The following is a 54,836-nucleotide window of genomic DNA, read 5'->3' as shown; positions in this document are numbered from 1 at the left end:
AGCCGGGTACGTACGCCGATACCTGCTCGACCATCGCGGCGATGGAGGCGCGGATCGCGTCGTGTGCGGTCTCGTCCGGGGCGTTCACCAGGGCGAGCACCGTGTCACGCATGATCAGCGGCGGCTCGGCCGGGTTCAGGACGATGACGGCCTTGCCGCGCCCCGCGCCGCCCACGGCCTCGATGGCGTGGCTGGTGGTCTCCGTGAACTCGTCGATGTTGGCGCGGGTACCGGGGCCGGCGCTCTTCGACGCGATGGACGCGACGATCTCGGCGTACGGCACCGGGGCGACCCGGGAGATCGCGGCGACGACGGGGATCGTGGCCTGGCCGCCGCAGGTGACCATGTTGACGTTCTCGGCGGCGACGTGCTCGGCGAGGTTGACCGCCGGGATGACCATCGGGCCGATGGCCGCCGGGGTCAGGTCGATGAGCTGCTTGCCGTGCGGGGCGAGCACCGCGGCGTTGGCGACATGCGCCTTGGCGGAGGTGGCGTCGAAGACGATCCCGATGTCTTCGAAGCCGTCCATCCGGACCAGGCCCTCGACACCCTCGGCCGTGACCGGGACGCCGAGCCGCCGGGCGCGGGCCAGGCCGTCGGAGGCGGTGTCGATGCCGACCATCGCGCCCATCTCCAGGGTGTCGGACAGCCGCAGCACCTTGATCATCAGGTCGGTGCCGATGTTGCCCGAGCCGATGATGGCCACCTTGGTCTTCATGCGGAGGCTCCTTCGTCGGAGGCGGTTTCGGGGGCTGCGCCGGACGCGTCCGGCGCAGGGAAGCGGACGGAGACCGAGCCGAGGCCCGTGATGTCGGCGGTGAACGCGTCGCCGGCCTGGGCGACCACCATCGGGCCGAGTGCGCCGGAGAGGACGACTTCACCGGCGCGCAGCGGGGAGCCGACCTCGCGGGCGGTACGGGCCAGCCAGGCCAGTGCGCCCAGCGGGTCGCCGAGGCAGGCCGCGCCGGTGCCGCTGGAGACGGTCTCGCCTGCTCGGGCGAGCGTCATGCGGGCGTCGACCGGCTCGAACTGGGCGAGGGGCCGCTGCGCCCGGCCCAGCACGTACAGGGCGCTCGAACCGTTGTCGGCGACCGTGTCACCGAAGGTGATGTCCCAGTCGGCGATGCGGCTGTCCACGATCTCGAGGGCGGGGCTGGCGTAGGCCACTGCGGCCCGCACCTGCTCGTCGTCGAGCGGGCCCTCGGCGAGGTCCGTCCCGAGGACGAAGGCGATCTCCGCCTCGACCTTCGGCTGGATGAGGCGCCCGGTGGGCACGGGTGCGCCGTCGGTGACCTGCATGTCGTCGAAGAGGACGCCGAAGTCCGGCTGGTCCACGCCGAGTTGGGCCTGTACGGCGGGAGAGGTCAGGCCGATCTTGCGCCCGGTGACGCGGGCGCCGCTCTCCAGGCGGTGCGCGGTGAGCAACTCCTGTACGGCGTAGGCGGACTTCACGTCGTCGGCGCCGATCAGATCGCGTACCGGAGTGCAGGGGGCACGGTCGGCGGAGGCCTGCAGCAAACGCTGTGCGGCCTTGGTCACGGCACCGCTGCCGCGGGGGGTCTCGTTCATGTCTCCAGCTTGGACAATGGGTCCGACCGACGCCCAGGAAAAAGTTCCGTGAGACGGAACTGTCGTCGGAAGTCGGAAGTCGGAAGGGGGCGTTCGGCGGCGTCAGTGCCGGCGCAGCTCTGCTCGCCGCCCGAGCGTGACGCTGATCCCGGCCGCCGCCGCGCGGACGGCCGCGGCGTGCCGGGACGGCTGGAAGCGGTGCACCGGACCGGTGACACTGACGGCGCCGAGGAGTTCGTCCGCCGGGCCGAAGATCCCCGACGCCACGCACACGATGCCGACGGCCGACTCCTCGTACTCGAAGGCGACCCCCGTTGTGGCGACGTCGGCGAGCTGGCGTGCCAGGACGTCGACGTTGGTGATGGTCCTGGGGGCCCGGCGTTCCTTCGGTCCGCGCAGGACGGCCTCGCGGACATCGTCGGGCGCGTGCGCCAGGAGCACCTTCCCGAGGGCCGTCGAGTGCAACGGCATGCGTCCGCCGAGGCGGGAGGGGGAGGCGGCCTGCTGGTGGCCGCCCATCTTCGCCACGTACACCACCTCGGATCCTTCGCGGACCCCCAGGTGGACCAGCTCGTGCGTGCGCACGTACAGGTCCTCCATGAACGGGGTCGCCACCTCAAGCAGGCCCCGTTCGACCGAAGCGCGCATGCCGAGTTCGAAGACGAGCCCGGACAGGCGGTAGCGGCCGTCCACGCGGTCGAGCAGTTTCGCGGCCACGAGATCGCCGAGGACGCGGTGCAGGGTGGCCTTGGGAAACTCCGTGCGGCGTTGGAGTTCGGCGAATCCCAGCGTCGTGTCGTCGACGGTGAACGCCTGGAGGACGGCAAGCGCCTTGGCAAGGACACCGCTGGGGCCGCTCTCGTTCATGCCGGCTCCGCCCTTCTCTGCGGTGGGGAGAATTCGACTGTACGGGGAGCGCCTTGCGGTCCCGGACGGGGATCTGGCCCTCCGGGTCCGGGCGGAGCATTCATGCGGCCGTGCGTGCCGCCATGACGCCGAACCCGGCGATGTACTCCCGGATCGGACGGTAGAACGAGTGCTCCACCTCGTACGGGCCGGCCGCGCCGAGCGCCGCGAACGCGGCCACCCAGGTGCGGACCTCGTGCGCGGAGTTGCCCGCGTCCTCGGCCATCTGACGCGGGGTCATGGCGTCGACAGGAGACAGGTCGCCGGAGGCCAGCGTCGCCATCAGGTTCCGGTCCCATTCGGGGTTGAGGTCGCGGATGGCGGCCGTGCCCGCCGTGAACGCCTTCGCCGTGTCGATGACCCGCTGCTGGCGGGCGTCCCGCGCGGCCGCCGTCGGACGGCGGCCGTTGAGCAGCATCGCGCGTGCGGCTTCGCCGGCGGTGGCCCACTGCGGCACCGGCGGGTCGTGCGACAGTCCGCCCGAACCCACGACGAGGACCCGTTCGTCCTTGAGTGTGGCCAGGAAGCCGCCGATGGTCTCGCCGAGCCTGCGCACGCGCCGCATGGTCACGAACGGCTCGGCGACGCCGTTGACGAAGACCGGGATGGTCGGCACGGTGTCGATGCCGCCGAAGAGGATCTCGAGCGGCTGGATCGCCCCGTGGTCGACCTCCATACGGCGTGAGATGGCCACGTCGACATCGCGTTCGGCGACCCACTGGGCCAGCTTCTCGGCGCGCTCGGCGGGCACGTTCAGCGGCCCTGCGGTGGTGCCGTAGTCTCCGACGCCCAGGGCCTGGTAGCCGATGCAGAACGGTGGCATCAGGTCGTAGAAGAAGCCGTTGTAGTGGTCCGGTGCGAAGGACACGACCAGCGTCGGGTCGTATTCCTCGACGAATGCGCGCGCGGCGGCAAAGGCGCCCTGGACCGCGCCCGCGACCTCGGCGGGCGGCTCGGCGTAATCGAGCAGCGGGCTGTGCGACATCGTGACGAGCGCGAGGGTCATGCCCGTACTCCTTCCTCGGGAGCGGTCGTGGTCTGCGGGGTGAACAGCGAACCGGCTGTGCGGACCGCGGTGAGTGCCTGGGGCGCCTGCCGGGTCAGCGAGGCGGCCGCGACGAAGCGGTCGGGGCGCAGCAGGACGAGGCCGCAGGCGCGCACGTCGAACCAGTCCTTGAGGGCCCCGGAGGTGTCGCCGACGACGGTGACCGGCGCCGGCGAGTCCGCGTACCGCTTCTGCGCCCAGGTGCGCTGGGTCTCCGGCATGAACGAGACCAGCTTGATGCGGTGGCGGCGGACGAGGTCGAGATCGGCGGCGGACAGGAACGCCGTCGGGTCGGTGCCCCACGTCGCGAGGGTCCACCAGTTACCGGTCACGTCGTCGAGGAGGACGTCGGTGGCGTCGGCGGTGCTGACGCGCGGCTGGATGAACTGCAGGCCTACGGGGGAGAGTTCGCCTGCGGAGTCGATGAACGGCGCGAGTCCCCCGGCCCTGCCTTTGAACCCGGCGCGTGCCCGGCCGGGAGTGAGGTCGGCCTGGTCGACGACGACGCCTGCGGCGTAGCGCGGCATCGGCTTGAACCGCAGCTCGGTGAAGTAGGACTTCCACTTCGGGACGGCGTTGAGGGCCGTGGCGGCCACGTCACGGACCTTGCCGCCGAAGCGGCCCATCTTCATGACGGTGCCTGCCGCCATGTTCACGTCGATCATGTCGGCGGCGTGCTTGCGGCGCTCCATGGTGTACGTGTCGAGCAGGGCGTCGTCGGCGTCACCCGCGAGGACGGCGGTGAGCTTCCACGCCAGGTTCGTCGCGTCCCGGATGCCGGAGTTCCAGCCCTGGCCGAGCCAGACCGGCATCAGGTGGGCGGCGTCACCGGCGATGAAGACCCGGCCCTTGCGGAAGTCGGAGGCGACGCGGCCGTGGTGGGTGAACGTGCGCTGGTTGATGACCTTCAGGGCGGAGGGGTCCGGGACGTGCCGGGCGAGCAGTGAGTGCATGAACGCCGGGTCGTCGCACAGGTCGGTCGGCTCGTCGTCGTGGAGCATGAACTCCCAGCGGCGGATGCCCTGCGGCAGGCCGATGGAGACGTACGGGCGACGGGGGTCGGCGCCCAGGTAGACCGAGGGGGTGCCGATCGGGTCGTTCTCGACGTCGACCACGACCCAGCGGGTGGAGGGGGACTTGCCCTCGAAGCTCACTCCCATCCATTTGCGGGTGAAGGAGCTGCCGCCCTCGCAGCCGACGGCGTAGCGGGCGGTCAGTGTGACCGTCTCGACGGTGTCGTCGTCGGCGCCGGGACGTTCCGCGGTCACCACGACGTGGTCGCCGCGGTCCTCGATCCCCACGACCCGGTGCCTGAAGCGCAGCCCGGTGCCGTCGAATCGGTCGAGGCCGGCGGCGAGTTCCCGGTCGACCAGGGGCTGGATGAAGCCGTGCTTGCGGGGGTAGCCGAACTCCTGCGTGCGCGGGTTGTTCGTGGCCAGCACCTGGCCGGTGCCGTTGACCAGGCGCACCACGTGGTGCGGGACCGTGAAGGGCTGGATCTGCTCCCACAGGCCGGCGGTGTGCAGGGTGCGGATCGACTCGTCGTCGAGTCCGACGCCGCGCGGGTAGTCGATCAGCTCGTGCCGGGCCTCGAGGACGGTGGCCCGGTGGCCGCGCACTCCGATGAGGTTGGCCAGGGTGAGGCCCACCGGTCCGGCTCCGATGACGACGACGTCGGTGTCGTAGGTGGTCATGGGTGTTTCCGATCGGGTGAGCAGCGTCAGTTGTGGGACAGGAAGTCGATGACGAGGCGGTTGAACTCCGCGGCGTGCTCGATCATCGCCCAGTGACCGCAGCGGTTGAGCAGCACGAGGCGGGAGTTGGGGATGTCGGCGAGCAGGCGCAGGCTGGTCTCGTAGTGCAGGACGCGGTCGTCCCTGCCGTGGATCAGCAGGGTCGGCGTCTGGATTCCGGGGATCTTGCTGCGGTCCACCTTGATCGGGATCGGGGCGCCGTGCGCGAGACCCTCGACGTAGTTCTTCAGGTGGTCGGGGCGGGCGAGCGCCGCCTCGGAGCGGGCCCGGGTCAGCTCCGGGGTGGCGAAGCGCGCCTTGTCGTACGTCATGATCTCGACGAGTGCCCTCATGTTCTCCGGGCTGGCGTCCTTGTACGCCTTGACCAGCACCTTCAGTCCCTCGCTCGGGCCGTCGGCCGGAGCGAAGAGGGAGGCGGGGCCGCGGCCGAGGGAGGCGCCCATGGTCACGAGGTGCGTGATGCGCTCGGGGTGCAGCGTCGCGAAGCGGACCGCGGTGTGGGCGCCCATCGAGTTGCCGACCAGGGCCGCCTTGTCGAGGCCGAGGGCGTCGAGGTACTCGACGAGGGTCGCGTCGTGGTCCATGTCGGCGGTGGCCTGGGCGTCGGAATCGCCCCAGCCCGGCATGTCGGGTGCGACGACGTGGAAGCCGGCGTCGGCAATCGCGCCGATGTTGCCGGAGAAGTTGGACCAGCCGGTCGCGCCCGGACCGGAGCCGTGCAGCAGTACCACCGGCGTGGCATCGGCTTCGCCCGCCTCGTAGTACCGCAGACGCATGCCTGACGGCAGCGTGATGTCGCGCGATGCGGCTTCCTTGGTGATGGCCATGACCGGGACCCCTCGATGTGGTGCGTTATATGAACGCTAGTGAACGATAGTTGCACAGCGCATGGCTCATGGAACGGGTGCGTCACGGGAATGTCAAGTGATCGAAGCAACACCGAGCGGGCACCGAGCGCGCCGACCGGCATGACGGTGCATCACGGCCCACCCGTAAGCTGCCGGGATGAGCGACGAGCAGGCAGCCCCCACCCCGGCCGGGAGCGACACCGCCAAGGGCCAGGCGCGGCAGGGTGGCACATCGGGCAAAGGTGCGTCCGGATCCCAGACCCTCGCCCGGGGGCTGCTGACGCTCGAGGCCGTCGCCGGTCAGCCGCAGGGGCTGACCGTGCAGGACGTGGCCCAGCGCCTCGGAGTGCACCGCACGATCGCCTACCGGATCCTGGTCACGCTCGCCGATTTCCGCCTGGTCGTGCGGACCTCGGACGGCCGTTACCGCGCAGGATCCGGCATGGTGACGCTGGCCCGGGGGTACGCGGCCGGCATCCGTGAGGCGGCCCTTCCGGTGCTGCGGCGCACCGCCGACGAACTCGGCGCCACGGTCGCACTGATCGCCGCGGAAGGCGACGAGCAGGTCGCGGTCGCGGTCGTCGAGCCCCGGACCGTCAGCCACCACCTCGGATACCGCGTGGGCAGCCGTCACCCCTTGGGGATCGGCGCCGCGGGTCTCGCACTGTCCTCGCTGCGTCTGCCCGCCCCGGGTGAACCGGCCGGCGTCGCCGAGGTGCGCGAGCGCGGATACGCCCGCACGTTCGGCGAGATCGAACCCGGCGCGTACGGCGTCGCCGTGCCGCTGCACACCGCCGACCCCGGCCTGCACCTGTGCGTCAACCTCATCACCACTCGCGAGGACGTGGCCGACGGCGCCGTACCGGCGATGCTGACGGTGGCCGAGGAGCTCTCAGCGCTGGGCTGAGCGACCGGGCCCGCTCGTCCGCCGCATCCGGAGTGCGGCTCCTGATGCGGCGGTATCCGGGGGTGCGACTCCTGATGCGGCGGTATCCGGGGTGCGACTCCTGATGCCCCCTCGGGCGAGCCCCCTATTTGATCGATCATTGCTGAGCCTCTTGACGACGCGCATTCCCCTGCCGGACTGTGTTCGTTATCTACACGCAGTAGTGCGGATTACGCACCATCCGAGGGTGGCGGCCAGGCGATCAGCTACCGGCCGCGTCCACCCGGCGCGTTTCCCCGTCCGCCGTGCGCCGACCCATCTCCGGAGCCACAGATGCCCACCCATGACGCTGCGCGTCGCACTGAATCCCGGCGAATCGCGCTGTCCAGTTTCGTCGGCAGCGCCATCGAGTTCTACGACTTCCTCCTGTACGGAGCCGCCGCCGCGCTCGTCTTCAACGAGCTCTTCTTCACCGATCTCAGTGCCCTCGCCGGAACCATCGCCGCCTTCGGCACCCTTGCCGTGGGCTACGTCGCCCGCCCGCTCGGCGGCATCGTCTTCGGTCACTTCGGCGACCGCGTCGGCCGCAAGTCGATGCTCGTGATGACCATGACGATCATGGCGATCGCCAGCTTCGCCATCGGCCTGCTGCCCACCTACGACGTGATCGGCATCTGGGCACCGGTCCTGCTCGTCGTCTGCCGTCTTGTGCAGGGCATCGCGGTCGGCGGCGAATGGGGCGGCGCGGCCCTGATGGCGATGGAGCACGCGAGCGAGGGCCGGCGCGGGCTGATGGCCTCCTTCGCCAACATGGGCGGCCCGGCCGGCGCCGTGCTCGCCACCGCCGTCTTCGCCGGGTTCTCGGCGCTGCCCGAGGATCAGTTCCTGAGCTGGGGCTGGCGGGTGCCGTTCCTGCTCAGCCTCGGCCTGATGGCCATCGGCCTGTTCATCCGGCTCAAGGTCACCGAGAGCCCGATCTTCGTGGCGGCGCAGCAGCGCGCCGCTCAGGAGCAGAAGGCGGCCAAGCAAGAGGCACCGCTCGTCACCGTTCTGCGCCGCTACCCGAAGAACATCGTGCTGTCCTGCCTGAGCGGCTGTGCCGCACTGGTCATCCAGTCGCTGCTCGCCACCTTCATGCTCACGTACGCGACCGGGGTCGGCTTCGAGCGATCCACGGTGCTCTGGGCCCAGGTCGTCTCCTCGGCACTGCACATCTTCACGATCCCCGCCTTCGCGATGCTCTCGGACCGGATCGGGCGCCGACCGGTCATGATCGCCGGTGCGCTGGCCACCGCGGCGTGCGCGTATCCGCTGTTCGCTCTGGTCAACAGCGGTTCCACGACGCTGCTCTTCGCCGCCTACATCCTGGGCAACCCGATCCTGCAGGCTTCGATGTACGGCCCGATGGCGGCGTTCGTCAGCGAGATGTTCGGTACCAGGGCCCGCTACACCGGGGCCTCGCTCGGCTACCAGCTGGCGACCACACTGGGCGCGGGCACCGCCCCGCTGATCGCCTCCAGCCTTCTGGCGGCGTCGGGAGGCGGAACCAACTCCGGGACGGTCAGCCTCTACATCATCGGTGTGTGCCTGGTCAGTTCGGCCGCGATCGCCCTGACCAGGGAGTCGCATCGCGCCGACATCGGAGAGTCCGCCGAGCCCCGGGCCGAACGGGCCGACGAAGCGGCAACGGCCTGAGCGGTGTGCTACTGCCCCCGGGGCGCCTGGCCGGAGTTCGCCGGACCCAGGCGGAAGCGCCCCCGGGCAGTGGCTCCGCGCCGGAATCACGGCGTACGCAGGCCAGCGCCACTCACCGCGCTCACGATCTCGCCGACCCGCTCCACCAAGGTCGGATGTGACGGCCCGATCCGAAGTGGTCCCGGCCGACTCGGCACCCACACGTAAGGAACTCGTCCAGCGGAGTCCAGGGCATAGGCGCCCACGGTGGTCTCCCGCCCGTCCAGGGCGACGTACAGGTGCATCCGGCCCCTCGCCATCATTGCGCAGGTTCGATCTGGAGCACACCTTCCGGATGATCAAGCAGACGCTGGGCTGGACCCGCCCGAAGCTCCGCACGCCCGCGGCGGCAGACCGGTGGACCTGGCTGATCATCGCCGCCCACACTCAACTCCGCCTCGCCCGGCCCCTGGTCGCCGACCTTCGCCGTCCGTGGGAGAAGCCGGCGGCCCCGGGCCGGCCCACCCCGGCCCGGGTCCGCCGGGGGTTCAGGAACCTCCGCCGAACCTGCCTTGTCCGGCCCGTGCGCCAAAACCCAACCGGCCCGGCCCCGGCAGGCCGCTCGGCTCAAAGAACCGGCGCCCCGCCACCCGCTACGACGTCGGCAAGACCACCAGACGCCCCGAAAGCATCACCGACCGCGACCAGTTCAGACGCTGAACACGGCTTCAGAAGGGCACGACCAACCCGGCTTCTCGCAACCCAAGCAATGCCCTGCCCATGCACTCGGCTGCCGAGGCCCCATCGGCCCTCATCCCACCCTCCAGGGGCCCACCACAGGCTGCGAATGTCCACGCCGGCTGACCGTCACGCATCCGCTCCGCGTCGACCCGGATCATGGCACCTACACCCTGCTCGCCGAGCCATTCCAGGATGAGCATCGTCGCGTCCTCGACGCCGCTGTCCAGATCCACCTCGGGCCGTCGCCCCATTCCCTTGGCCATGGCCACAACCCTACTCAGGGGCTGGATTTGGCCTGTCGCACGCTTTCAGGCGGCTCAGACCACCAGGAGAAACGCGAGCAGCGGCACCATGTGGGCAGCCAGGACGACTCCGAGGTCCCAGGGGTTGCCCGAGGCGTCCAGGACTCCGAATGCCAGGGCCACCGGGGCCATGGAGCTGCCTAGGAGGGAGACCAGCCGACCGGCGAAGAACCAGCGGAACTCTCTCTGTCTCAAGAGGTGAGAGCGCACGCGCGGGAGTCTCCGTCACATTCGAGGTGGTTGGGTCTGGGCTGAGTCCGTCGTCGGTGCCGTCGGCGTTCGGTCAGCTCCTGACGGCTGGCGTCCGGTCGGAGACGACCAGCCAGATGCCCGCGCAGCACACCGCCAGCAGGGCCAGCTCCTGCGCGCCGGGGGCCGGCTCGATGCCGAGAGCCCAGCCGCTGATGCGGACCAGGAACGGTACGACCAGCTGCACCGCAGCCGTGAACAGCGGACCACGCAGCAGGATCAGCCGGTGTTGCACCACATAGGCCGGTGCGTACACGAGCACACCGAGTACGGCGATCCCCAGCCACTGCTCCGCGGCCACCTCGTCCAGGGCGGGCAGCGCCAGGGGCAGCAGCATGACGGTGGCCGGCCCCAGGATCACCGGCAGTGCCGCCAGCGGCGCGACATCGGCCAACCCGCGGCGATAGACGAACCCGTACAGCGCGAAGCCGAGGGTCGCGGCGAACGCCAGTCCAACTCCCGTTGCAAATTGGGCCACTTCAGTCGTCCCGGCCGAAGTGCCGCCGTTCACCATCGCGTAGCCGCATGCCGCCGCGGCCGCCGCCATGGTGCCCACGGCCTTCCGCGCCCCGGCTCGCTCGCGGAAGAACATCACGCCGAGCACGAACGACAGGCACGGCAGGAGGGTCACCACGACGTTGGTGCGCGAGGTGCCGATCAGCGGCATCGCTCCGAGAGTTCCCGCCGCGTAAGCGAAGAACCCGAGGAATCCGAGCAGCACCGCAGTTCCGGGCCGGCGAGCAGCTGCCCGGACGCCGGCCCGTCCGGTGCCGGTCGCCACGGCGACGGCCATCAGAGCCACGAAGCAGAATCCCGTACGACCGGCGGCCACCGCCATGGGCGGCGTGGAGGCGGCCAGTGCGCCGGAGAGTAGCCAGGTACCGGTCAGCAGCACCGCCAGGGCGGCTGAGAGCACCGCCACTGACGACGAGCGTCGCCGCCTGACCGAACGTGGTGGCGCGTCATGCGCGTTGATCGTCAACTCCCCTCCACCGACCGGGCCATGAGGGCGTTGCCGGCCATCAGTGCACCATCGACCCCGAGTACGGAGCCGCTGACCCAGCGGGCGCTGTCGGATGCAAGAAAGCAGACGGATGCCGCGACGTCCTCGGGTTCTCCGATGCGCCCGAGCGGATACCACTGGGTGAGCGCATCGAAGGTGGCAGGGTCCTTGGCGATCTGTTCGTTCCAGGCAGGCGTGCGTATCGTTCCGGGGCTGACGGCGTTGACGCGGATGCCGTGCGCTCCGTACTCGACGGCGAGCGAGCGGGTCAACGACACGAGACCGGCCTTGGCGGCGCTGTAGGAAGGGTGCCCGAAGAACGCGAACGCGTTCACCGACACCACGTTGACGATGACTCCGTCACCGTTCTCCACCATGGTCGGGAGGGCGGATTGTGCGCATCGAACCGCGCCCTTGAGGATCACATCGAGGTCGGTTTCCCATAGTTCCATCCGTGCTTCGTGGAACCTCGGCGGAACTGGGCAGGCCACGATCGCGTTGTTGACGAGCACGTCCACGGCGCCGAACTCTTCGCGTACGGCACCGAAGACGTGGTCCACGCAGTCCCGGTCCGTGACATCCAGATGCCGGGCGAGCGCCACGCCTCCCTCGGCCTGGATCTGCTGGGCAGCCTCCGTCGCGCCCTTCTCGTCGATGTCGGTGACCGCCACAGCGGCGCCTGCGGCAGCGAGCTGGGCAGCCACCACTCGGCCGATTCCGCCCGCGGCACCGGTCACCAACGCCACCCGGCCCGTCAGGTCGAATCGGTCCCGGCGCTCCGCCATCACTTCTTCACCTGTCCGGTGTCGAAGTACTCCAGCAGCTCAGGCTCCAAGGGTGGGACGGCCAGCGTCGCGCCGTGTCCGCGCAGCGAGCGGGTGGCCAGGTCGCCGGCGGCGACCGCCATCCGTGCCGCCACCGGCGAGGTTTCCGTGACCTCGCCGTCTCGCACGAACCGTACGAACTCATCGACACTCATCTCGTCGGCGCCACCATGCCCGCCGACGGCCTCTGGGATGACGTGGGTGGCGTCGCCGTCCGCGTCGTAGTTGCGTCGTCCTGAGTTCCACAGACGGATCACGCCGCCGGGCTCGTCCCCGAAGTTCTCCAGGCGACCGCGGTCACCGATCACTGTGAAGCTGCGCCAGTAGTCCGGCGAGTAGTGGCACTGCTGGTAGGCGGCGAACACCCCGTTGTCGAGGCGGAGGTTGAGCAGCGACAGATCCTCCACGTCGATGACCGGATTCAGTCCCAGCTGGGCGGCGGGAGGCCAGTACTCCCGGCTGAGCCAGTTCTCGGCCTTGGGCTGATTGCCTGATCTGCGCGGCAGATCGCCGTAGACCGTCAGGCCGCCCATCGCTTGGACGGCCTCGGTGTACCCGCCCACTATCCAGTGCAGGGCATCGATGTCGTGCGACGCCTTCTGGAGCAGCAGGCTGTTCACGAAGCCGCGCTCGGCATGCCAGTCCTTGAAGAAGAAGTCGCCACCGTGGCCCACGAAGTGGCGGATCCACACGCTGCGCGGCTGGCCGATCTCACCCCGTGCCACCAGTTTGCGCATGAGGCTCACCAAACCCATGTGCCGCATGTTGTGGCCCACATAGAGCCGGGAGCCCGTCTCGTAGGCGGCCCTGAGGATCAGGTCGGCGTCCTCGGTGGTGGTCGCCATGGGCTTTTCCAGGTAGACGGCCTTGCCCGCGTGCAGTGCGTCGATGGCGATGGGGGTGTGCGTGTGGTCGGGGGTGGAGACGAGGACGGCGTCGATGTCGTCGCGGTCCAGCAGCTTCCGGTAGTCGGTCTCCATCACGTCGGCCCCGAAGTGAGCCGCCTCCTTCTGGAGGACGGTCCGGTCGAGATCGCACAAGGCTGTGACGCGCGAGCCCTGTCCGGGCTCTCGATGGGCGGTGGCTGCGAGGCTGCGCCGCAGCCCCAGGCCTATGGCTCCGATACGAAGATCGTTCATTGCGTGCTTCGACTCCTGCCTTGAGTTGCCGAGCCCTGAACAGTCAACATGCTTACATATGCATGAAGTTGACTGCAAGGCGGCGCAATAAATCAAAATTCTCCATCAGGGTCGGCCCGGATGTGCGGCCGCCGGAGATCAGAGCGCCGCGAACGCCGCATCGACGGCCGCGCAGGCGCGCTCGGTGTCGGCGTCGTCCAGCACCGAGGAGACGAACCAACAGGCCAGCGGGTGAGGAATCGCCCTCGCGGAAGACGACTTGGAACATCGCACCGACGCCCTGCACGACGCACGGAACTCGGTGGTCTCAAGGGACACCCTGTGAATCGCCTCCATGCCCCTGTGCCCGGCTGCGTCGATCCGCCTGTGGACTTCGAGGTCGGCCAGATGCCTCAGGGGCACGAGGGCGGCGGTGGCGCACAGAGGGGACAGCGAGGTCGGGAACGACGCCGAAGTGGGGCTGTGCGCCACCCGCTCCGGGATAACGAGGTATGCGCAAACATGTACACAGCGCTGCCATTTCAATCATCATGATGCATACACTGCCCCTATTGGCGCAGTCCTGCCGCAGGGGTGTCTGCACAGCTCGATACCCATCGGCGCTCATCACATGACAGAAGTTGTTTGAAAGTGCTTTACACCTGAGCCCAACCCAGCAAAGCTGCGCATGAAACAACAGGATCGCGCATCCGCGCAGCCACCCGAGCGCCGATTCCTCATCGGCTGGTCTGCGCTGACCGTTCTGAAGGAGACCTTGCATGCCCGATACGCACACCTCCCGCACCGCTGCCGAGATAACCTCCCAGCCCGACTGCTGGCGACAGGCGAGCGCGTCGCTCGCTCAGCACGCCGCCGACCTGCCCCGCCGCGGCGAGCGCGTCGCGGTCGTCGGCTGCGGCACCTCCTGGTTCATGGCCCAGGCATACGCGACGTTGCGCGAGAGCGGCGGCCACGGGGAGACGGACGCCTTCGCGGCTTCGGAGTTTCCCCTTGCGCGCGGTTACGACCGGCTCCTGGCGATCTCGCGGTCCGGTACCACGACCGAGGTACTGGAGCTGCTCGGCCGAGTCCGTGGGCTGGTGCCCTCCGTCGCACTCACGGCAGATCCCGCTACCCCGGTGATGGCCGCAGCCGACTCCCTGGTGGTGCTGGACTTCGCCGACGAGGAGTCGGTGGTGCAGACCCGCTTCGCCACCAGTGTGCTGGCATTGCTGCGCGCGCATCTTGAAACGGAGAACGCCCTGCCGGTGGGCGTGCGGACACTTGCCCAGGCGGCCCGGGATGCCGAACGGGCCGTGATCGCGCCGCTGGACGCCGAGTTGACCGGTGCCGAGCAGTTCACCTTCCTGGGAAGCGGCTGGACCTACGGGCTGGCGCTGGAGGCGGCGCTGAAGATGCGCGAGGCCGCCGGGGCGTGGACCGAGGCCTACCCCGCCATGGAGTACCGGCACGGTCCGATCAGCATCACCGGGCCAGGCCGCGTGACATGGATGTTCGGCTCGCTGCCGCAGGGTCTGGCCGACGACGTCGCTCGGGTCGGCGGCACCCTGGTCGCCGGATCCCAGGGCGTGTCCGGAGAGTTGGACCCCTTGGCCGACCTGATCCGGGCCCAGCGCCTGGCCGTCGCAATCGCTGAGGCGCGCGGCTACGATCCCGACCGGCCCCGGAACCTCACCCGGTCCGTCGTCCTGGACAACCGGGATGCCTGACCGTGCCGACGTGTGCGTGATCGCCCTGGATGTGGGCGGTACAGCCATGAAGGGGGCGCTCCTGGACCGCGACATGCGTCCCCTGGGCACGCTGCGCCGTCCGACACACCGCGACGCCGGGCCCGACGCGGTGGTCGCCCATATGGCTGCCGCGCTCGACTCGCTCATCGAGCAGGCCGCTGCCATCGGCTCCACCGTCCTTCGGGCGGGTGTGGCCGTGCCTGGCATCGTGGACGAAGACCGGGCCCTCGCCGTCTATTCGGGCAACATCGGCTGGCGTGACCTCCCGCTCGGCGACCTCCTCGGACAGCGCACGGGGATACCCGTGACGCTCGGGCACGACGTCCGCGCCGGCGGGAACGCGGAGCGGGTCCTCGGGGCCGCTCGCGGTGCTCGCGATGTGCTCTTCGTCGCGATCGGGACAGGCGTCTCGGCCGCAGTCATCAGCGACGGGCGGCCCGTGCGGGGCGCGGGCTTCGTCGGGGAGCTGGGGCACCTTGTCGCCGATCCGGACGGCGCCGTGTGTGTCTGCGGTGTCCGCGGATGCGTGGAGACGGTGGCGACCGCGGCGGCTGTAGCCGCGGCGTTCACGATCAGTTCGGGATGTCCGGTCGAGGGCGCCGACGAGGTGGCAGCCCTCGTGGCGCAGGGCGACCCGCACGCGCTCATGGTCTGGAACCGGGCGGTCGACGCCCTGGCGATGGCCTTCGCGACCGCGTCGACCCTGCTCGCACCCGAGCTGATCGTGGTGGGCGGTGGTCTCGCCGAAGCGGGCGACCTCCTCCTGGACCCGATCCGTACCCGTCTGGCCGAACGCCTGACGTTCCAGCGGCGCCCCCGTCTTCTACACGCCGAACTCGGCGACCAGGCCGGTTGCCTGGGCGCGGGACTGCTCGCGTGGGACGCCGTGACCGGGGTGACCGGCATCCCCGCTGGAAGGGAGGTGCCGTCCCTTTGATCCTCACCGTCACACTCAACGCCGCCCTCGACGTCACGTACGTCGTCGACCGCCTGGCTCCTCACACATCGCACCGCGTCGACACCGCGTACGAGCGCGCAGGCGGCAAGGGCATCAACGTCGCCCGCGTGCTGTCAGCCCTGGGACAGCCCGCCGTGGTGACCGGGCTCTGCGGCGGACCCACCGGCAGGCTCCTGCGCAGCGAGCTCCGATCGGCCGGCCTGTCGGAAGAGCTCGTTCCCATCGCGGGCGACTCACGACGCACGCTGACCGTCGTCTCCCGCGACGACGGCGATGCGACCGTCTTCAACCAGGCGGGACCACGCGTACAACCGCCGGAGTGGGCCGAGTTCGCCTCGCGCTACGCGGAACTCGTACGTAAAGCCGCCGTCGTCGTGCTGTCGGGGAGTCTGCCTCCGGGCCTGCCCTCCGACGCCTACGCCCAACTCGTCTCCCAGGCCGACCGGGCCGGGGCCCGCACCATCCTGGACACGTCCGGCCCGGCCTTGACCAGTGCCCTGAGCGCCTGTCCCGACGTGGTCAAGCCCAATGCTGTCGAACTGGCCGCCGTCACCGGCCACTCCGATATCGCGACGGCTGCCCGCGAACTGCGCGCCCTCGGCGCCTCCTCGGTCGTGGCCTCCTGCGGTCCGGACGGATTGCATGCGGCCACCGAGGACGGCACATGGCAGGCATCACCCCCCGAGCGCCTGGCAGGCAACCCGACCGGCGCGGGTGACGCGTGCGTCGCCGCGCTCGCCGCCGGGCTCGCGGCCGGCCGGCCGTGGCCCGGGATTCTGCGCGAGGCCGTGGCCCTGTCAGCCGCTGCCGTCCCGGCCCCGGTGGCCGGTGACTTCTGCGCCGACATCTATCGCCGACTCCGTACGGCCGTACCCGTTAAGGAAGTCCATGCCGCTCACACCCACTGACGACATCGCCCTCGACGCCCGCAAGCAGGCGACCGGAGTCGGTGCATTCAACGTCGTACAGATCGAGCACGCCCAGGCCATCGTGCGGGGAGCCGAAGCCGCGGGGCGGCCGGTGATCCTGCAGATCAGCGAGAACACCGCCCGGTACCACGGCTCGATCGAACCGATCGGGCTGGCGTCGATCGCCGTGGCGCGGGCGGCAAGCGTCCCGGTCGCTGTTCATCTCGACCATGCCGAGTCGGCCGGCCTCGTGCACGAGGCCGTCGCCCTCGGGTTCACGTCCGTCATGTTCGACGCGGCAAAGCTCCCGTACGAGGAGAACGTCGCGGCCACTCGCGAGATCACGGAGTACTGCCACAGCCGGAACGTGTGGGTGGAGGCGGAGCTCGGTGAGGTCGGCGGCAAGGACGGCGCCCATGCCCCGGGCGTACGCACGGACCCGGACGAGGCGCGCGCCTTCGTCGCGGCCACGGGCGTCGACGCCCTCGCAGTGGCGGTGGGGAGCTCCCACGCGATGCTCACCCGTGACGCCGTCCTCGACTTCCCTCTCATCACGCGGTTGCGCGACGCCGTGAGTGTCCCTCTCGTGCTGCACGGCTCATCCGGGGTCGGCGACGCGGACCTCGCCAGAGCCATCGGCGCGGGCATGACGAAGGTGAATGTCTCCACCCATCTGAACAAGGCATTCACCCAGGCGGTCCGTATCCACCTGGAGGCTCATCCCCACGTGGCCGATCCCCGCAAGTACCTCGGCCCCGCCCGCGACACCGTCGCCACCGAGGTGGCCCGCCTCCTCCAGGTCCTGACCGGGGGCTCGAAAGTGCGGTGTTGATGACGGGTTCTGCTGAGAGTGGGCGGTCGAGGTGCGCGGGCCGGGAAGGGCAGGCCGACCATCAGGCGTCGGTCAGAACGACGCCTGCGGTCCGGTCGAGCGCCCACTCGTGGCTCAAGTCGACGTTGCGGTGGGCGAGCCAGTACACGAGGAACCCGACGCCGAGCCCGACAGGAAGGAGTCGGTGAGGTTGACCGCGGTCCATGGCGCGAAGAGGTACGGCATGACGGTGAGGACGTTGCCGTAGGCGGCGAGGAAGTCGGAGGACGCGGACAGGCTCAGCGCCAATGTCGTTCCCGCCACGGCGGCCACGGCCAGGGCGCACAGTGCCCGGCCGAACGGTACCGAGGCGAAGCAGTACGGCGACGTCCCCGAAGTGAGGGAAGAGGGCATCGAGTCCGGCGCCCCGGCCAGTGCGGAGAAGGCACTGCACGACCATCTCGGTTGAGACGGATCCGCCCGACCTGCTGTCACACGCGCAACACGTCGATGCCCCGGCTGGAGATCTCTTCGACGATCCCCTCGGGCGCGTCCTTGTCCGTCACCAGAACCGACACGGCACTCAACTCGCACACCAGGGCAAAGGCCCGGCGCCCCAGTTTGGACGAGTCGGCCACGACGATCACCTCGCTCGCGCACTCGGCAAGGGCGCGGTTGGCGCCGGCCTCCGACTCGTCATGGGTCGCTGCCCCGATGCTCGGGTGAACAGCGTCCACACCGAGGATCGTGTAGTCCAGCGCCAGGGTACGGAGGACGGAATTCACCAACGGGCCCACCAGCTCGTATGAGTTGGGCCGGGCCACACCGCCGGTGAGGACGAGCTTCACATGGGGGCGGACCGCCAGCTCGTTGGCGATGTTGATCGCGTTGGTCACGACCGTCAGTGCGGGTCCGCCGCTCCCGCCGGCGGGGTCCGCCCGTACGGCCAGTTCCCGGGCCACCTCGGACGTCGTCGTACCCCCGTTGATGCCCACGGTCGAACCCGACGGGATCAATGCTGCGGCGGCCTTCGCGATGCGCTGCTTCTCATCGGCCTTGCGGGCCACCTTGTATCGCAGTGGCAGGTCATACGCGACAGAACTCACCACCGCGCCGCCTCGCGTGCGGGTCAGCAGGTTCTGCCGGGCCAGCTCGTCCAGGTCCCGCCGGATCGTGGCGGCGGAGCAGCCCAGCCGCTCAGCAGCGTCGAGCACGTCGACACGACCCTCGTCGCTGAGAATCTCCAGCAGCCGGGTCCACCGCGAATGTGCCGCCACTTGTTCCTCCTCGCTTGTAGAGGGAGCCTATCGCGCACGACTATGCGCGTAGAAACCTCATCGTGAGCACATGATGCTGCTTCTTCTGCGCAGGGACCAGAGCCGGTCCAGAACGCGAAACATCCGCTGTCCACCAAGGCCGAAGGGCAGGTGCGGGGCCCGGGCTGTCCGTCCTGACCCCACATCTGCCCTTCGGCGCCGCTCCTATGTTGTGCGCCCTGTGCGCTGGCCTGCGGCGAAGTACGCCATGAGCGCGGGGTCAAGGGGCGGCACGTCGTACGGAGTTCCGCCCTCGCGCAACGAGCGGGTAGCCATCACGCCGGCGGCGACGCTCATGCGTGCCGCGACCGGTGAGGTGTCGGTGACACCGCCGTCGCGGACGAAGCGGCAGAACTCCTCGACGATCCGGTCGTCGGCCCCGCCGTGGGAGCCGTCCGCGTCGGGGACCCGATGGACCGCGTCGGCGTCGGCGCGGTACGCGGTCGGGCCGGTGTTCCAGACCCGTACTTCGTCGCCGGGGCCGTCGCCGAAGTTCTCCAGCCGTCCCTCGGTGCCGATGACCGTGTAGTTGCGGAAGTAGTCCGGGCTGAAGTGGCACTGCTGGTAGGCGGCGATCACGCCGTTGTCCAGCTGCATGTTCATCACGGAGACGTCCTCGACGTCCACGATGTGGTGCAGGTCCCGGCGCTCGGCCGGCGGCCAGTCGAACTCGCGCAGCCAGCCCTCGGGCCGGGGGGTGTCCGGCTCACGGCGGGGCAGGTCGCCGTAGACCATCAGGTCGCCCAGGGCGTTGACGCGCCGGGTGTAGCCGCCGGCCAGCCAGTGCAGCACGTCGATGTCGTGCGCCGCCTTCTGCAGCAGCAGTCCGGTGGTGCGGCGCCGGTCGGCGTGCCAGTCCTTGAAGTAGTAGTCACCGCCGTACGAGACGAAGTGCCGCACCCAGACAGTCTTGGGCTCGCCGATGTCGCCGCGGGCGATGATGTCCCGCATCAGCCGGACGACGCCCATGTGCCGCATGTTGTGACCGACGTAGAGTCCCGTGCCGGTCTCGTAGGCGGTGCGCAGGATGGTGTCGCACTGCTCGACGGTGATGCCGAGCGGTTTCTCGATGTAGGCCGTCTTGCCCGCCTTGAGCACGTCGCAGGCGATGGCTTCGTGTGTGTCGTCCGGGGTGGCGACGATGACTGCGTCCAGCGAGTCGTCGTCAAGCAGCCGCCGGTGGTCGGCGACCGCCGTTGCCCCTTCGATCAGTTCGGGCACTCGGGCGCGTATCGCGGGGTCTGTGTCGGCGACCGCGGCCACGACGGAGCCCTTGCCCGGCCGGTGCGCGGTGATCGCGAGGTTGCGTCGCAGTCCGAGCCCGATGACTCCGATGCGTAGATCTTCCACGTGCGGGGTTCCTGTTCTGCGCTGAGGGTGAGCTGGGACTACTTCTTGCTCGCGGCGATGGCCTGTTCGAATTCGCGGCGCATCGCGTCGCCCGCGGTCCGCTGCCACTTGGGCAGGAGTTCCTTCTTGAACGAGGACAGCGGCTTGCGGCCGGCCACGATGTCGATGACGCCGTCGTACACCGCGGAGGTGGAGGAGGCTCCCTCGGACGCGTTGGTGTCGGAGAAGAAGCCCGTGGTCGGGTTGATCTTGCCGATCTTCATCAGCTCGACCTCGGCTTCGTGGATGGCGCGGGTGGTGTCGGGCTTGCCGGGAAGGTAGAGGGTCTGCGGGGCGTTGGCGAAGAAGCTGATGGCCAGCTTGGTGGTGATCACTTCGGCGTTGCCCTTGCGGTTCAGCACCACGTCGCCGTCCTTGGTGCGGGTGTGGTGGGTGCCTTCCAGGCCGTTGTCGAGGAGGAGCCGCTCCTCGGTGCCGAAGGGGGCGCTGAGGTAGTTGATGACCTGGAGCAGCGTTTCGACGCGGTCCTTGCTGACGTTCTTGCTGATGCCGGTGAAGCCGACGGAGCCGTAGCCGTAGCCGTAGGAGGGGGTCATGCCCTTCTTCGCGGCGAATGGAACGACGATCTTGGCGGGCCAGTCGTACATCATGCTGTCGCTGAGGAAGCCCGGGAAGGACTGGACATGCAGGCCCAGGGTGCCGCCTTCCATCTTCTCCAGGGTGGTGGCCAGGTTCGGGTCCGGCCAGAACAGCTTCGCCTGCTGGCACTTGAGGGCGAACTCGATCCCGGCGAAGTACTCATCCGTCTCGAAGAGATGGGTCAGCTTGCCCCCGTCCATGCGCCAGCCGTTGGGAGCCCCGTGCCACATGGCGAACTGGCCGATGTGGTTCACATACGCCGGCTCCAGGACGTACTTCTTGCGCCTGGTGTCGAGAAGCTCCTTGGCCTTGTCGAAGAAGTCCTGAGCGTCGTCGAACTGCACGCCGCCGACCGGCTTCCAGAAGTCCTCGTTGGCCACATAGACCTGGCCCTGGCGGCCGTAAGGGACGGCGACTCCCCAGATCTTGCCGTTGAAGACGGCGGTCTTCCAGGCGAATTCGGGGATGTTCGCCAGGTTCGGGTACTTCTTGACCGCATCGCCCGACAGGTAGGAGGTGAGGTCGTGGAACTTCGCCTCCAGCAGGGCCGGGACGTCCTTGAGGCCCTGGTTCGGCGGGAACCACATGAGGTCCGGCAGTTCGCCGCCGGCGATGGTGGCGTTGAACTTCGAACGGTAGACGTCCTCGGCGCCGAGGCCGTTGACGATCGTCATCTTCAGGTCCGAACCGAGACGCTTGTTCACCTCCTGCCAGTACGCGTTGCGGTCCATCGCGGGCGCGGCGGTGGTGAAGGTCTCGGTCAGCACGGTGACCGGCTTGCCGTCTCCGGGCTTCTTGCCGGCGCTGCGCGCCAGGTCCTTGGGGTAGCGCAGGTACGCGGGGTCGAGGCCCTGGGCGTTGCCCGCGAGGTCGGGGGTGGGAACGTTGGCCGCGACATACGTCGGCAGCTTGAGCTTGGCCGACGCCTTCGCTCCCCCGCCCTTCGCAGCCGAACCGGCTCCGCAGGCGGTGAGTGAGCCGGCGCCGGCGAGGCCGAGGCCGACGACTCCGGCGGCGCCGATGAACCCGCGGCGGTTGAGATTTCTGGTGGACATGACGCTCCTAGGGATGTGCGGCATGGGAGGGGTCGGTCAGGCCTTGATGGCGCCGGTCAGAACGCCCTTGACGAAGTACTTCTGAAGGAAGGGGTAGACGGCGATGATCGGCAGCACGGCGAGGATGAGCACCGCCATCGACATCGATGCGCTGGCCGGCAGGACGCTGACGCCCATCGCCTTGGCGTTGAAGGTGTCGCCCTGGAGCACGTACGAGCGCAGCACGACCTGGAGCGGCAGCTTGTCCGGGTCGTTGATGTAGAGCATCGCGTTGAAGAAGTTGTTCCAGTACGTGACGGCGTAGAACATGCCGACCACGGCGATCACGGCCTTCGACAGCGGCAGCACGATCCGGCACAGGATCGTGAGTTCACCGGCGCCGTCGAGGCGGGCGGCCTCATGCAGTTCTTCGGGCACGCTCTGGAAGAAGGCCCGCACCACGATGACGTTGAAGGCGTTGAGCATGATCGGGGCGACCATCGCCCCGTACGTGTCGAGCATGCCCAGCTCCTGCACCACCAGGTAGCTGGGGATGATGCCGGGGGTGAAGAGGAACGTGCCCACGACGATCAGCAGCAGGGGCTTGCCGGCGAAGGTGCCGGGCCTGGACAGGCCGTACGCGAGACAGATGGTGCACAGGAGGCTCAGGGCCGTGCCGACGACGGTCACGACCACGCTCACCAGAGCGGCGCGGGTGATGACGCCGCCGGAGAGGACCACGCGATAGGCCTCCAGGGTGGGCTGCTCGGGCAGGAGGACATAGCCGCCGTTGGCGGCGAGTTCGGCCTTGGTCGCCAGGCTGGTGCCGATGGCGAGCAGGAAGGGATAGCCGACGGCGACGATCATCGCCACGATCACCAGGAACTTGAGCCCCTGTCCCGCCCAGCTGGGCCGCTCCATCCAGACCGGACGCTCGGAGGACTTGCCTCCACGGCGCAGGAACGTCGATATCGCGGGTGAGCTCATCGGTAGACCCCCTGCTCGCCGAGACGGTGGGCGAGCTTGTTGGCGAGAACGATCAGGACGAAGCCGATGACGCCCTTCATCAGCCCGGCGGCGGTGGACATGCCCCAGTCCCCGTCGACGACGCCGTGGTAGTAGACGTAGGTGTCGAGCACTTCGGCCGCATCCGTGCCCACCGCGTCGCGCTGCAGAAGGATCTGCTCGAAGCCGACCGACAGGATGTCGCCCAGACGCAGAATCAGCAGCATGATCATCACGGGGCGGATGCCGGGCAGCGTGATGTGCCACATGCGGCGCAGCCAGCCGGCGCCGTCCATGGCCGCGGACTCGTACAGCGAGTTGTCGATGGATGCCATGGCGGCCAGGAAGATGATCGCGCCCCAGCCGGCGTCCTTCCAGACGCTCTGGGAGGTGATCAGCAAGATGAACGTGTCCGGGTTCGTCATGATGTTGCCGACGGGGACACCGTGGTCGTTCAGGAAGCTGCTGACGGTGCCCGCGCCGCCGAAGACCTGCTGGAACATGCCGACGACCACCACCCAGGACAGGAAGTGCGGCAGGTAGACCACGGTCTGCATGAACCGTCGGGTCCTGGTGCTGATCAGCGAGTTGAGGAACAGCGCGAGGGCGATGGGCACCGGGAAGTAGAGGAACAGCTGGACGGCGCTGATCTTCAAGGTGTTCCAGACCGCTGTCCAGAACTCCGGTTCTTCCAGCAGCGCGGTGAAGTTGTCCCAGCCGACGAGCGGGCTCCCCTCGAAGCCCAGGTACGGCTGGTAGTCCTGGAAGGCGATGCTGTTGCCGGCTAGGGGCAGATAGAAGAACACCGCGAAGTACAGGATCCCGGGCACGCACAGGAGCAGCAGCACGCGGTCACGCAGGAGCCGTTCCCGCAGGGGCCGTCGGGCGGAAGGTTTTCGCCCGCTCTTGCGTGCCCCTGCCTTGCCATCCGACCCGCTGGTGGAGTCGTGCCGGCTGTCGGGTGGTGGTGGGGCGGTAGGCGTGTCCGGGCGGGGCGAGGTAGACGCAGCAGCCGACACATTCACCTCCTGCGTCGAATGGAGAAGATTTGAGATGACAGCCCTGTGGTCCGCGGAAAGCCGCGGTCAGGGCCCACAGTGGATGGCCCCGCAGAGTCAGAAGCTGGCTGCCAGGGCCCTCAAATCTTGCGATGCCCGCCCTGGCCATGACAAGACTTGTTCAGTAACTATTTAGTTTGCGCAGATGCGCGCACGAAACCTCGATGAAACTGCTCAGATCACTCGGCGGCAGCAGGTGACTCGCACGCAAGGGCCGCGATCCCGTCCGTGTACCGCCGGCGCCGGTACGCGGACGGATCGCGCCGCCGAGGCGTGCCTACGTGATGCTGGTCGGCGCCGGAGCGGTCCAGCGCTGCCGGCCCCCGCCACCCTCCGCGAGGCCCACTCCGCTACCGTCACCGGTCTCGGTGAGATACCGCCCCGTTCCGCGGTTCACCAGCGTCTTGGCCTCCGTATCGTACGACCACAGCTTCTGCGGATCGGTGACCTTGCCTCCGGTGGCGAGGTCACCGGCGCAGTCGAGAACGCGCACGGACTTCCTGCCGTCCGCTGCCAGGCAGTAGTCCGAGGGCAGCCGGACGGTCCCGTCGGCCGCGAGCACCCATGACTGGTCGAACCCGCCGGGGCCGTCACCGGTGCACTTCTTGAGCGTCGCGGCCGCGCCGCCCTTGGCGCGGCTTGGGGCCAGGCACCTGTCGTCGCTTCCGGAGATCTCCGCCCGGACGGAATTGCCGAGCGCGAGCCGCTGGTCGGTACTGCCGTCGGACCGCTCGGTCACTTCGGCGGCGCACGGCGGGTTGCTCTTGGTCCTGGTGGCCACGCCGACGGCGGCCCCACCGCCCTGACGGCTGCCGGTGGGCAGCCCGAAGTGGGCATCCGAGTACGGCTGGTCGAAGCAGGTGGCACGGGGGTCGTTCCACTCGAAGTACTCGACCCAGTCGATGAGGCCGGTGGGCTTGATCGCGGTGGCCGGGGTCTTCACGCTGCCGAGCTTGAAGGACTCGCCGGTGGTGGTGTTCTTGACGGTGGCGCCGAACCAGCCGTCGCCCTCGTAGGCGACCGAGGACGTGTAGGTGTGCCCCTCCTTCCAGTCGAGGTTCATCCGGCAGCTAGAGCCCTCGCCCTCGCCGCCGAACTGGATGCAGTAGCTGCCTTCGGAGCCGGGCTTGCGCTCGAAGCTGTCCCAGACGGAGAACAGGAACAGCGGCTTGTCGCCGCCGTTGCGCTGCATGCCGATGTAGGCGCCGTTCCCGACGTTGAAGCCGAACTGGTGGCTCCAGAAGACGTTCGAGTTGAACCCCGGGTCCTGCGTGACCGTCGTGGACCAGGTGACCTCACTCAGCCCCTCGGCAGCCGTGGGGAAGGAGTAGTACGTGTAGGTGCCCGGGGTCGTGCCGATGCTCTGGGCGGCGGCGGGAGACGGTCCTCCGGCCAGCGTCACGCCGACGGCGAGCCCCAGTGCGGCGGCGACGGTGGCCAGTCGCCTGCCGGGAGGAGAGGCGGAGCTTACAGTCATCAATACCCTGCCAGTGATTGAAGGTGATTGAAGATAGCTCGTAGTGCGCAAAATCGAACGAGCCAGTGCATCATGGCGGCTCGATCAAGCACAGGCAAGATGCTTGTCGCCTGCCGTCGCTAGAAGTCCTGCGGCGGATACGGCGGACGCCAGACAGGGGCCGCTCCGGAGCTCGCGCTCGGACCTGCTCGGCTCGGCCAGGAATCCGAAGGCTGCAGCACCGGTGCCGTCGCTGTTCATGTGCAGCGTCTGTGGCCGTACGTCGGGCGGCGGTCAGGCGGGGACCCGGGGCCGGCTGGTGCCGTCGCCCGCGGGCATCCCGTCGGAGAGGACCCGCGAAGGCGGGCGGGCGCCGAAGAACGAGGGCCCCATCTCGAAGTCCGCCACGTTGTCCATCACGAGCCAGGTCCGACCGGGCAACCGGCGGTACGCCGCCGTCCCCCCTTGTTGAACGCCTTGCCGGGCGGGGGATGTGAAGGATCGCCGCAGTGACGCCCTCGTCTCTGACTTGGGTCCCGTATCCGAGCGGGTTGATGTGGAACAGGGGCAGGGGAGCGAAGACCGTGTCGTCAGGCCCGATCGACCTGACGGCATGGGTCGGCCTCCACCCGTGGACCTGTTCATCCAGCTCGTGCTGAAGATCAACACCCGGGCGGAGCGCAAGGTCGACAAGGAGCTGAACGCCGAGCTGAAGAAGGTACGGGGACCTGGTGACCGCCCAGACGGTCTCTCGTTCACCAGGCGTCGGCTACAAGCACCACCCTGGGAGAGATCCGCATGACGACGACCGAAGTTCGTACCTCCACCGATGTCGACAGGGCGGCCGGAGGACACCCCTTCCACATCACGAAGGCCGAGGAGCGGCAGCTCCGGATGCAGGGAGCGAATGCTTCCCCGGCGCTGGTCGTTGGGCAGGCGTCGTCCTTCGACGAGTACGCCCGGCAGCTGATGATCCCGCCCGCCGTCATGGACCTGGCGCGCAAGGCCGCCGACCTGCAACTGTCCGCATGGGAAGTGGAGGCGATCCGCAAGCACCTGGCCCCCGCCGAAGCGGACGGGAGCGTCGGTCTGCTGCGCGAGATCCTGCGGAGGAAGGCAGTCGATGACCACCAGCACCAGCACCCGCCCTACATTCGGGTCGCCTGCACCGGCAGCGGCACCTACGACGACCTGGCGGTCGAAGACGGTCACGTGAGCTCCCTGCCCGCGAAGGAGGGCGGCATCGGCTCCCCAGTCGTTCTGGAGATCTGGCCGGCGCAGCACTACTCGCCCATCCACTCCCACGGACGCACCACCGGCATCGTATTCTGCCTCGCCGGTCAGCTCGACGTCATGGTCTACGACGGGTTGTCCTGGGACGCCCCCAAGCTCGGGCTGCTCACCCTCACCGCCGGACAGTGCGCCTGGCTGTCGAAGGACACCTACGCCGTACACAAGGTCTACTGCCCCATGAACGGCGGCGACGGGCAGACCGGACCCCTCTTCATGAACACCACCGACGAGTTCGGAGCCAGCTTCCACGTCTACCTCAACGAAGACGAGGTAGCCCCAGAGCTCCACGACGCCGAAGGCCAATCCCGCGACCGGTTCGCCTACATCGACGAGCACGACAAGCGGAAGAAGTGGTTCGAGACCCACTCCGACCTGTCCTGGAGCGTGCTGCGCCGCGTCCTGGCGGAGACGCGGCTGGCCTGACCCGACCGGCTCGATGCCGGGCCCGGGCCTGACATCGGGCACGAGACCCACTCGTCGGCGGGCTGCTGGGCGTTGGAGATGTTCCTGTGGGCGCGGGCACTGCGGTGTCCGCGCCCTCGAACGTCATCCCGTGGGGCGGGATGAACAACTCCGTCGGCGCCCCGGCAGGGGGTGCGCAGCGTCGGCTGCGGTCGGTGCCGGCGCCAGCCGGTCCGGTCGTCCAGCTGGAGCTGGGTAACCCGCTGCAGCTGTCGAAGTCGATGCGGGCCCGGCTGCTCGCCGCGGTGCGTGCGCTGGTGAAGGTGGGAGAAGCGTCTGCCCGCAGCGCTCGAGGATCTGCGCGGTCCGCGTACCGGTGTCGTCGAGCTGCCGCTGCACGTCGCCTGGTCAGGACTGCGCGCGTTCAGCCTCGACCAGCGAAGGCAACGCATGGGCCTGTACCGCACGGTGCTCGCCGAGGGCCTTCACGACGATCTGTGCTCGTACCTGAACCGTGAGCTGCTGCTCGAGCAGTGGCCCGTGCTGCGCACTCTGGTCTCCCGCACGGTGAGGGAGGTGTGGGAGAGCGCGCTCCCACAGCTGCGTGCGCGGGCCGGGGCGGCTGCGTGAGGATGCCCGACTTGCACGCCCGGCTCCTGGCCGACGTGCTCTCCATCGGTGCCCCCTACCCGCTCGTCCTCACCGGCGGCTACGCGATCTTCCGCAAGTCGGTAGACCAGCGAGACGCGGATGAGCAGGTCGTAAACGTCCGGCGCGCGTCGCTGGACAGGAAGATCAAGGAAGTCCGGGAGGGGCTGCCCCTCCAGCCCGACGAGGAGACGCAGGCGAGCCTCTGGGCTATGCAGCAGTACGCCCGCGCGCTGCGGGAGCGTGGCGCAGCCGCTCCCGGAGAGCACCCAGAAGCCCTGGCGTACCTGCATGACCGACCCGGCCCGGACGCCTGATGATCGACGACGACCTCGCCACCGGGCATCCAGCGGACTGACTGCTGTACGAGAGCGCCCGCCCCGCAGAAACCGGGGCGGCCCCGTCATGGCCGGCCTGCTCGGCAATCACGCAACTCTGAACACCGAGCACCACATCGACGACGCCCACCCGGGGCACATCGCCTCCTTGATCAAGCAGGAGATCGCCGCGGCCGCTGCCCCGCCGCGGACCGCGGCTTCGACGCCGTCGTGTTCCTGACCCCTAAGACCACCGCCCACGTCGGCCCTCAGGCCCGGACGGCGGCGAACTCCCTGCCGGAGACGGCACCTGGATCGCTGATCATCATGCGGGCCTCGCGAGCGGCGAGCGTGACGCCGTTCGACGATGCGAACCCGGCCTCCCGGTGGACGCGCGCGTAGCGACTGATCGATGCCCGCATGATGACGCCCGTGCTGAGCCCGAAGAGAACAACGACAGCGAGCGACCCCAGCGTCAAGAACCCGGTATCGATGCCGACCCAGGTCGACACGATCCCGGCCACGAGCCCTGCGAGAGCCACGTAGCCCAGATAGAGGAAGACCCTGGAACGTCGCTCGCCGGAGGCGCTGGCACGCTGCAGCCCCTCCTCCATGGCATCGAGCTGCTCGATCTCCGGCATCCGCGTCGTCGCAAACTGCTGGAACAGCTGTTCGTGCTCCATGCTGCCCCGGGACCGCTGCTTGATCACCATTCCATCTGCAGCAATATGCCACTGGATCGTCCAGGGCTTCTTCTGTTCCACGCTTCACACCGCCTTGTCAGCAAGCGACGGCCTTCACCTCGCCACGTCGGCGACGATGCTACTTCCTCCTGGCACACCCCGATCCGCTCTCCGGTCAGGACTTCTGGCCGCCCACACCCAGCCGTTCCTGCTCCTCCTCGATGATCCGGCGGGCTAGCTCTGTGTCGGACACGTCCACCGCGTCCGACGTCGCCTCGGCCCGGCGACGAGCCGGTGCACGCGGACCGGTCTGACCTGGCCCATGCGGTGGGCGCGCGCCACTGCCTGGTGTTCGAGGGTCGGCTTGGTCTGGGTTCGCAGAGGACGACGACCGCTCGGACTATGAACTGGCCTGGATCGTTGAGCAGCAGACGGTGCCTGCCCTGGGGCGCCCTGACGAATCGGTCTCCAGCGACAACCTCCGCCGCCTGAAGGACATGTAGCAATCACCGCTGCGCCGGGTGCGCCGACGTCACTGGTGCACGCCCACGACGAGGATCACTTCGCCGAAGCCAAGGATTTCGACCTGCGGCTGCATCATCACGATCCGCTGCGGCAACAACGACTTCTTCAGGTTCGACTACACGGGCCTTGACTGGGTCTTGATGCCGGACAGCGCCGCCCAAGAGCGCGGAGGGTGTTGCAGTGACAGAAAGGCCAGGAAGGGTCGCGGATCTGGCCGTTGGCGGTTTTCGTCCCTCGTTTCAGAGGGCGAGGATCGCGGGCACCGCGGTGTTCCACGTCTGGGGCGGGGGCATCTGGTGGCCCACGCCCGGCAGTGGGAGCAGCTTCGCGCCTGGGATCTCGCGGGCCAGCGCCTCGCCGTGGCCGTATGGAAACAGCGGGTCCTCGGTGCCGTGCAGCACAAGTGCGGGCACGCGGATCTCGCCGAGGCGGTCCCGGACCGGCTCGGCACCCTGCAGCATCCAGTGGTTCTGCGCGGCGGACATGTCCGGGCTGCGGTCGTAGGCGCGGCCGATGATGCGGCGCAGCCGCGGCTCGTCGAGCGGGATGGAGCCGGCGAAAGCCCGCTCCCCATCGAGGTAGTACGCGATCACCGCCTCGCGATCCGACCAGTCGGGGCCGGCGTCCTCCGACGGCTCCGCGAACATCTTCGCCAGGCGCTCGCTCATCGGCGGCAGGTCCGGGTGGTCGGGGCCGCCGGGGCCGCCCGGGGTGTGGAGATGAGGGTCAGGGCGGCCACTCGGTCGGGGTGGTGGACGGCGATGTGCTGCGCGATGCCGCCCCCCATGGAGACCCCCACGACGTGTGCGGCGGCGATGCCGAGCGTGTCGAGCAGCCCGACGGCGTCGGCGATCAGTGCCTCGCCGTCGTAAGTCGGTGCACCGACCGGGAAGGTGGTGGAGCGGCCGGTGTCCCGGGTGTCATAGCGGATCACGAACCGGCCGCCGGCGGCGAGGAGGTCGCACAGTTCGTCGTCCCACCAGTCCATGGAGGCCTCGGCGCCGCCGATGAGCAGCACGGTGGGATCGGAGGCGTCTCCGAAGGTCTGTGTGCACAGGTCTACCCCGTTGACGTGCAGCATCTGTTCGGAACTCAAGGTGGCCTCCTCGGTGGGTAGTTGGTGGGTGGCTGGTGCGCGAGGAACTTACTACTAAATTCATAGCTCGTGCTACCGTTTTAGTAGAAAAGCGTTTCCGGGTGAGAGGAAGACGGTGGCCGAGCGGCGCAGTTACGGACAGGCGTGTCCCATCGCGCATGCGCTGGACATGATCGGTGAGCGCTGGGCGCTGCTGGTGGTGCGCGAGCTGCGGCTCGGCCAGCGGCGCTATGCAGATCTCGCCGCCGCGCTGCCGGACATCGGCCCGAGCGTGCTCACTCAGCGACTGCGGGACCTGGAGCGAGTCGGGGTGCTGAGGCGGCGAACGCTGCCGCCTCCGGCGGCGGCGAAGGTGTACGAACTCACCCCGTGGGGCGCCGAGCTGGAGCCGGTCTTCGCCGCGCTGCGCCGGTGGGGGATGCGCTCGCCGGTGGTGCCGCTGGCCGGCGAGGTCAGCGCGGACACCGTATTCCTCGGCCTGCGCGCATACTTCAACGGCGACGCCGGTGCGCCGTGGTCGGCGACCTACCGCGTCCAGCTGGAGCGGGATGTCTACCACCTGGTCGTGGTCGACGGCGCACTCAGTGACGTGCGCCGCGGCGAGTACCCCGGGGAGCCGGATGCCAGAGTGACGACCGACCAGCACACGCTGCAGGCGGTCCTGCGACGGGAGCGCTCACTCGCTGACGCGGTCGAGGCCGGTGTGCTCGCGGTCGACGGGGATGTGCAGGCGGTCCGTCGGCTGGTCGACGCCGCCAGTACGCCCGCCTGACCTGGAGCACCCAGCAGGCAGCCGGCAGAACCGGGCGGAACCGCCTCGATCGCCGCCTTCCTTGCGGGCGGCCGTGGAGGCTCACGGTTGGTGGTAGCTCGTTGGTCCGGGCATGGGGGTCGTTGAGCGGCTGGTGCCGCATGCGTTGTGGGGCTGTTCCAGGACGTGGCACCGGCAGCGCCGGTACGTCCGCAAGGCGGGGCAAGCGGCGGTGCGATGACCGCGCGGTGCTGGCGGCGGTCGTCATCGTGGCCACCACGGGGCACACCGGCGGCAGCTGCCGCCGGTGTTCGGCACCTCCTGGCAGACAGTGCACCGGCGCTTTACGGTCTGGTCGGCGGCGCGGATGTGGCCAAGCTGCACCGTGTGCTGCTGGACCAGCTCGGCACCAACGGCGGTGTGGACTGGACGCGTTGCGCCATCGACCCGATCAGCGTCCGCGCGGTGAAAGGGGGGTTCTTGACGGGACAACCGAATCCGACGATCGCGGAGAAGCAGGTCGAAGATCCATGTCATCTGCGACCGCAACGGCCTGCCGATCTCGGTGGGCATCTGCGCGGCGAACCTGCACGACAGCCGGCCCTGGTGCCGTTGATGGGCGGGTTGGTCGGCCGAGCACGGACACTTCCGAACGCCCCCGGATCCCCTGAGTTCCACATGATGTCTTGAACACAGTTGAAATCAAGTGCGGTTGAGGTACGAGGCTGGGTCTCGATGTCGAACCATGTGATGAAGTCGTACCGTCTAGCGAGGAGTTGTCCATGACGAGTGTGCACGTAATCAAAGAGGCCGGAACCTCGAGCGGCAAAGACGAGGTCGCCGAGGTCGTGGCCCGCTACGAGGCCGCGTTCAATCAGAACGATGCCAAGGCAATGAATGATCTCTTCTCGCCGGACACAGTCTTCGTCAATTTCAGTGGCAACTTGGTATTCGGCGCCGATCGCCTGTACCAGGCGCAGTCCTTCGTCTTCGCCGAGGGCGGCCCCTTGGCTGACATCACGGTGACCTACACCGTCGAGAGCATCGCCTTCCTCACGCCGGAGGTTGCTGTGGCTCATGCGCGCCAGAGGTCTGCCGGAGCCGACCTGCAGACGGGGACCGGCAGTGATCCCATGGAAGGCATCCTGGCGATGACATTGATGCGGGACGCCTCCGGGCAGTGGCGCATTCGCATGGCCCAGAACACGCCGGTTGCCGCGCGGTAGGGAGCCCGGACTCGTCGTCTCCGAGCCGCGTCAGCCGTTGCCGCCCTCGCCTGCCTCGACAACTTCGAGGCCTGTCCTCACGGTCGTCGCGGCAGACGGTGTACTTCGACGGGTTCAGGAGATGGCAGGACGGACGCCTGGTCTTCCACCGGAACGCGGGCGAGGGCAGTCGTATGACGCCGCACGGTCCCATCGCGCTCCGGTGAGTTACCCGTGGAGGTGGAGTTCTTCGTACCGACTCTCTGCAAGCGGGACCATGTCGATATCCAAGGCCTTGGGTTCGCTGACGGTTCCTCCGTCGTAGTACGAGAACCACGTACCGCTGACATCGCGCACCCTGTCCCAGGGTTCGGGCGGCTGCGGCGAGGCGAGGCGCAGCTCTCCGGTGGGGCGCGCGTACGGTACGCCGCGATAGACGGTCACTTCGTCGGCGCGTTCGCCCGCGATGCGGCCGACCGTGGTGCGCACGATTGCGGAGTCGCTCTGTTCCCTTCGTGGTCGGGGCCAGGGCCTGGCCCGGCAGCGCTGGTGCGCCGATATCGGGTGTGGCCGCGCAGTGAAAGAGCGCCGGCTTCAGTGCGGTCGGCTACGTTCGCGACGTCGGCGCTCCCGGCGGTATGCCGTGGTGGCTCAGGGCCTCGGTCCAGATGATCGTTGACGTCGGAAGGGGCAGAGCCAGCGGCCGGCCGCCCTGTCCATGCCAACTGCTCATGCCACGGGCGGACCCGTGCGAAGACCTGACGCGCCAGCGTCCGCGCGAACTTGACGAACCCGGTAGGCCCTCGTTGACCGGCTCCACCGGTGGTCGGCAGATTCGTCGGCATGCCGACCGTCATCGAGATGTCGCCTCTGTTCGAGCTTTGCGCGAAATTCGGGATCTCCTCGTGCCCCGAGGGCGTCTGTGCCGTCGTCAGTGACCTGCCGCGCAGCGCCGAGTGGAGCCCCGAGGGTGCGGGCGGCGAGTGGATCTCCGGTTAGTCCTCCCAAGTGGGCTGGGTCTTCCGCGGGGAACCTCCGCATGGAGGAACGTGGTGGCGCGGGCCCCGCTGGTGCGCGGCACCTGGCTCAGTGCCCCGGGTTGACCGCACCCCCACCGACCACCTGCACACCGTGGAGAACCGATGCCTGACTCAACGACCACTCCGGCAACCGCCCCCGCAGGGCAAGGGCGGTCACCGGCTGCCCGTCCCGTTCCCGCCCTGTTGCTCGCGCTGATCGCGGGCCCGCTGTCCTTCGGTATCGCCGGGCCGTCCCTGGTGCTGGACACCATCGCCGGGGACCTCGGCACCTCGGCCGACGCCGTCACCTGGACGGTCACCGCGTTCGGCTGGGGCATAGCCGTCGGCACCCCGCTGATGGCGGGGCTGCTGCGGCACAAGGGCGCGCGGACCGCGCTGAGCGTGTGCGCGCTGCTGGTCATCGCCGGTGCGGCGCTGGTGTTCGCCGTGCCCGTGCTGCCTGCCCTGATCGCCGGCTGCGCGCTGCAGGCCCTGGGCACCGCGGGCCTGACCGCCGCCGCGATGCACCTGGCCGACACCTCACCGTTGCGCATGGGCCTGGTCACCGCGTCCCTCGCAGTGGTCGGCTCGACCGCGCCGCTGGCCGGTTCGCTGGCCAACGACGTGCTGTCGTGGAAGCTGACGCTCGCCCTGCCGGTGCTCAGCGTCCTCGCCGTCCCCGCCGTGCTGCGCCGCGCGCACAGCGAGCCCTCCCGCGAGCACTTCGACGCCCTCGGCGCGGTGCTGCTCACGGCGCTGGTGACGGCCCTAGTCTTCGTCCCGCACTACCCGTTGCCGGCCACCCTGGCCTCCGCCGCCGCCCTGCTGCTGCTCATCCGGCACCTGCGGTCCAAGCCGCGCGGATTCGTGCCCGCGGTGGTGGTGGACAAGCCCGCGTTCCTGATCGCCGCCGTCCTCGCCTTCGTCCTCGCGGTGGTCAACTTCGGCCTGATGTTCGCCATTCCGGACCGCCTGGGCGAGCACACCACCTGGTCGGCCGGCCAGATCGGCATCGCGATGGTATGGCCGCTGGTGCTCGGCGGCACCCTGTCCTGGTTCGTGGTCGCCGCCTCCGCCCGCCTGGGCCGCCGTCCGATCATCATCGTGCTGCTCCTCTTCGGCATCGCGGCACCGGTGGTCACCGAGTTCGGCACCACGTCCCTGGTACTGCTCGCCGCCCAGGCCCTCGCCTCCATCGCGGCCGCCTCCGGCCAGGGCGTCTTCGCCGTGCAGGCCACCTCCGCCCTGCCCGACGAGGAACGCCCCTCGGCCATCGGCCTGTTCAACCTCTGCTACCTCCTCGGCGCCGCCTTCGGCCCGGCCATCGTGGCGCTGCTCGCAACCACCTGACCGACCCACTCCACAACCACGACCGTGAGGGAACTCCGTGTTCCCTCACGGTCGCCGGCCAGCAGGTACCCATCCGCGGGGCTGGCAGCGCGGATCCCGCACAGTCACACCCAGGTGTCCCAGTACGGGTTGTGGGCCGGGACGCGCTCTCCGCGGGCCCCAGTCCGAGGGCCCAGAACCGCTCAGCCGCCCGCAGGTCCCGCGACGGGCATGCGACCCGGACATGGGCAGCAGCGTTGGCGGGCATGCTGTTGCCTCCTGTCACAACTCACAGGTGGAGGTGATCCGGTCGGGCTCCAGTTCTGTGATCAGGATCTGATCGCCGTCCGATCCCGCGCTGTCGACCAGGGTGCCCCTGCGCGTCACCCGACGCGGACCTTGCGCGGGAGCCCAACTACCGTGAAAACATGAGTGATTACTTTGACCTTGTGGTGCTGGGCGCCGGCCCCGGCGGATACACGGCGGCCGTACGGGCGTCTCAACTGGGCCTGCGAGTCGCCGTGGTGGAGGAGCGGTACTGGGGCGGCGTATGCCTGAACGTCGGGTGCATTCCGTCGAAGGCGCTGTTGCGGAATGCCGAGGTGGCCCACCTCTTCCGGGACGAGCAGCAGACGTACGGGATCGAGGTGGACGGCCAGGTCCGCTTCGACTACGGCGCGGCGTTCCGGCGCAGTCGGGAGGTCGCCGACGGACGCGTGCGCGGCATTCACTACCTGATGAACAAGAACAAGATCACCGAGTATGACGGCCGCGGGACGTTCGTCGACGACCGCACTCTCGAAGTGGCCCTGTCCGACGGCCGCACCGAGACGGTGACCTTCGCCCACTGCATCATCGCTGTCGGCGCCACTACCAAGCTGCTGCCGGGCACCTCGCTGTCGCCCCGCGTCGTGACGTACGAGGAGCAGATCCTCTCCGAGGCTCTGCCCGAGTCGATCGTGATCGCGGGAGCCGGTGCCATCGGTGTCGAGTTCGCGTACGTCCTGCGCAACTATGGGGTGGACGTGACCATCGTCGAGTTCCTGGACCGGATGGTGCCGGCCGAGGACGCCGACATCTCCAGGGAACTGTCCCGCCATTACAAGAAGTTGGGCGTCAAGGTACTCACGTCCACCCGCGTCGACGCGATCGACGACTCCGGCCCGAAGGTGAGGGTCACTGTCACAGGCAAGGACGGTGCCCAGCAGGTGCTGGAGACCGACAAGGTGCTGCAGGCCATCGGTTTCCAGCCGCGGGTCGAAGGCTACGGTCTGGACAGAACGGGCGTGCAGCTCACCGACCGCGGTGCCATCGATGTGGACGGCCGTGGCCGCACGAACGTCCCGCACATCTACGCGATCGGTGATGTCACGGCGAAGCTGATGCTTGCGCATGCCGCGGAGGCGATGGCGGTGATCGCCGCCGAGACCATCGCGGGTGCGGAGACGATGGAGGCGGACTTCGCGATGATTCCGCGGGCCACGTACTGCCGGCCCCAGATCGCGTCCTTCGGCTACACCGAGGCCCAGGCGAAGGACAGGGGCTTCGATGTCCAGGTGATGAAGTTCCCGTTCTCCGCCAACGGCAAGGCGCACGGGCTGGGCGAAGCGGTCGGCTTCGTCAAGGTGATCAGCGACGGGAAGTACGGCGAACTGCTCGGCGCGCACCTGATCGGGCCCGAGGTCACCGAGCTGCTGCCCGAGCTCACGCTGGCCCAGCAGTGGGATCTGACGGTCCATGAGGTCGGGCGCAACGTCCATGCTCACCCGACCCTGGGCGAGGCGGTCAAGGAGGCCGTCCACGGCCTCGCGGGCCACATGATCAACATGTAGCGGCGCCGATCCGCCGGGGTGCCGGCGGCCACGGTGCAGTGCCTGCACGAGCGCCCTCCGACCAGGGCCGACGAACCGTGTTGAGGGTTCGTCGGCCCGGATGGAGGGCGCTTTCCACCTGCAGGTCCCAGGCCGGGCGTTCCGTGCGCACATGGAAACCGCGGCCCGCACGCGGGCCAACAACTCGTCGTACACGACCCCGGCGTTCTTCTCCGACGGTACGTCGGTCAGCTGGTGTGGCGGCGGAAACGGCGGCCCGTCGTGCGGAGGCGGCTGAGGGGCTGAAGCTTGAGCAACTGCGGGAAGTGAAGCGGAAGTAGAGGCGACGGGGGTGTTCGTCGGGTCTCACCGGCGCCGTACTAACGTCCCGTTCATGGCATCGGAAGGTATAACTCAGCAGGTCGTTCCGCAGTGTCCGCGCTGTGGCGGGAACGAGGTGCGTACGGTCGGGAAGGCGCGGTCCGGCAAGGGCTCGATGAAGAAAGACCTGGAGAATCGGCTGGCGAAAGGTCCGGCAATCAGCCATGACGGCTGTTCGCACTTCATCGAGGGTGTGATCTTGAGTCTGTTGGCCGGCGCCGGCGTCACGTTTCTCCTCGCGTGGCTCGGCGTGCAGAAGCAGCTCCTGGTCTTCACAACCGGCGGCGCGATCGCGGTCCTCGGAATCGTCTTCACCATCAAGGTCATCCGCAAGGACGGCCGGGAGCGGAAGGTCCTGGAGGCCGCCCATGCGCTCGCCGACCCCCTGTGGAGCCCGGCCCACTACTGCTACGGCTGCGAGGGCGTGTTCTGCCCGGGCGGCACCCCGTGGCGGGGCGTGCTCACTCCGGAGCAGTTCAAGCTGCTGGTCTGGCGTCAGGGCCAGTACGACGACCAGCTGGGCGACAAGGCGAGGAACACGGAGATCCCGCCGGGCACGTTGATCGGCGGCTGACGGTCCGTCGAACGGCCCACCCTCACGCCCGCGGAACGCGCCGCGGCCACCTCGACCGGCGCACCTGTACCCCCTCCTCACCGAAACCCACCGGACCAAGCCGGGAACCACACCAGGCTGATCGGGTAGAGACCGCGGAAGAGCAAAAACACAGCCAGCCTTTTGACGCAGAGGCTGGATGGATGCGCGAGGGGATTTCCCCGCGTTGAGGTGTGAGGCTCCCGTCAGACCTTGCCCCCGTGCTCCACAGTGCGGTGTCCCAGTTGCCGGCTGAACGTCTCACAGAAATTGGCGGAGAGCTCCGGCCAGTCCCAGAAGTCGAAGGCGAGGGCGCCCACGGCGAATTCGGGATCCCACTGCCACTGGGTGACCGGGGCAGAGGCGCCGCAGGTGGAGCAGGGGGCACTCCCCTCACCCGTCTCCTTCCAGGCGGCGATGGCGTCCTCGAACGGCTGCCAGACCTCGTCGTCCGCCTCGAACTCCTCCGGGTAGTTGATGATCACCGTCTCGCTCTGACAGCGCGGGCAGAAGGCGCGTGACGCTGAGTCGACTCCCTGACCGCCGACGTAATGGTCCCGCCCGACGATGACAGCCACCGGGCCGGGCACCCAGTCCGGGTTCGAGGAGTCGGCAACGGCTCGCGGCCAGTTGGGACCTGGCACGTAGCCCTCGGTCACGGGATGGCTGAAAACCCCGTCGCCGGACAGCTCACGCGTGATCAGGCCCTCGGCGACCATCCAGTCCACCATCCGCTCCGCGAGTGGCCCGGCTTCCTCGCCGGTCACCTCCACGTCAACGATCCGCTCGAAGTAGTCGCCCATCGTCCCCACCGCCTATCGATCAGTACCGGACACTGTGCCATCCCCCTCCGACACCAGTCCCGGCATCAGCAGGGCCTCGCAGGCGGGAGGTGCCCGTACGGAGATGGGGCAGGCGCCGAACCCCCGCCGCTCGGTCGAGACCGTCGACGTAGCCGAAGGCAGCCAGCGGGTCACATGTGTGGGGCGTACGACGCGTCCTGTAGGGCACATGGTCGCGGCTCAGAGGCGATGTCTGGGCCTCGCTCGGGGCGACAGCTCGCCAGGTGGTACAAGGTCCTCGGGCGCGCGGGGTGCGTGGGGGCCGGCTGCGGCGTAGAGCTCGCGGATAGCGGTCAGCAGGTCAAGGCCGCTTCCAGTGGTGGTCGAGGTCCAGGGCATGACGGCCCGGCTCATCCGCCTGCGGACCTGCGGAGCGCGGCGTGGAAGTGGACGCGGCGAGACGTCTCCGAGACCTGACGCGCACCAAACGCGCACATTGGCCTGACAAACTACGCGCGACATCGCCGTATCGGCGGACAATTTCATCACATAGCAAGGGTCTGACACATGCGCAAGGCACGTATCGCACTGACGGCGGCTCTGGTCACCACGCTCGGCATGGGGCTCACGGCGTGCGGCGGCGACAGCGAGGACGGAGCCGCGCAGAAGGAGTCGCCGGCGACGACGGCGCCCGACCCGGGCAAGGAGAGCCCGAGCGCCGACGGCGGCGAGAGCGAGGGCGGCGACGCCCAGCCCGCAGGCGATGTCACCGCGCCGGGCACCGAACTCAAGGTCGGCGACAAGGCGGTCCTGCCCTTCGAGTACGCCAAGAAGAAGGGCACCCTCGCCATCACCGTCACGGCGATCGACAAGGGCGCTGAAGCGGACATGTCCCAGTTCGGCGCGCGGGCGAAGGGCCTGACGCCGTACTTCATCAAGATGAAGGTGGAGAACGTTGGCGACACCGACCTCTCGCGCGCGTACGTCCAGCTGAGGGGCCTTCTCGCCAGTGGCCAGAGCACTGGCGTCTCGCTGGTCGGTGACATCCCGGGCAAGTGCGACAAGGAATCCGCGCCCGCCGAGTTCGGCAAGGGCGTGTCGTTCGAAACCTGCTCGCTCGCGGCGTCGCGGAGCGGCGACGTCACGGGCGCCGAGTTCGACGAGGGCGACGCCTACAGCGACAAGCCGGTCGTCTGGACCGCCGGCTGATCCATCCCTGACGCCCATGGGAGACCGGCCTGTTGGGCCCGCGAAGGGCTTCAGAGGCTTAGAGGTCCTGACAAAGGCGTTGGACGTGTCGGTGGGTTCCGGATCCGTGAGGGATGCCGCGGCGTGCGATCACCGGTTTGATGCCCTGCCTGCGGACGAGGCGGCGGTACTTGTGGTGGTCGTAGCCGCGGTCTCCGAGCAGGGTGTCGGGGCGCCGCCGCGGTCGCCCGAACAGGTCTGGGACGTACGGGACCTTCGCGAGCAGGGGCATCAGCTGGGTGACGTCATTGCGGTTGCCTCCGGTCAGCGACACTGCGAGCGGGATGCCCTGCCCGTCGACGAGGACGTGGTGCCTGCTGACCGGCCGGGCGCGGTCGACCGGGCTCGGCCCGCTTTGGGCCGCGCCGAGCGGATTCGTACCTACCCTCACGTGGCTGGGGCCCCGGCTCCGGTAGCAACGGCTCGATCAGCGACCACCTGCGACGATGGCTCCGCGAGCGTGCATCCGCCATCGCATCGCCCGCAAGGGCGTCGAGTCCTCACAGCGGCTGGGCCGGCATCGCTGGCCTCACCAGCCGATAACTTCCTACGGGCGGATCAGCACGGGGGCACTTCCAGGTCGATCGGCGGCAGTCCCCAGGGTTCCAGGATTCCGTTGCCGTACTCCGCCAGGAACTGGACTGCTCCGCCACCGTAGTGCCACCACGCCCCGCCGCGAGAAGCAACCGTGACGATCCAGTCCTGCGGAGATCCTCCCGTCGTGGTCCACATGAACTTGTCGCTGTCGCACGACTCACCCCAGGGCAGCAGCCCACCAGGAGCGGGGTGGGCCAGCAAGCCGAGACCGGGTTCCAGCCAGGCGTCGGTGAGTACTTCAAGGGTGTCGCGGGTGGCCTGAAGACTGCGGTCCTCTTCGCCCGGCTCAGGAAGACGAACCAGCAGGAAGTCTCCGATGGCGAAGGTCGGGTACCACTCCGCGAGGTACTTGTAATCGGAGGGAAGCCCGGCGCCCAGGCTCTCCTCGAACCCGGCCCAGTCGATCACGGCCCGCACCGGCCGGCGGAGGTCGGCCAATCCGGGGACGGCACGCTCCAGCAACGCGAGAGCCTCTTCCGGATCGGTTATTCGGCGCTGCGGCGTCTGCGTACCGACCAGAGCGTCATCCATGTGCCGCAGCGTGCCGCACGCATCCGACATCCCCGACGGGCGGGCCCCAGGGCTCCTTTGACGCCGCCCCGGCACCAGGAGCGGCCAAGGAATCCTGCCTCACGCAACTAGAGCCATCAGAAGCGACCTCTTAGCATCCGGGCAGGCGATGCCTACGGATGAAGGCTCGGAGGGTGTCATGCGCAGTTCGTCGGCTGCACCTCTATGGAGGGACCGTTCGCGGCTTGGTCACCAGGTGCGGTACGCGCTGCGTCATCCTCGGCGTGTGCTGCCCCACCTGCGCCGGCTTGCGCGGAACGGCTGGCTGCGGCTGCGACATCGCGGGAGTCACATCGCGTACTACCGGGCGGTGATGGCGTCGGACACCGCGAGGAGTGCCGAGGCGGCCGTGGGTGGCCGGCCGTCGCACGCGCGCTGGCTGGCCCTCGGGCAGATGCAGTACGACTATCTGGTGCGGCACGGGCTGAAGCCGCAGGACCGGATGCTGGAGATCGGGTGCGGGAATCTGCGGGCCGGGTGGCGGTTCATCGAGTATCTGGAGCCCGGCCATTACTTCGGGATCGACATCTCGCCGGACATCCTCATCGAGGGGAAGAAGACCCTCGTCCGGTACGGCCTGCAGCAGAAGGTGCCGCATCTGACTCCCGTCGCCGATCTGACGCTCGACTTCCTTCCCGACGCGTACTTCACGGTGGTGCACGCGCACAGCGTGTTCTCGCACTCGCCGCTGGAGGTCATCGATCAGTGCCTTGCCCACGTAGGGCGGGTGCTGGCTTCCGACGGCTTCTTCGACTTCACCTTCGACCGCACCGAGGGCGCCGAACACCAGGTGCTCGGCGAGGACTTCTACTACCGCACCGGGACGTTGATCCGCCTTGCCGAAAAGCACGGTCTGGCCGCCCGGTTCATGGAGGACTGGGAGGCGCTGCCGCACGGCCAGTCCAAGCTCCGGGTCACGCATCCTGGGGGCGGGCGATCTGACGCTGCACGGTGAGAGCGCCATGTTGTCGACGAGGTCGGCGCGCAGCTGCGCGAGCAGCACGGCCTCGGCCGTGGCCACGTTCGAGGCGGCAGGAGCGGACGGCGTGAGGTCGCAGGGGCGGACGGCGTGAGGTCGGCCACGGCGAGGGCCGTGCACACTGCGGCAGGCAGGGCGTGGCGGCGGGCCCGGGGGGTGATACGTCATGGAGGTGGCGGCGGAGTCGCCGGTACCTGCGGCGTACTGCCACCAGAAGCGGGCGGATTCTTCCTGGGCGGCGAGCTGGAGGAGGCATCCGAGGACTCTGGCACCCACGGGTTGGGCGACGACGGACTCGCACAGGTTGGTGAGGTTCTGGGCGGCGGTGTTGCCGGCCGTGGGTGCCGGGTTGTTGTGTGGGGTGGTTGTTCTGGGGGCGGTTGGGGCGCGGGTGCGGGCGGCGAGGCGTGCCTCGGCTGCGGCGGTGTCCGCCTGGTCGTAGGGGCGGCGGACCAGGCGCGCCCGCTCGAGGAGTTCGTCAATGGGCGACATCGGCGTGTCCCTCCGTGGTGTGCGGGGGGGGCGGTGAGCAGGGCGTGGAGTCGGCGTTTGGCGTGCCGGGCGCTGGAGCGGACGCCGGCGGGGGTGATGCCGAGTTCGTCGGCGACCTGGCGCTTGGGTCTCGAAGGCGGCCAGGTCCAGCGGGAGTGCGCGGCGGCCGCGGCGGTGGGTGTCGATGGTGCAGTTGCGCATCACGGTCCAGGCGTAGCCGGCGTCGTCGGCCTCACCCCCGAAGCGACCGTCGGCGGACGTCAGACCCGGCACGTGCGCAGCACCGCCAGGAGCGCGGTGGCGGCCGGGGTGGGGTTGAACTCGCTCCAGGCCAGGTACTCGCTGCGGGTCGGCCCGCCCGTCACCGCGATGGCGGCCAGCCGGGCGCCCGGTCGCAGGATCGCGGGTGGCAGCAGGGCGACCGCGAGGTTCTGCTCGACGAGGTCGAGGATCAGGTCGATGGACATCGCCTCGAAGGTCACGTCGCGTGGGATGCCTGCCGCCGCGAAGGCGAGGTCGCTCTGTGCGCGGCCGGGCGTGCCCGCCGTGAAGTCGACGAACGTCTCCTCGGCCAGGTCGGCCAGGCGCAGGCGGCGGCGTCCCGCCAGGCGGTGCTCGGTGGAGACGACCGCGATGTGCCGCTCCCTGGCCAGCTCGACCGACTGGACGCCGCTCGGCGTGACGGTCTCCGGCAGCCCGAGGACCGCGATGTCCACGGTGCCCGCTTCGACGGCGGAGATGAGCTCGTCGCTGGCCGCGGTGCGCAGGGTGACGCGTACGGCGGGGTGGGCCTGGTGGAAGGTCCGCAGCGCGTGGGGGATGTCGAGGGCGGTGACGGTGGGGATGATGCCGAGGGTGACGGGGCCGCGCATCTCCCCGAGGGTCGCCTTCGCATCGGCGGCGGCCCGCTCGGCGGCCTCCAGGCTGGCGCGGGCCGAGGGCAGGAACGCCTTGCCTGCCGCGGTGAGTTCGACCCTTCTGCTGGTACGTGCGAACAGGCGCACCCCGAGTTCGTCCTCGAGTGTCTTGACCTGGTGGCTCAGCGCGGACTGGACCACGTGGCACTGCTCGGCGGCGCGTGTGAAGTTCCGGGTCTCGGCGACGGCCAGGACGTATCGAAGTTGCCTGAGTTCCATCCATCCATCGTGTCTCACGATGGATTGCATGAAAACCATGTGTTGGACTCATAGGTGAGTGGGCCGGACAGTGGTGGTGTGACCACAACGACCTCTCCCCCGGCCCTGCCCGTGCCGACGCCCACGCCGCCGGCCTCCCGGGCCGGGCTCACTCTTGCCACGGCGTTCGCGCCTGCGGTGTGGGGTACGACGTACGTCGTCACCACCGAACTGCTGCCGCCCGACGCCCCGTTGTTCGCCGCACTCATGCGCGCGCTCCCGGCCGGTCTGCTCGGCCTGCTCATCGCGCGCACCCTCCCGCGCGGGGCGTGGTGGTGGAAGGCCGCGGCCCTCGGCGCACTGAACGTCGGCGCGTTCTTTCCGCTGCTGTTCATGGCCGCTGAACGTCTCCCCGGTGGGGTGGCCGCGACGCTCGGGGCGAGTCAGCCGATCCTGGTGGCCCTCCTCGCCGTGCCCCTCCTGTCCGAACGGCTGTCGCCGTGGCGTCTGGCCTGGGGCGCCGTCGGAGTCGTGGGGGTGGGCCTGGTCGTGCTCGGACCGGGCGCGGCGTTCGACCCGATCGGGATCGTCGCCGGTCTGGCAGGGGCCGCGGCCATGGGGACAGGTGTGGTGCTCACCAAGCGCTGGGGCCGTCCCGAAGGTGTCAGTGCGGTCGGGTTCGCCGGGTGGCAACTCACCGCGGGCGGACTGGTGTTGCTCGCCCCGACGCTGCTCTTCGAGGGCATACCCGTCGGGATCGACGGCCGGGCCGTGGCGGGGTACGTGTGGCTGGGCACCGCGGGCGGGCTGATCGCCTACACCCTCTGGTTCAGGGGCCTGCGCGCCCTCCCGGTCACGGCGTCGGCCCTCCTCGGGCTCCTCTCGCCGCTGGTCGCCACCGCTCTCGGCGTGCTGCTCGCCGGCGAGAGCCTCGATCCTCTTCAGCTGCTCGGCTTCGCCCTCGCCCTCGCGGCGCTGGCCGCCGGACAGATCACCCCGGCACCTCGCACACCGAAAGGGTCTCCCTCATGAACATCGCCGTCCTCGGCGCCACCGGAATGGTCGGCTCACGGCTCGTCGCTGAAGCCGTCTCGCGCGGGCACCAAGTGATCGCCGCGTCCCGGCACCCTCAGCAGGCCGCCACGTTCGGCATCACTCCCGCGGCCGTGGACCTCACGGACCAGCAGCACGGTGCCGCCGCTCTCGACGCGGCCCTCGCCAAGGCCGACGCCGTGCTCCTCTCCGTCCGCCCGAAGCCGGGCCAGGAGGACTCGATCGCCCCGGCGACGTCGGCAGTCCTGGACGCGGCCGCCCGGGCGGGCATCCGGGTCCTGGTCGTCGGCGGAGCAGGACCCCTGAAGTCGCCTCGCCGGCCCGGGCTGTTGGTGATCGACGACCCGCACCATGTCCCTGACCAGTGGCGCGCCGTCGCGGGAGCCAGTACGACCCAACTGCGTACCTGCAAGGAGCACCCGTACGGGAACTGGACGTACCTCAGTCCGCCGTCCCTCCTCGAACCCGGCACCCGCACCGGCGCGTACTGCCGCGGGACGACCACCCTGCTGACCGCCCCCGACGGCACGTCGCGCATCAGCGTCGAGGACCTCGCCGTGGCCGCGCTCGACGAGCTCGAACACCCCGTAGGGGAGCGGCACTTCACGGTGGTGACCGTGGCCTCGTAAGGAATCCCGTTGCTTCCCGTGGCTTCCCGCGCTGCCCGAGAGTCAGAAACCGTTGAAGAAGCCGTGTACGCGGCTGATCCGGCCGTCCTCGAACCACGCGACGTCGAACCCGCTCACCACCGGCGGGCCATCCGTCGGGCCGACCTGCCAGGAGAAGTGGACGGAGTCGTGGTGGGTCAGCACCTGGTCGAAGGTGAAGAGCATCCCGGTGAAGTTCTTCTGCGCGCCGGCGATGTACTGACCGATGGCGACGGCTCCCTCGGCCACGACGGTCGGGTCGGTGTAGGTCGCGCCAGGGGTGAACACGTCGTCGATGGAAGCCTGGCGAACCTTGTCGTCGGACTCGTTCCAGATCGAGATGTACGCCTCGACCAGCTTCGTGACGGCACTCTTGTCCATGGCGGACGACCGTATCACCGGGGGTACGCGGGCCTGCCATCCAACTACTCGTATCCGCAGCGGAGTTGTGCCCGGCGGGAGCCTCAGCCTGGTCGACGTAGGTGCGTGCGGACGCGACGAGGGACGGCACGGACCTGCCCCGGAATCCTGGATTCCTCAATTCCGGAGTTGAGTAGCTTCGGTCGCTGCGCGGGTCGTCGGCGGCCAGGCCGGCGGGCACAGTCCGTCAGGTCGAAGCGGCCGATGCCGGCGCGGAACGAAACTGACCCACGATTCAGTAGCCGACCTGTTGACGCGGCCGCCGCGGGCTCCAGATACTGACTGAGCGTTTAGTAGCTAAGGCAATGTCGTCGTGCCTGGAGGCACCCATGGCTGACCTGCCCACCGAGCTTGTTCCGCTGACTTCCGAGCAGCGCGACATCGTGGAGCTCACCCGCACCTTCGCCCGTGAGGAGATCAGGCCACGGGCCCGGGCCGTGGACGAGGCGGACGTCGAGACACCCTGGGACCTGTGGCGCCGGGCCGGTGAGGTCGGGATCACCGGGTTCATGCTGCCCGAGGAGTTCGGAGGCGGCGGGTTCACCGATGTGTTCACGCAGGCCCTCGTCCAGGAAGAGCTGTGCGTCGGGGATCTCGGCATCGGCAATCTGCTCTGCTCCAACGGGTTCTTCGCCGATCCCGTGCTCGAGCTGGGCAGCGCCGAGCAGCAGCGGGAGTGGCTGACGCCGCTGGCCGGGGCGGACTCGCCGATGACGTCCCTCGCGACCACGGAACCGGGCGCCGGTTCCGACGCCGCGTCCATCACGACCACCGCGCAGCGGACCGGGGGTGGATACGTGCTGAGCGGGCAGAAGGCCTGGATCTCCAACGCCGGTGAGGCCGAGCAGTACGTCGTCTTCGCCAAGACCGATCCGGCCCTGCGCGCGCGGGGCGTCAGCGCGTTCCTGTTCCGCAGGGACACGCCCGGTGTCTCGTTCGGGGAGCCGATGCGGAAGATGGGGCAGCGCGCGATCGTCTGCCGCGAGATCTTCTTCTCCGACGCCTTCGTGCCCGAGGCCGCCCGGCTCGGCGAGGAGGGCCAGGGGTTCAGCGGTCTGATGCGTACGTTCGACATCTCCCGGACCGTGCTCGGCGCGGCGGCGACCGGGGTGGCCAGGGCGGCGTACGAGTACGCGGCCGACTACGCCAGGACGCGGCGGCAGTTCGGCAAGCCGATCGTCGAGCACCAGGCGGTCGCGTTCCGGCTCGCGGACATGCGCACCCGTATCGAGCAGGCACGGCTCATGACGTGGCGTGCGGCGAAACGGCTCGACGCCGGTCTGGACGCGACGGCCGAGGCGGCGATGGCGAAGCTCACCGCGTCCGAGACGGCGGCGTACTGCACGTGGGCGGCCGTGCAGACGCTCGGCGGGTGGGGGTATTCGCGGGAGTACCCGGTCGAGCAGTGGATGCGTGACGCCAGACTCGAAGAGATCGAAGAGGGGACCTCGGACATCATGCGCCTGGTCATCTCGCGGAGCGTGTGACGTGACGGGAGCAGAGGACGACGTCGCCGTGGGACGGCGGTTCGGGGCCGAGGCCGCGATGACCGGCGGTGAGGCCCTGGTGCGGGCGCTGGCCGCGCACGGCGCCGATCTCGCCTTCGGCATTCCGGGAACACACAACCTGGAGGTCTACCGGCATCTGGAGCCGTACGGCATCCGGCATGTGACGCCCCGTCATGAACAGGGTGCGGGGTATGCCGCCGACGCGTCTGCGCGGGTCACGGGGCGGCCCGGCGTGGTGGTCACGACCACCGGGCCCGCCTTGCTGAACGCCGCGGCGGCGGTCGGTCAGGCGTACTCGGACAGTGTGCCGCTGCTTGTGGTGTCGCCGGGGATGCCGCTCAGGCACCCGCGGCAGCCGACCGGCCTGCTGCACGAGATGCGCAGCCAGACGGAGGCGATGCGCGGGGTCACGGCGTTCAGCCACCGGGTGTCGTCGGTCGAGGAGATCGGCGCGGCGGTGGCGCGCGCGTACACGCTGTTCCGTACGGGGCGGCCCCGGCCGGTGCATATCGAGGTGCCGCTGGATCTGCTCGGGGCCGTGGAGCCGGTGGGTGCCGTGCGGCTCGCGCCGCCGGCCGGCGCCCTGCCGCCGTCGGACGCGGCGGTGCGGGAGGCGGCCGGGGCGCTGGCGTCGGCCCGCCGGCCCGCGCTCGTCCTCGGGGGCGGCGCCCGGGAGGCGGGGCCCGAATGCCGGTCGCTGGCCGAGGAGTTGGGGGCGTTCGTCGTCACGACCGCCAACGGCAAGGGCATCGTCGACGAGGGGCATCCGCTGTCGCTCGGGGTGTCGTTGCACGATCCGTCGGTGCGGAAGGCGCTCGCGGACTGCGATGCCGTACTGGCCGTCGGCACGGAGCTGGCCGAGTCGGACCTGTGGGTCCAACCACCCGCCGCGCTCGGGGAGTTGCTGATTCGGGTGGATGTGGACCCGGCGCAGATGTACGCGGGCCTGCGCGCGGACGTGGCACTCGTCGGGGACGCGCGGGAATGCCTGCGGGCGCTGCTGCACGCGGTCGCCGCCGTACGGGGCGAGGAGGGCGCCGCCGTACGGGGCGAGGAGGGCGCCGCCTCGGGTCCGCCCGTACACGGCAAGCGGCGGGACGCGCACGCGGGCGTCGCGGAGGTGCGGGGTGCGCGGGACGCGGCGACGGCCCACCGGGACGCGCGCTGGGTTCCGTATCTGCGGGCGGTCCGCGACGTGGTCGACGCGGACGCGGTGTTCACCTCGGACAGCGCGCAGTGCTGCTACTACGGCGCACTCCCCCACCTGCCGCTCGGCCCGCGGGGGCGTTTCCTGCATCCGACGGGATTCGGGACGCTCGGCTACGCGCTGCCCGCCGCCGTAGGCGTGAAGGCGGCGCAGCCCGAGCGGCAGGTGGTCGCACTCAGCGGGGACGGCGGACTGCAGTTCACCGTCCAGGAACTGGCGACCGCAGCGCAACTCCAACTCCCTTTGCCTGTCGTCGTGTTCGACAACGGCGGGTTCGGCGAGATCCGCGACGAGATGGCGGCCCGCGGCGACACCCCCGTCGCCGTCGACCTGCCGCGGGTCGACCTGCCCGCGCTGTGCCGGGCGTACGGCGGCGCGGGTGTGCATGCGTCGACGCCCGAAGCGCTCGCCGAGGCCCTTGCGAAGGCGCTGCGCACACCCGGACCCACACTCATCACCGTTCCCGAGGAGCCCGCCGCATGACCGATCCCACTCCCCTCATCTCGCTGACCTGGACCGATCACGTCACCGGACGGCAGGGCTTCCTGGTCGTGGACCGGCTGGTGCGCGGCGTCTCCAGCGGCGGTCTGCGGATGCGCGAGGGCTGCACGCTCGACGAAGTCGCCGGTCTCGCCCGGGGTATGACGATGAAGGAGGCGCTGCACTACAACCCCGACGGCCGCTACGTCCCGCTCGGCGGCGCCAAGGGCGGCATCGACTGCGATCCGCGGGACCCGGAGGCGTACGGGGTGCTCGTGCGCTACCTGCGGGCCATGCGTCCGCACATCGAGAGCTTCTGGACCACCGGCGAGGACCTGGGCCTCACCCAGGACGTCGTGGACAAGGCGGTCGCCGAGGCCGGTCTCGTCTCCTCGATCCAGGCCGTGTACCCGCTCCTCGACGACGAGCGCGCGGCCCGCGGGCGGCTCGCCGACGCGTTCGCCGTGCAGGTCGACGGCATCGGCCTCGACGAGCTGGTCGGCGGCTGCGGCGTGGCGGAGTCGGTGCTCGTGGCGCTCGACCGGGCCGGTGTGCCGTACGACGGGACGCGGGTGTCGGTGCAGGGCTTCGGCACCATGGGCGGGGCCACGGCCCGGTTCCTGTCCCGGGCCGGTCTGAAGGTGGTGGCCGTCGCCGACGTGAAGGGCACGGTCGCCAACCCGGACGGCCTCGACGTCGAAGTGCTGCTCGCGGCCCGGGACGCCTACGGGGCGGTGGACCGGGGCGCGCTGCGCGCCGGGGACGCGGAACTGCCCGGTGAGGCCTGGCTGTCGGTCGAGGCCGAGGTGCTGGTTCCGGCGGCGGTGTCGTACACCGTCGACGCGGCCAATCAACGGCTGATCGGCCCGGCCGCGCGCTGGGTCGTCGAGGCCGCCAACATGCCGGTGCTGCCCGAGGCGGAGGCGCTGCTCGCCGAGCGGGGCGTGCAGGTGCTGCCGGACGTGGTGGTCAACTCCGGTACGAACGCGTGGTGGTGGTGGACGCTCTTCGGTGACATCGGCGCCGACGCGGACGAGGCGTTCGCGTACACCCGGCGGTCGATGCGTGCCCTGATCGACCAGATGCTCGCGCGGGCCGCGTCCGACGGGACGACTCCGCGGGCCGCGGCGCACGCGATCGTCGCCGACCGGCTGCCGCTGATCGCGGAGCGGTTCGGGTGGTACAGGTGACGGGGGTGACGGGGGGTCAGCCCTGCGCCGGGGCCGCGGTCGGCGGGCTCGACGTGCTCTTCGACCCGCGGTCCGTCGCCGTCGTCGGGGCCTCCGCGAACCCGGAGAAGTGGGGTTACTGGCTGGCCTCCGGCGCCCTTGACGGGCGCGAGCGCCGGGCCGTGCACCTGGTCAACCGGCGCGGCGGCGAACTGCGCGGCGTGCCCTTCCTGCCCGGCCTCGACGCGCTGCCGCACGCGCCCGAGCATGTCGTGGTGGCCGTACCGCCGCCGCAGGTCGGACCGCTGGTCGAGCAGGGGCTCGCGGCCGGGGCGCGCTGTTTCACCGTCATCACCTCGGGCGGGGCGGGCGCGGCCGAGGAACGGGAGCTCGCTTCGCTTGTCACCGCGGGCGGGGCGCGGCTGCTCGGCCCCAACTGCATGGGCGTCGTCGACACCACCTCGGGGCTGCGGCTGAGCTGGGGCGACTTCCCGGCGGGCGCGGTCGGCCTGGTCTCCCAGAGCGGCAACCTGGCGCTGGAGATCGGCCGGCTCCTCGCCCGCGCGGGGCAGGGCTTCTCCCGCTTCGTCTCGCTCGGCAACCAGCGGGACATCGACGCCGCCGACGCGCTCGACGCGCTGATCGCGCACCCGCCGACGCGGATCGTCGCCGCGTACGTGGAGGACTTCCGCGACGGCCGGCGCCTGGCCCGTACGCTCGCGGCGGCCCACGCGGCGGGCAAGCCGGTGCTGCTCCTCACGGTGGGCCGCAGCGAGGCCTCCGGCCGGGCGGCGGCCTCCCACACCGGGGCCCTGGTCAGCACCCGCGCGACCGTGGAAGCGGTGTGCCGCGACGCGGGAGCGCTGCTCCTCGACACGGCGGGCGAGCTGGTGGACACGGCGATGTGCCTGCTGGGCGTGCCGGGGTGGGGGGTACCGAGCCTGGGTGTGCCTGGCTTGGGGGCGCCTGGCTTGGGGGCGCCGGGGTCGACGCCCCTGCGGGTCGCCGTCGTCGGGGACAGCGGGGGTCAAGGGGCCCTGGCCGCCGACGCGTTGGCGGCGCGGGGGCTGGCCGTTCCCGGGCTCTCGGCGGACACGGTCCGGGCGGTGGCCGCCGAGCTGCCGCCGGGTGCGGCCTGCGGCAATCCGGTCGACCTGGCCGGGGCGGGCGAGGCCGACCTGGGCAGTTACGCCCGCGTGGTCCGCGCTCTGCTGTCCGCCGGTGACACGGACGCGGTGGTGCTGACCGGGTACTTCGGTGACTACGCGTCCGCCAACCCCGCCCAGGCCGCCCGGGAGTGCGAGGTCGCGCGTGAACTCGCCGCTGCGGCACGGGAGTTCGGGCGCCGCCTCGTCGTGCACACCATGGCGCGCGGCACCCCCGCCCTGGCCGCGCTGCGGGAGTACGCGGTACCGGTGTACGAGCGGATCGAGGAGGCGGCGGGGGCGCTGGCCGGGGCGGCCCGGCTGCACGTTCCGCCCGAAGGTCCGGCAGGTCCCGCAGGCCCTGCAGATCCCGCAGATCCCGCAGGGCCCGCAGATCCCGCAGATCCCGCAGGTCCCGCCGGGCCCGCGCCGGAGGCGGCGTTCGCGGTCGCGGACGGGGGTTACGAGTCCGTACGGGAACTGCTCGCCTCGTACGGACTCGGCTTTCCCGCGGCGGAGTTCGTGAGCGACGCCGACGAGGCGGTCCTGGCCGCGCACCGCACCGGATACCCCCTCGCCCTCAAGGCGATGGGCCTGGCGCACAAGACGGAGGCGGGCGGCGTCGCGCTCGGCATCGCCGACGAGGACGGGCTGCGGGCCGCGTTCGCCCGGATGCGGTCGCGGACCGGCGCGGCGCGCTACGTGGTGGAGGCCATGGCGTCCCCGCCGTACGCGGTGGAGCTCATCGTCGGCGTACGGCGCGACCCGGCGTTCGGCCCGGTCGCGATGGTCGGCATCGGCGGGGTCACCGCCGAGCTCCTCGCCGACACGGCGGTCGCGCTCGCGCCGCTCACACCCGAGCGGGCCCGCGCGTTACTGCTCTCGCTGCGGCACGCGCCGCTGCTCACGGGCTGGCGCGGGGCGCCGCCCGTGCATCTGGAGGCGGCGACCGCGGCGCTGTGCGCGGTGGCGCGGGCCGGTGCGGCCCACCCCGAGCTGTCCGAACTGGAAGTCAACCCCCTGCTGGTCCACCCGGGCGGCGCGATCGCCCTCGACGCACACGGAGTACTCGGATGACCGACGCGAAGGCGAACTCGGCCTACAGTAACGGCAGTTGGGGCTTCGACGGCCGTACGTACCTCGTGACCGGAGGCGGCAGCGGCATCGGCCGGGCCATCGCCCTGGCGCTCGCCGAGGCCGGGGCGCAGGTCGTGGTCGCGGGCCGCACTCCGGCGAAGCTGGACGAGACGGTCGCGCTGATCGAGAAGAGCGGCAGTGGTCAAGCACTGGCCGTACCGACCGACGTACGCGATCCGGCCGCCGTGGACCACCTGGTGGCCGCCGCCGTGGAGCGGTTCGGGCGGATCGACGGTCTGGTCAACAACGCGGCCGGCAACTTCGTCGCACCCGGCATCGACCTCAGCCCGAACGGCTGGCGGGCGGTCGTCGACATCGTCCTCAATGGCTCGTACTACTGCACCCGGGCCGTGGCCCGGCAGTTGCGCGCGCAGGGCACGGGCGGTTCGGTGCTCTCGGTGATCGCGACGTACGCCTGGCACGGCCATCCGGGCACGGTGCACTCGGCCGCCGCGAAGGCCGGGGTGCTCGCGATGACGCGCACGCTTGCCGTGGAGCTGGCGCCGCACGGGATCCGCCTCAACTGCGTCGCCCCGGGCCCTACGGAGACGGAGGGCGCGGGGGCCGCACTGTGGGGCACGGACGAGGCCCGCGCCGGGGTCCTCGCCACGGTCCCCGCAGCCCGCTTCGCCGCCCCGGCGGAAATCGCCGACGCCGCGCTGTTCCTGCTGAGCGAACGCTCCTCGTACCTGACGGGGGACTGCTTGACGGTGGACGGGGGGCAGTGGCTCGGTAAGCAGGTTTATGGCCGGGGCCGGAGCTGAACGGGCCGTAGGCAGCGTCACACAGCCGATCCAAGCCGGGTATCCCCTGAGCGGGATACCCTCACTTGGACCCGGCCCGATTGCGGCGGGCCGGGGTCCAAGTTCCTCACCAGCAGGCCTGTCAATGTCCTTGGTCCGCGTCGGGGTCAGTGGTGGTGCTCGTCGATCACTCGGAAGCTGCCGACAAGCGCGAAAGGAACCACAGCACCGTCGAATACCGGCGTGCCGGGGATTGCGCTGCTGGCGTTCCGGGGCCCAATAGTCGCACTTGCAGGGCCGTTGTCGCAGGTAATCCCGCTGAAGAATTCGACACTCTTGCCACTGTCGTTTCGGACGTTGAAACTCGTGGCGGGACTGCTGATCGCAGCGGTGCACACACCCGGCTCGGCCGCATAGATTCGCTCGTTGATGTGGATCCGGCCACCGTCGTTCCTGAAGCGGTTGCCCGTCTGGCCGTCGCCTCCGAGGGGAGCATTCGTCTGGCCGTCGCCTCCGCGGGGAACAGAGGCAGCGGCCTCTCCTGACTGCGGGACGGAATTGGAAGCCGAGGCGTAGTTCACGCTGCTTGCAGCCAGGGCCACGATGCCCGCCGACGCTGCGATCGCTGCAACCTTACGCCTACGCATTCCGCTTCTCCTTCTCTCAAGCATTCCGTTCTCCATCTCTTACTGATGCCAGCTGAGCGGCCGACTATTGGCGAACATACTTTGCGCCTTTTTCTGTCGCCACCTCAGAAATAGCTGAGGGGTGGCAAATGAGGTCCGATTGGGTGTCGCAAAGCCAAGGATTCGTTTGTGACGGCTCATCAAACGGTCGTACGCAGGGACAACTTGGCGGGGACTTCGACGGCCCGGCGAGCTGACACCCCTTCACCCTGTAGCTGGCGTGTCGTGCGTTGAAATCGCTCCACACATCGGCTAGGCGCTACCGCGCCTCTCCCCCCGAGGCTCGCGGACGACGGCTCGTCGCTCACCGCTATGCGCGAAGTCGTCGACCACCTTGACGGTGGATGGGGGCAGTGGCTGAGGAACCAGGCCAACTGGACTGTCAGTGCCGGGAATTACGGTATGCCGCATGACCGACGCTCGAACGATGCATCGCTTCTCCGGCCACTCCCATGCCGGTGCGCACGAGACCACGCCTGTCGTTGAGTTGGACGGCGTTCCGGTGACGGTCAGCGTTGACGAGGAGGGGAGTTTGTGGACGTGCGACCTCGTCGGTGGCGCATGCGTCGAGCGTGAGCTGGAGCTCGACGCGGCAGGCCCGGAGGACGACTGGTACTTCGAGAGCGGCCTATGGGACGAGGACGACCCTGACGAGGAGAGGCCAGAACTCGAAGCGGACGCCTATGAGATCGCCTCGTCCTTGACGGTGGCGCATCTCTATGGGCGTCCCGTGGTCGTCACCGGCGGCGGCCGGTTCGACCTTTCCCATCCCGACGTCGAAATGATGTCCGGGGGCATGCGTGTCTGGGATCTGCGTACGGGTCGCAAGGTGGGGAAGACGCTGACCGGTCACGCGCTTGGCATCGCCTCGCTCACCACCGTGCCCTCCGACCAGGGGCTGATCGGTGTCAGCAACTGCGAAGCGGGCACGCTGCTGGCCTGGGATCTGACCCACGGGGGCGAGCGGATCGCAGAAATCAAGGCCGGCTACAACGGAGCGTTGGGGGCCGCTCTCGTCGCCGGCCGACCGGTGGCCGTCACCGGAGGCGCCGACAGTTTCCTGCAGGCCTGGGACCTTCGTAGCGGCGAACAGATCGGCAGGAACCTGACCGGTATCGACCATGCTGCGCCGGCCATCGGGATCACGGAGGTGAACGGCCGGACACTGGTGGTGGCTTGCGGCCACGACAACGCGCTGCACAGGTGGGACCTCGCCACGCAGGAGCCGACCGGATCCCCCATGACCGGCCACACATCCGGCATCCAGACCCTGGGCACCGCGACGGTCGCAGGCCGCGCGATCGCCGTGACCGGCAGCGATGACGGCACCACCCGCGTGTGGGATCTGGCCGGTGGTCAGCAGATCGGAGAGCCGTTCACCGGCCACCAGCTCCAGATGGTCACCGAGATCGCGGGGGCCCCGGTTGCCGTCACCCAGAGCTCTGACTCCATCCGCGTCTGGGATCTGACCCTCGCCGCCCGCTAGATGTGTGAGTCCGAAGTTCTCAGTGGTCGTAGGCGATCAGGGATCGTTTGATTGCGGCTCCGGTGGTCCAGTTGTGCCAGATGGCGGTGGCGAGGGCGAGGAGGCGTTGGCCGGT

At 69.6% G+C, this 54,836-nt stretch carries 55 protein-coding genes and 7 pseudogenes (1 of these 62 running past the window's edge); 30 read left to right on the top strand and 32 right to left on the bottom strand.

Annotation, left to right across the window (positions count from 1 at the left end; translation table 11 throughout):
• From RCO28_RS36605 to RCO28_RS36580, 6 genes are all read right to left on the bottom strand, one after another.
• On the bottom strand, nt 1-718 hold the 5' portion of the coding sequence (locus RCO28_RS36605) for an acetaldehyde dehydrogenase (acetylating) (protein ID WP_308945695.1). 230 nt of this gene lie to the left of the window's left edge; only the first 718 of its 948 coding nucleotides appear in the window; its start codon is at nt 716-718; its stop codon lies off the left edge, out of view.
• Nucleotides 715-1,569, bottom strand: a complete 855-nt coding sequence (locus RCO28_RS36600; RefSeq protein WP_308945694.1) for a fumarylacetoacetate hydrolase family protein — start codon at nt 1,567-1,569, stop codon at nt 715-717. Before RCO28_RS36600 ends, RCO28_RS36605 begins: the two co-directional genes overlap by 4 nt.
• Nucleotides 1,570-1,671: 102 nt before the next feature.
• A complete protein-coding gene (locus tag RCO28_RS36595; protein ID WP_308945693.1) occupies nt 1,672-2,436 on the bottom strand; it encodes an IclR family transcriptional regulator in 765 nt (254 codons plus the stop codon).
• 100 nt (nt 2,437-2,536) lie between these two features.
• The gene (locus tag RCO28_RS36590; protein ID WP_308945692.1) at nt 2,537-3,481 is read right to left on the bottom strand and encodes a 3-carboxyethylcatechol 2,3-dioxygenase; all 945 of its coding nucleotides are present in this window, start codon (nt 3,479-3,481) and stop codon (nt 2,537-2,539) included.
• On the bottom strand, nt 3,478-5,214 hold the full coding sequence (locus RCO28_RS36585) for a bifunctional 3-(3-hydroxy-phenyl)propionate/3-hydroxycinnamic acid hydroxylase (protein WP_308945691.1): 1,737 nt from the start codon (nt 5,212-5,214) through the stop codon (nt 3,478-3,480). Before RCO28_RS36585 ends, RCO28_RS36590 begins: the two co-directional genes overlap by 4 nt.
• A 26-nt stretch (nt 5,215-5,240) precedes the next feature.
• Nucleotides 5,241-6,101, bottom strand: a complete 861-nt coding sequence (locus tag RCO28_RS36580) for an alpha/beta hydrolase (protein ID WP_308945690.1) — start codon at nt 6,099-6,101, stop codon at nt 5,241-5,243.
• Between the two features lie 178 nt (nt 6,102-6,279).
• Between RCO28_RS36580 and RCO28_RS36575 the strand changes: the two genes are divergently transcribed.
• The 3 genes and pseudogenes from RCO28_RS36575 to RCO28_RS36565 form a co-directional block, all read left to right on the top strand.
• Entirely contained in the window at nt 6,280-7,029 is a 750-nt protein-coding gene (locus tag RCO28_RS36575; protein ID WP_308945689.1) for a helix-turn-helix domain-containing protein, read from the top strand.
• A 312-nt stretch (nt 7,030-7,341) separates the two neighbouring features.
• Nucleotides 7,342-8,703 carry an MFS transporter gene (locus tag RCO28_RS36570; protein ID WP_308945688.1) on the top strand — a complete coding sequence of 454 codons (1,362 nt, stop codon included), beginning with the start codon at nt 7,342-7,344 and terminating at the stop codon, nt 8,701-8,703.
• 301 nt (nt 8,704-9,004) lie between these two features.
• Nucleotides 9,005-9,402, top strand: a pseudogene (locus tag RCO28_RS36565) (transposase); the annotation flags it as partial.
• A gap of 8 nt (nt 9,403-9,410) precedes the next feature.
• Here RCO28_RS36565 and RCO28_RS36560 read toward each other — a convergent pair.
• From RCO28_RS36560 to RCO28_RS36535, 6 genes are all read right to left on the bottom strand, one after another.
• A complete protein-coding gene (locus RCO28_RS36560) occupies nt 9,411-9,686 on the bottom strand; it encodes a hypothetical protein (protein WP_308945687.1) in 276 nt (91 codons plus the stop codon).
• Between the two features lie 54 nt (nt 9,687-9,740).
• A complete protein-coding gene (locus tag RCO28_RS36555; RefSeq protein ID WP_308945686.1) occupies nt 9,741-9,920 on the bottom strand; it encodes a hypothetical protein in 180 nt (59 codons plus the stop codon).
• Between the two features lie 88 nt (nt 9,921-10,008).
• Nucleotides 10,009-10,896, bottom strand: a complete 888-nt coding sequence (locus RCO28_RS36550; RefSeq protein WP_308945685.1) for a DMT family transporter — start codon at nt 10,894-10,896, stop codon at nt 10,009-10,011.
• Nucleotides 10,897-10,952: 56 nt separating this feature from the next.
• On the bottom strand, nt 10,953-11,762 hold the full coding sequence (locus tag RCO28_RS36545; protein ID WP_308945684.1) for a glucose 1-dehydrogenase: 810 nt from the start codon (nt 11,760-11,762) through the stop codon (nt 10,953-10,955).
• The gene (locus RCO28_RS36540) at nt 11,762-12,940 is read right to left on the bottom strand and encodes a Gfo/Idh/MocA family oxidoreductase (protein ID WP_308945683.1); all 1,179 of its coding nucleotides are present in this window, start codon (nt 12,938-12,940) and stop codon (nt 11,762-11,764) included. The genes RCO28_RS36545 and RCO28_RS36540 overlap by 1 nt, the downstream gene beginning before the upstream one ends.
• Nucleotides 12,941-13,078: 138 nt before the next feature.
• Nucleotides 13,079-13,411 (bottom strand): hypothetical protein, encoded by a 333-nt coding sequence (locus RCO28_RS36535; RefSeq protein WP_308945682.1) that lies wholly within the window; start codon nt 13,409-13,411, stop codon nt 13,079-13,081.
• A 287-nt stretch (nt 13,412-13,698) separates the two neighbouring features.
• Here RCO28_RS36535 and RCO28_RS36530 point away from each other — a divergent pair, with 287 nt between their 5' ends.
• From RCO28_RS36530 to RCO28_RS36515, 4 genes are read left to right on the top strand one after another with little or no spacing between them, the layout of a single operon-like run.
• On the top strand, nt 13,699-14,649 hold the full coding sequence (locus tag RCO28_RS36530) for a sugar isomerase (RefSeq protein ID WP_308945681.1): 951 nt from the start codon (nt 13,699-13,701) through the stop codon (nt 14,647-14,649).
• Nucleotides 14,642-15,607 carry an ROK family protein gene (locus RCO28_RS36525; RefSeq protein ID WP_308945680.1) on the top strand — a complete coding sequence of 322 codons (966 nt, stop codon included), beginning with the start codon at nt 14,642-14,644 and terminating at the stop codon, nt 15,605-15,607. Before RCO28_RS36530 ends, RCO28_RS36525 begins: the two co-directional genes overlap by 8 nt.
• Complete coding sequence (locus RCO28_RS36520; RefSeq protein ID WP_308945679.1) at nt 15,604-16,536, top strand: 1-phosphofructokinase family hexose kinase; 933 nt, start codon at nt 15,604-15,606, stop codon at nt 16,534-16,536. The genes RCO28_RS36525 and RCO28_RS36520 overlap by 4 nt, the downstream gene beginning before the upstream one ends.
• Nucleotides 16,517-17,368: a class II fructose-bisphosphate aldolase gene (locus RCO28_RS36515; protein ID WP_308945678.1), complete on the top strand. Its 852-nt coding sequence runs from the start codon at nt 16,517-16,519 to the stop codon at nt 17,366-17,368. The genes RCO28_RS36520 and RCO28_RS36515 overlap by 20 nt, the downstream gene beginning before the upstream one ends.
• A gap of 61 nt (nt 17,369-17,429) precedes the next feature.
• Here the strand turns inward: RCO28_RS36515 and RCO28_RS36510 are convergent, their stop codons facing one another.
• From RCO28_RS36510 to RCO28_RS36475, 8 genes are all read right to left on the bottom strand, one after another.
• Nucleotides 17,430-17,573, bottom strand: coding sequence for a hypothetical protein (locus tag RCO28_RS36510; RefSeq protein WP_308945677.1), 144 nt, complete (start codon nt 17,571-17,573; stop codon nt 17,430-17,432).
• A gap of 265 nt (nt 17,574-17,838) precedes the next feature.
• On the bottom strand, nt 17,839-18,624 hold the full coding sequence (locus tag RCO28_RS36505; protein ID WP_308945676.1) for a DeoR/GlpR family DNA-binding transcription regulator: 786 nt from the start codon (nt 18,622-18,624) through the stop codon (nt 17,839-17,841).
• A 204-nt stretch (nt 18,625-18,828) separates the two neighbouring features.
• Entirely contained in the window at nt 18,829-20,013 is a 1,185-nt protein-coding gene (locus RCO28_RS36500) for a Gfo/Idh/MocA family oxidoreductase (RefSeq protein ID WP_308945675.1), read from the bottom strand.
• A 38-nt stretch (nt 20,014-20,051) separates the two neighbouring features.
• A complete protein-coding gene (locus tag RCO28_RS36495; RefSeq protein WP_308945674.1) occupies nt 20,052-21,707 on the bottom strand; it encodes a hypothetical protein in 1,656 nt (551 codons plus the stop codon).
• A 36-nt stretch (nt 21,708-21,743) separates the two neighbouring features.
• On the bottom strand, nt 21,744-22,673 hold the full coding sequence (locus tag RCO28_RS36490) for a carbohydrate ABC transporter permease (protein ID WP_308945673.1): 930 nt from the start codon (nt 22,671-22,673) through the stop codon (nt 21,744-21,746).
• Nucleotides 22,670-23,710, bottom strand: coding sequence for an ABC transporter permease (locus RCO28_RS36485; RefSeq protein ID WP_374991320.1), 1,041 nt, complete (start codon nt 23,708-23,710; stop codon nt 22,670-22,672). The genes RCO28_RS36490 and RCO28_RS36485 overlap by 4 nt, the downstream gene beginning before the upstream one ends.
• A gap of 316 nt (nt 23,711-24,026) precedes the next feature.
• On the bottom strand, nt 24,027-25,226 hold the full coding sequence (locus RCO28_RS36480; RefSeq protein WP_308945672.1) for a DUF3472 domain-containing protein: 1,200 nt from the start codon (nt 25,224-25,226) through the stop codon (nt 24,027-24,029).
• Nucleotides 25,227-25,499: 273 nt separating this feature from the next.
• A complete protein-coding gene (locus tag RCO28_RS36475) occupies nt 25,500-25,625 on the bottom strand; it encodes a hypothetical protein (protein ID WP_308945671.1) in 126 nt (41 codons plus the stop codon).
• A 211-nt stretch (nt 25,626-25,836) separates the two neighbouring features.
• Here RCO28_RS36475 and RCO28_RS36470 point away from each other — a divergent pair, with 211 nt between their 5' ends.
• The 5 genes and pseudogenes from RCO28_RS36470 to RCO28_RS36450 all read left to right on the top strand — a co-directional run bounded on the left by RCO28_RS36470 (nt 25,837) and on the right by RCO28_RS36450 (nt 28,106).
• Nucleotides 25,837-26,007, top strand: a complete 171-nt coding sequence (locus RCO28_RS36470) for a hypothetical protein (RefSeq protein WP_308945670.1) — start codon at nt 25,837-25,839, stop codon at nt 26,005-26,007.
• Nucleotides 26,004-26,921: a hypothetical protein gene (locus RCO28_RS36465; RefSeq protein WP_308945669.1), complete on the top strand. Its 918-nt coding sequence runs from the start codon at nt 26,004-26,006 to the stop codon at nt 26,919-26,921. The genes RCO28_RS36470 and RCO28_RS36465 overlap by 4 nt, the downstream gene beginning before the upstream one ends.
• 300 nt (nt 26,922-27,221) lie before the next feature.
• A pseudogene (locus tag RCO28_RS39555) lies at nt 27,222-27,530 on the top strand (hypothetical protein); the annotation flags it as partial.
• A gap of 2 nt (nt 27,531-27,532) precedes the next feature.
• Entirely contained in the window at nt 27,533-27,865 is a 333-nt protein-coding gene (locus tag RCO28_RS36455) for a hypothetical protein (RefSeq protein WP_308945711.1), read from the top strand.
• Nucleotides 27,866-27,953: 88 nt separating this feature from the next.
• Nucleotides 27,954-28,106 (top strand): hypothetical protein, encoded by a 153-nt coding sequence (locus RCO28_RS36450; RefSeq protein WP_308945667.1) that lies wholly within the window; start codon nt 27,954-27,956, stop codon nt 28,104-28,106.
• A gap of 28 nt (nt 28,107-28,134) precedes the next feature.
• Here RCO28_RS36450 and RCO28_RS36445 read toward each other — a convergent pair whose 3' ends face one another.
• From RCO28_RS36445 to RCO28_RS36430, 4 genes and pseudogenes are all read right to left on the bottom strand, one after another.
• Nucleotides 28,135-28,629 (bottom strand): hypothetical protein, encoded by a 495-nt coding sequence (locus tag RCO28_RS36445; protein WP_308945666.1) that lies wholly within the window; start codon nt 28,627-28,629, stop codon nt 28,135-28,137.
• Between the two features lie 94 nt (nt 28,630-28,723).
• Nucleotides 28,724-28,943: pseudogene (locus RCO28_RS36440) on the bottom strand (ATP-dependent helicase); the annotation flags it as partial.
• A gap of 369 nt (nt 28,944-29,312) precedes the next feature.
• Complete coding sequence (locus tag RCO28_RS36435; protein ID WP_308945665.1) at nt 29,313-29,741, bottom strand: alpha/beta hydrolase; 429 nt, start codon at nt 29,739-29,741, stop codon at nt 29,313-29,315.
• A complete protein-coding gene (locus RCO28_RS36430; RefSeq protein ID WP_308945664.1) occupies nt 29,738-30,169 on the bottom strand; it encodes an alpha/beta hydrolase in 432 nt (143 codons plus the stop codon). The genes RCO28_RS36435 and RCO28_RS36430 overlap by 4 nt, the downstream gene beginning before the upstream one ends.
• A 115-nt stretch (nt 30,170-30,284) precedes the next feature.
• Between RCO28_RS36430 and RCO28_RS36425 the strand changes: the two genes are divergently transcribed.
• From RCO28_RS36425 to RCO28_RS36415, 3 genes and pseudogenes are all read left to right on the top strand, one after another.
• Nucleotides 30,285-30,941: a winged helix-turn-helix transcriptional regulator gene (locus RCO28_RS36425; protein ID WP_308945663.1), complete on the top strand. Its 657-nt coding sequence runs from the start codon at nt 30,285-30,287 to the stop codon at nt 30,939-30,941.
• A 112-nt stretch (nt 30,942-31,053) separates the two neighbouring features.
• Nucleotides 31,054-31,547: pseudogene (locus tag RCO28_RS36420) on the top strand (transposase); the annotation flags it as partial.
• A gap of 155 nt (nt 31,548-31,702) precedes the next feature.
• Nucleotides 31,703-32,146 (top strand): SgcJ/EcaC family oxidoreductase, encoded by a 444-nt coding sequence (locus tag RCO28_RS36415; protein WP_308945662.1) that lies wholly within the window; start codon nt 31,703-31,705, stop codon nt 32,144-32,146.
• A 207-nt stretch (nt 32,147-32,353) separates the two neighbouring features.
• On the opposite strand, the gene RCO28_RS36410 is transcribed toward RCO28_RS36415, so the two are convergent.
• Nucleotides 32,354-32,614, bottom strand: coding sequence for a carboxylesterase family protein (locus RCO28_RS36410; RefSeq protein ID WP_308945661.1), 261 nt, complete (start codon nt 32,612-32,614; stop codon nt 32,354-32,356).
• Between the two features lie 354 nt (nt 32,615-32,968).
• On the opposite strand from RCO28_RS36410, the gene RCO28_RS36405 reads away from it, so the two are divergent.
• The 4 genes from RCO28_RS36405 (at nt 32,969) to RCO28_RS36390 (ending at nt 37,239) form a co-directional block, all read left to right on the top strand.
• Nucleotides 32,969-33,124, top strand: coding sequence for a hypothetical protein (locus RCO28_RS36405; protein WP_308945660.1), 156 nt, complete (start codon nt 32,969-32,971; stop codon nt 33,122-33,124).
• A 143-nt stretch (nt 33,125-33,267) separates the two neighbouring features.
• Nucleotides 33,268-34,494 carry an MFS transporter gene (locus tag RCO28_RS36400; RefSeq protein WP_308945659.1) on the top strand — a complete coding sequence of 409 codons (1,227 nt, stop codon included), beginning with the start codon at nt 33,268-33,270 and terminating at the stop codon, nt 34,492-34,494.
• 407 nt (nt 34,495-34,901) lie between these two features.
• Nucleotides 34,902-36,305, top strand: coding sequence for a dihydrolipoyl dehydrogenase (gene lpdA / locus RCO28_RS36395; protein WP_308945658.1), 1,404 nt, complete (start codon nt 34,902-34,904; stop codon nt 36,303-36,305).
• A gap of 559 nt (nt 36,306-36,864) precedes the next feature.
• Nucleotides 36,865-37,239 carry a hypothetical protein gene (locus RCO28_RS36390; protein WP_308945656.1) on the top strand — a complete coding sequence of 125 codons (375 nt, stop codon included), beginning with the start codon at nt 36,865-36,867 and terminating at the stop codon, nt 37,237-37,239.
• 224 nt (nt 37,240-37,463) lie between these two features.
• On the opposite strand, the gene RCO28_RS36385 is transcribed toward RCO28_RS36390, so the two are convergent.
• A complete protein-coding gene (locus RCO28_RS36385; protein WP_308945655.1) occupies nt 37,464-38,060 on the bottom strand; it encodes a hypothetical protein in 597 nt (198 codons plus the stop codon).
• 546 nt (nt 38,061-38,606) lie between these two features.
• Here RCO28_RS36385 and RCO28_RS36380 point away from each other — a divergent pair.
• Nucleotides 38,607-39,248 (top strand): hypothetical protein, encoded by a 642-nt coding sequence (locus tag RCO28_RS36380; protein WP_308945654.1) that lies wholly within the window; start codon nt 38,607-38,609, stop codon nt 39,246-39,248.
• 97 nt (nt 39,249-39,345) lie between these two features.
• Here the strand turns inward: RCO28_RS36380 and RCO28_RS36375 are convergent.
• Nucleotides 39,346-39,645 (bottom strand): annotated as a pseudogene (locus RCO28_RS36375) (transposase); the annotation flags it as partial.
• Nucleotides 39,646-39,722: 77 nt separating this feature from the next.
• Here RCO28_RS36375 and RCO28_RS39550 point away from each other — a divergent pair.
• Nucleotides 39,723-39,814: pseudogene (locus RCO28_RS39550) on the top strand (IS5/IS1182 family transposase); the annotation flags it as partial.
• Between the two features lie 31 nt (nt 39,815-39,845).
• Here the strand turns inward: RCO28_RS39550 and RCO28_RS36370 are convergent.
• Nucleotides 39,846-40,415, bottom strand: coding sequence for an SMI1/KNR4 family protein (locus RCO28_RS36370; protein WP_308945653.1), 570 nt, complete (start codon nt 40,413-40,415; stop codon nt 39,846-39,848).
• Between the two features lie 178 nt (nt 40,416-40,593).
• Between RCO28_RS36370 and RCO28_RS36365 the strand changes: the two genes are divergently transcribed.
• On the top strand, nt 40,594-41,409 hold the full coding sequence (locus RCO28_RS36365; RefSeq protein ID WP_308945652.1) for a class I SAM-dependent methyltransferase: 816 nt from the start codon (nt 40,594-40,596) through the stop codon (nt 41,407-41,409).
• 776 nt (nt 41,410-42,185) lie between these two features.
• Here RCO28_RS36365 and RCO28_RS36360 read toward each other — a convergent pair.
• Nucleotides 42,186-43,061 carry a LysR family transcriptional regulator gene (locus tag RCO28_RS36360; RefSeq protein WP_308945651.1) on the bottom strand — a complete coding sequence of 292 codons (876 nt, stop codon included), beginning with the start codon at nt 43,059-43,061 and terminating at the stop codon, nt 42,186-42,188.
• Nucleotides 43,062-43,139: 78 nt separating this feature from the next.
• On the opposite strand from RCO28_RS36360, the gene RCO28_RS36355 reads away from it, so the two are divergent.
• Both RCO28_RS36355 and RCO28_RS36350 read left to right on the top strand, forming a co-directional pair.
• Nucleotides 43,140-44,072 carry an EamA family transporter gene (locus tag RCO28_RS36355; protein WP_374991319.1) on the top strand — a complete coding sequence of 311 codons (933 nt, stop codon included), beginning with the start codon at nt 43,140-43,142 and terminating at the stop codon, nt 44,070-44,072.
• On the top strand, nt 44,069-44,722 hold the full coding sequence (locus tag RCO28_RS36350) for an NAD(P)H-binding protein (RefSeq protein WP_308945650.1): 654 nt from the start codon (nt 44,069-44,071) through the stop codon (nt 44,720-44,722). The genes RCO28_RS36355 and RCO28_RS36350 overlap by 4 nt, the downstream gene beginning before the upstream one ends.
• Before the next feature lie 42 nt (nt 44,723-44,764).
• Here the strand turns inward: RCO28_RS36350 and RCO28_RS36345 are convergent, their stop codons facing one another.
• Complete coding sequence (locus RCO28_RS36345; protein ID WP_308945649.1) at nt 44,765-45,121, bottom strand: nuclear transport factor 2 family protein; 357 nt, start codon at nt 45,119-45,121, stop codon at nt 44,765-44,767.
• A gap of 368 nt (nt 45,122-45,489) precedes the next feature.
• Between RCO28_RS36345 and RCO28_RS36340 the strand changes: the two genes are divergently transcribed.
• Genes RCO28_RS36340 through RCO28_RS36320 form a run of 5 tightly spaced genes read left to right on the top strand, consistent with a single transcriptional unit; the run spans nt 45,490 to nt 52,570 of the window.
• A complete protein-coding gene (locus RCO28_RS36340) occupies nt 45,490-46,647 on the top strand; it encodes an acyl-CoA dehydrogenase family protein (protein ID WP_308945648.1) in 1,158 nt (385 codons plus the stop codon).
• A gap of 1 nt (nt 46,648) precedes the next feature.
• A complete protein-coding gene (locus tag RCO28_RS36335) occupies nt 46,649-48,358 on the top strand; it encodes a thiamine pyrophosphate-dependent enzyme (protein WP_308945647.1) in 1,710 nt (569 codons plus the stop codon).
• A complete protein-coding gene (locus tag RCO28_RS36330; RefSeq protein WP_308945646.1) occupies nt 48,355-49,545 on the top strand; it encodes a Glu/Leu/Phe/Val dehydrogenase dimerization domain-containing protein in 1,191 nt (396 codons plus the stop codon). Before RCO28_RS36335 ends, RCO28_RS36330 begins: the two co-directional genes overlap by 4 nt.
• Nucleotides 49,546-49,550: 5 nt before the next feature.
• The gene (locus tag RCO28_RS36325; protein ID WP_308945645.1) at nt 49,551-51,746 is read left to right on the top strand and encodes an acetate--CoA ligase family protein; all 2,196 of its coding nucleotides are present in this window, start codon (nt 49,551-49,553) and stop codon (nt 51,744-51,746) included.
• Nucleotides 51,743-52,570, top strand: a complete 828-nt coding sequence (locus tag RCO28_RS36320; RefSeq protein WP_308945644.1) for an SDR family oxidoreductase — start codon at nt 51,743-51,745, stop codon at nt 52,568-52,570. The genes RCO28_RS36325 and RCO28_RS36320 overlap by 4 nt, the downstream gene beginning before the upstream one ends.
• A 146-nt stretch (nt 52,571-52,716) precedes the next feature.
• On the opposite strand, the gene RCO28_RS36315 is transcribed toward RCO28_RS36320, so the two are convergent.
• Complete coding sequence (locus tag RCO28_RS36315) at nt 52,717-53,196, bottom strand: hypothetical protein (protein WP_308945643.1); 480 nt, start codon at nt 53,194-53,196, stop codon at nt 52,717-52,719.
• 448 nt (nt 53,197-53,644) lie between these two features.
• Here RCO28_RS36315 and RCO28_RS36310 point away from each other — a divergent pair, with 448 nt between their 5' ends.
• On the top strand, nt 53,645-54,721 hold the full coding sequence (locus RCO28_RS36310) for a hypothetical protein (RefSeq protein WP_308945642.1): 1,077 nt from the start codon (nt 53,645-53,647) through the stop codon (nt 54,719-54,721).
• A 19-nt stretch (nt 54,722-54,740) separates the two neighbouring features.
• Here the strand turns inward: RCO28_RS36310 and RCO28_RS36305 are convergent.
• Nucleotides 54,741-54,836 (bottom strand): annotated as a pseudogene (locus tag RCO28_RS36305) (IS982 family transposase); the annotation flags it as partial.

Source organism: Streptomyces sp. LHD-70 (assembly GCF_031157275.1).
Classification (GTDB): Bacteria; Actinomycetota; Actinomycetes; order Streptomycetales; family Streptomycetaceae; genus Streptomyces.
The sequence above is the reverse complement of the archived record's forward strand: the minus strand, read 5'-3'. Positions and strand labels throughout refer to the sequence as shown.

What these genes read in the sequence shown, in the direction of transcription:
- RCO28_RS36415 (WP_308945662.1), top strand. Translation starts at nt 31,703, where the DNA reads ATGACGAGTGTGCACGTAATCAAAGAGGCCGGAACCTCGAGCGGCAAA.
- RCO28_RS36545 (WP_308945684.1), bottom strand. Translation starts at nt 11,762, where the DNA reads ATGGCGGAGCGCCGGGACCGATTCGACCTGACGGGCCGGGTGGCGTTG.
- RCO28_RS36400 (WP_308945659.1), top strand. Translation starts at nt 33,268, where the DNA reads ATGCCTGACTCAACGACCACTCCGGCAACCGCCCCCGCAGGGCAAGGG.
- RCO28_RS36320 (WP_308945644.1), top strand. Translation starts at nt 51,743, where the DNA reads ATGACCGACGCGAAGGCGAACTCGGCCTACAGTAACGGCAGTTGGGGC.
- RCO28_RS36365 (WP_308945652.1), top strand. Translation starts at nt 40,594, where the DNA reads ATGCGCAGTTCGTCGGCTGCACCTCTATGGAGGGACCGTTCGCGGCTT.
- RCO28_RS36370 (WP_308945653.1), bottom strand. Translation starts at nt 40,415, where the DNA reads ATGGATGACGCTCTGGTCGGTACGCAGACGCCGCAGCGCCGAATAACC.
- RCO28_RS36600 (WP_308945694.1), bottom strand. Translation starts at nt 1,569, where the DNA reads ATGAACGAGACCCCCCGCGGCAGCGGTGCCGTGACCAAGGCCGCACAG.
- RCO28_RS36595 (WP_308945693.1), bottom strand. Translation starts at nt 2,436, where the DNA reads ATGAACGAGAGCGGCCCCAGCGGTGTCCTTGCCAAGGCGCTTGCCGTC.
- lpdA (WP_308945658.1), top strand. Translation starts at nt 34,902, where the DNA reads ATGAGTGATTACTTTGACCTTGTGGTGCTGGGCGCCGGCCCCGGCGGA.
- RCO28_RS36455 (WP_308945711.1), top strand. Translation starts at nt 27,533, where the DNA reads ATGCCCGACTTGCACGCCCGGCTCCTGGCCGACGTGCTCTCCATCGGT.
- RCO28_RS36330 (WP_308945646.1), top strand. Translation starts at nt 48,355, where the DNA reads ATGACCGATCCCACTCCCCTCATCTCGCTGACCTGGACCGATCACGTC.
- RCO28_RS36495 (WP_308945674.1), bottom strand. Translation starts at nt 21,707, where the DNA reads ATGTCCACCAGAAATCTCAACCGCCGCGGGTTCATCGGCGCCGCCGGA.
- RCO28_RS36315 (WP_308945643.1), bottom strand. Translation starts at nt 53,196, where the DNA reads ATGCGTAGGCGTAAGGTTGCAGCGATCGCAGCGTCGGCGGGCATCGTG.
- RCO28_RS36490 (WP_308945673.1), bottom strand. Translation starts at nt 22,673, where the DNA reads ATGAGCTCACCCGCGATATCGACGTTCCTGCGCCGTGGAGGCAAGTCC.
- RCO28_RS36560 (WP_308945687.1), bottom strand. Translation starts at nt 9,686, where the DNA reads ATGGCCAAGGGAATGGGGCGACGGCCCGAGGTGGATCTGGACAGCGGC.
- RCO28_RS36530 (WP_308945681.1), top strand. Translation starts at nt 13,699, where the DNA reads ATGCCCGATACGCACACCTCCCGCACCGCTGCCGAGATAACCTCCCAG.
- RCO28_RS36580 (WP_308945690.1), bottom strand. Translation starts at nt 6,101, where the DNA reads ATGGCCATCACCAAGGAAGCCGCATCGCGCGACATCACGCTGCCGTCA.
- RCO28_RS36590 (WP_308945692.1), bottom strand. Translation starts at nt 3,481, where the DNA reads ATGACCCTCGCGCTCGTCACGATGTCGCACAGCCCGCTGCTCGATTAC.
- RCO28_RS36345 (WP_308945649.1), bottom strand. Translation starts at nt 45,121, where the DNA reads ATGGACAAGAGTGCCGTCACGAAGCTGGTCGAGGCGTACATCTCGATC.
- RCO28_RS36570 (WP_308945688.1), top strand. Translation starts at nt 7,342, where the DNA reads ATGCCCACCCATGACGCTGCGCGTCGCACTGAATCCCGGCGAATCGCG.
- RCO28_RS36510 (WP_308945677.1), bottom strand. Translation starts at nt 17,573, where the DNA reads ATGGACCGCGGTCAACCTCACCGACTCCTTCCTGTCGGGCTCGGCGTC.
- RCO28_RS36465 (WP_308945669.1), top strand. Translation starts at nt 26,004, where the DNA reads ATGACGACGACCGAAGTTCGTACCTCCACCGATGTCGACAGGGCGGCC.
- RCO28_RS36385 (WP_308945655.1), bottom strand. Translation starts at nt 38,060, where the DNA reads ATGGGCGACTACTTCGAGCGGATCGTTGACGTGGAGGTGACCGGCGAG.
- RCO28_RS36340 (WP_308945648.1), top strand. Translation starts at nt 45,490, where the DNA reads ATGGCTGACCTGCCCACCGAGCTTGTTCCGCTGACTTCCGAGCAGCGC.
- RCO28_RS36405 (WP_308945660.1), top strand. Translation starts at nt 32,969, where the DNA reads ATGCCGACCGTCATCGAGATGTCGCCTCTGTTCGAGCTTTGCGCGAAA.
- RCO28_RS36540 (WP_308945683.1), bottom strand. Translation starts at nt 12,940, where the DNA reads ATGAACGATCTTCGTATCGGAGCCATAGGCCTGGGGCTGCGGCGCAGC.
- RCO28_RS36350 (WP_308945650.1), top strand. Translation starts at nt 44,069, where the DNA reads ATGAACATCGCCGTCCTCGGCGCCACCGGAATGGTCGGCTCACGGCTC.
- RCO28_RS36525 (WP_308945680.1), top strand. Translation starts at nt 14,642, where the DNA reads ATGCCTGACCGTGCCGACGTGTGCGTGATCGCCCTGGATGTGGGCGGT.
- RCO28_RS36480 (WP_308945672.1), bottom strand. Translation starts at nt 25,226, where the DNA reads ATGACTGTAAGCTCCGCCTCTCCTCCCGGCAGGCGACTGGCCACCGTC.
- RCO28_RS36360 (WP_308945651.1), bottom strand. Translation starts at nt 43,061, where the DNA reads ATGGAACTCAGGCAACTTCGATACGTCCTGGCCGTCGCCGAGACCCGG.
- RCO28_RS36435 (WP_308945665.1), bottom strand. Translation starts at nt 29,741, where the DNA reads ATGAGCGAGCGCCTGGCGAAGATGTTCGCGGAGCCGTCGGAGGACGCC.
- RCO28_RS36575 (WP_308945689.1), top strand. Translation starts at nt 6,280, where the DNA reads ATGAGCGACGAGCAGGCAGCCCCCACCCCGGCCGGGAGCGACACCGCC.
- RCO28_RS36585 (WP_308945691.1), bottom strand. Translation starts at nt 5,214, where the DNA reads ATGACCACCTACGACACCGACGTCGTCGTCATCGGAGCCGGACCGGTG.
- RCO28_RS36450 (WP_308945667.1), top strand. Translation starts at nt 27,954, where the DNA reads ATGGCCGGCCTGCTCGGCAATCACGCAACTCTGAACACCGAGCACCAC.
- RCO28_RS36515 (WP_308945678.1), top strand. Translation starts at nt 16,517, where the DNA reads ATGCCGCTCACACCCACTGACGACATCGCCCTCGACGCCCGCAAGCAG.
- RCO28_RS36380 (WP_308945654.1), top strand. Translation starts at nt 38,607, where the DNA reads ATGCGCAAGGCACGTATCGCACTGACGGCGGCTCTGGTCACCACGCTC.
- RCO28_RS36310 (WP_308945642.1), top strand. Translation starts at nt 53,645, where the DNA reads ATGACCGACGCTCGAACGATGCATCGCTTCTCCGGCCACTCCCATGCC.